This is a genomic window from Methylococcus capsulatus str. Texas = ATCC 19069 (assembly GCF_000424685.1).
GTDB lineage: Bacteria > Pseudomonadota > Gammaproteobacteria > Methylococcales > Methylococcaceae > Methylococcus > Methylococcus capsulatus.
This window is the reverse complement of record NZ_AUKJ01000016.1, coordinates 398063-455200: the sequence shown is the minus strand read 5'-3', so window position 1 is coordinate 455200 and position 57138 is coordinate 398063. Positions and strand designations below refer to the sequence as shown.

At 63.2% G+C, this 57138-nt stretch carries 56 protein-coding genes, 1 tRNA gene and 1 riboswitch (1 of these 58 running past the window's edge); of the genes, 11 read left to right on the top strand and 46 right to left on the bottom strand.

Going from position 1 to position 57138, the window contains the following annotated elements; translation table 11 throughout:
- Positions 1–1296, bottom strand: the 5' portion of a protein-coding gene (gene gndA, locus H156_RS0104255; RefSeq protein WP_017366277.1) for an NADP-dependent phosphogluconate dehydrogenase. 222 nt of this gene lie to the left of the window's left edge; the window shows 1296 of its 1518 coding nt (coding positions 1–1296); the start codon lies at positions 1294–1296; its stop codon lies off the left edge, out of view.
- A gap of 155 nt (positions 1297–1451) precedes the next feature.
- Here gndA and H156_RS0104250 point away from each other — a divergent pair, with 155 nt between their 5' ends.
- The 3 genes from H156_RS0104250 to odhB all read left to right on the top strand — a co-directional run bounded on the left by H156_RS0104250 (position 1452) and on the right by odhB (position 7454).
- Positions 1452–3410 (top strand): trypsin-like peptidase domain-containing protein, encoded by a 1959-nt coding sequence (locus H156_RS0104250; RefSeq protein ID WP_017366278.1) that lies wholly within the window; start codon positions 1452–1454, stop codon positions 3408–3410.
- 119 nt (positions 3411–3529) lie between these two features.
- Positions 3530–6343: a 2-oxoglutarate dehydrogenase E1 component gene (locus H156_RS0104245; protein ID WP_017366279.1), complete on the top strand. Its 2814-nt coding sequence runs from the start codon at positions 3530–3532 to the stop codon at positions 6341–6343.
- Positions 6309–7454 carry a 2-oxoglutarate dehydrogenase complex dihydrolipoyllysine-residue succinyltransferase gene (gene odhB, locus H156_RS0104240; protein WP_017366280.1) on the top strand — a complete coding sequence of 382 codons (1146 nt, stop codon included), beginning with the start codon at positions 6309–6311 and terminating at the stop codon, positions 7452–7454. Before H156_RS0104245 ends, odhB begins: the two co-directional genes overlap by 35 nt.
- Before the next feature lie 32 nt (positions 7455–7486).
- Here the strand turns inward: odhB and ppk1 are convergent, their stop codons facing one another.
- Together ppk1 and msrB are read right to left on the bottom strand one after the other, a co-directional pair.
- Entirely contained in the window at positions 7487–9799 is a 2313-nt protein-coding gene (gene ppk1, locus H156_RS0104235) for a polyphosphate kinase 1 (protein ID WP_162136878.1), read from the bottom strand.
- A gap of 44 nt (positions 9800–9843) precedes the next feature.
- Positions 9844–10299, bottom strand: a complete 456-nt coding sequence (msrB, locus tag H156_RS0104230; RefSeq protein ID WP_017366282.1) for a peptide-methionine (R)-S-oxide reductase MsrB — start codon at positions 10297–10299, stop codon at positions 9844–9846.
- Positions 10300–10369: 70 nt separating this feature from the next.
- Positions 10370–10606: riboswitch (cobalamin riboswitch) on the top strand.
- A 130-nt stretch (positions 10607–10736) separates the two neighbouring features.
- On the opposite strand from msrB, the gene H156_RS0104225 reads away from it, so the two are divergent.
- On the top strand, positions 10737–12623 hold the full coding sequence (locus H156_RS0104225; protein WP_238536909.1) for a TonB-dependent receptor plug domain-containing protein: 1887 nt from the start codon (positions 10737–10739) through the stop codon (positions 12621–12623).
- Between the two features lie 9 nt (positions 12624–12632).
- On the opposite strand, the gene H156_RS0104220 is transcribed toward H156_RS0104225, so the two are convergent.
- The 18 genes from H156_RS0104220 to rnr form a co-directional block, all read right to left on the bottom strand.
- The gene (locus H156_RS0104220) at positions 12633–13025 is read right to left on the bottom strand and encodes a ClpXP protease specificity-enhancing factor (RefSeq protein WP_010961204.1); all 393 of its coding nucleotides are present in this window, start codon (positions 13023–13025) and stop codon (positions 12633–12635) included.
- A complete protein-coding gene (locus H156_RS0104215; RefSeq protein WP_017366284.1) occupies positions 13022–13675 on the bottom strand; it encodes a glutathione S-transferase N-terminal domain-containing protein in 654 nt (217 codons plus the stop codon). The genes H156_RS0104220 and H156_RS0104215 overlap by 4 nt, the downstream gene beginning before the upstream one ends.
- 235 nt (positions 13676–13910) lie before the next feature.
- A complete protein-coding gene (locus tag H156_RS0104210) occupies positions 13911–14633 on the bottom strand; it encodes a cytochrome c1 (RefSeq protein ID WP_017366285.1) in 723 nt (240 codons plus the stop codon).
- Positions 14630–16009 (bottom strand): cytochrome b, encoded by a 1380-nt coding sequence (locus H156_RS0104205; RefSeq protein WP_010961207.1) that lies wholly within the window; start codon positions 16007–16009, stop codon positions 14630–14632. Before H156_RS0104205 ends, H156_RS0104210 begins: the two co-directional genes overlap by 4 nt.
- A complete protein-coding gene (gene petA / locus H156_RS0104200) occupies positions 16009–16605 on the bottom strand; it encodes a ubiquinol-cytochrome c reductase iron-sulfur subunit (protein WP_010961208.1) in 597 nt (198 codons plus the stop codon). Before petA ends, H156_RS0104205 begins: the two co-directional genes overlap by 1 nt.
- 236 nt (positions 16606–16841) lie before the next feature.
- Positions 16842–18152: a histidinol dehydrogenase gene (gene hisD / locus H156_RS0104195; protein ID WP_010961209.1), complete on the bottom strand. Its 1311-nt coding sequence runs from the start codon at positions 18150–18152 to the stop codon at positions 16842–16844.
- Between the two features lie 4 nt (positions 18153–18156).
- Positions 18157–18798 (bottom strand): ATP phosphoribosyltransferase, encoded by a 642-nt coding sequence (gene hisG / locus H156_RS0104190; RefSeq protein ID WP_017366286.1) that lies wholly within the window; start codon positions 18796–18798, stop codon positions 18157–18159.
- A gap of 4 nt (positions 18799–18802) precedes the next feature.
- Entirely contained in the window at positions 18803–20068 is a 1266-nt protein-coding gene (gene murA / locus H156_RS0104185; protein ID WP_010961211.1) for a UDP-N-acetylglucosamine 1-carboxyvinyltransferase, read from the bottom strand.
- The gene (locus H156_RS0104180; protein WP_017366287.1) at positions 20061–20423 is read right to left on the bottom strand and encodes an STAS domain-containing protein; all 363 of its coding nucleotides are present in this window, start codon (positions 20421–20423) and stop codon (positions 20061–20063) included. The genes murA and H156_RS0104180 overlap by 8 nt, the downstream gene beginning before the upstream one ends.
- A 2-nt stretch (positions 20424–20425) precedes the next feature.
- Positions 20426–20926: an outer membrane lipid asymmetry maintenance protein MlaD gene (mlaD, locus tag H156_RS0104175; protein WP_010961213.1), complete on the bottom strand. Its 501-nt coding sequence runs from the start codon at positions 20924–20926 to the stop codon at positions 20426–20428.
- 3 nt (positions 20927–20929) lie between these two features.
- A complete protein-coding gene (gene mlaE, locus H156_RS0104170; protein ID WP_010961214.1) occupies positions 20930–21721 on the bottom strand; it encodes a lipid asymmetry maintenance ABC transporter permease subunit MlaE in 792 nt (263 codons plus the stop codon).
- On the bottom strand, positions 21718–22545 hold the full coding sequence (locus H156_RS0104165; RefSeq protein ID WP_010961215.1) for an ABC transporter ATP-binding protein: 828 nt from the start codon (positions 22543–22545) through the stop codon (positions 21718–21720). Before H156_RS0104165 ends, mlaE begins: the two co-directional genes overlap by 4 nt.
- Before the next feature lie 135 nt (positions 22546–22680).
- Positions 22681–23088 (bottom strand): hypothetical protein, encoded by a 408-nt coding sequence (locus tag H156_RS0104160; protein WP_017366288.1) that lies wholly within the window; start codon positions 23086–23088, stop codon positions 22681–22683.
- Between the two features lie 287 nt (positions 23089–23375).
- Positions 23376–24659: a serine--tRNA ligase gene (gene serS, locus H156_RS0104155; RefSeq protein WP_017366289.1), complete on the bottom strand. Its 1284-nt coding sequence runs from the start codon at positions 24657–24659 to the stop codon at positions 23376–23378.
- 230 nt (positions 24660–24889) lie between these two features.
- Positions 24890–25576 (bottom strand): fluoride efflux transporter CrcB, encoded by a 687-nt coding sequence (gene crcB / locus H156_RS0104145; protein ID WP_017366291.1) that lies wholly within the window; start codon positions 25574–25576, stop codon positions 24890–24892.
- The gene (gene mtnA, locus H156_RS0104140) at positions 25573–26631 is read right to left on the bottom strand and encodes an S-methyl-5-thioribose-1-phosphate isomerase (protein WP_010961219.1); all 1059 of its coding nucleotides are present in this window, start codon (positions 26629–26631) and stop codon (positions 25573–25575) included. The genes crcB and mtnA overlap by 4 nt, the downstream gene beginning before the upstream one ends.
- A gap of 103 nt (positions 26632–26734) precedes the next feature.
- Positions 26735–27487, bottom strand: coding sequence for a 23S rRNA (guanosine(2251)-2'-O)-methyltransferase RlmB (rlmB, locus tag H156_RS0104135; protein ID WP_010961220.1), 753 nt, complete (start codon positions 27485–27487; stop codon positions 26735–26737).
- Positions 27484–29751 (bottom strand): ribonuclease R, encoded by a 2268-nt coding sequence (rnr, locus tag H156_RS0104130; protein ID WP_010961221.1) that lies wholly within the window; start codon positions 29749–29751, stop codon positions 27484–27486. The genes rlmB and rnr overlap by 4 nt, the downstream gene beginning before the upstream one ends.
- A gap of 116 nt (positions 29752–29867) precedes the next feature.
- Between rnr and H156_RS0104125 the strand changes: the two genes are divergently transcribed.
- Together H156_RS0104125 and H156_RS16950 are read left to right on the top strand one after the other, a co-directional pair.
- Positions 29868–29952, top strand: a tRNA-Leu gene (locus tag H156_RS0104125).
- 201 nt (positions 29953–30153) lie between these two features.
- Positions 30154–30441 carry a hypothetical protein gene (locus tag H156_RS16950; RefSeq protein ID WP_017366293.1) on the top strand — a complete coding sequence of 96 codons (288 nt, stop codon included), beginning with the start codon at positions 30154–30156 and terminating at the stop codon, positions 30439–30441.
- A gap of 96 nt (positions 30442–30537) precedes the next feature.
- Here the strand turns inward: H156_RS16950 and H156_RS0104120 are convergent, their stop codons facing one another.
- The 6 genes from H156_RS0104120 to hfq form a co-directional block, all read right to left on the bottom strand.
- Positions 30538–31836: an adenylosuccinate synthase gene (locus tag H156_RS0104120; protein WP_017366294.1), complete on the bottom strand. Its 1299-nt coding sequence runs from the start codon at positions 31834–31836 to the stop codon at positions 30538–30540.
- Between the two features lie 70 nt (positions 31837–31906).
- Positions 31907–33127 carry an ATP phosphoribosyltransferase regulatory subunit gene (locus H156_RS0104115; protein ID WP_010961224.1) on the bottom strand — a complete coding sequence of 407 codons (1221 nt, stop codon included), beginning with the start codon at positions 33125–33127 and terminating at the stop codon, positions 31907–31909.
- 128 nt (positions 33128–33255) lie between these two features.
- Positions 33256–34119: a protease modulator HflC gene (gene hflC / locus H156_RS0104110; RefSeq protein ID WP_017366295.1), complete on the bottom strand. Its 864-nt coding sequence runs from the start codon at positions 34117–34119 to the stop codon at positions 33256–33258.
- Entirely contained in the window at positions 34119–35330 is a 1212-nt protein-coding gene (gene hflK / locus H156_RS0104105; RefSeq protein ID WP_017366296.1) for an FtsH protease activity modulator HflK, read from the bottom strand. The genes hflC and hflK overlap by 1 nt, the downstream gene beginning before the upstream one ends.
- A gap of 101 nt (positions 35331–35431) precedes the next feature.
- Entirely contained in the window at positions 35432–36733 is a 1302-nt protein-coding gene (gene hflX / locus H156_RS0104100; RefSeq protein ID WP_017366297.1) for a ribosome rescue GTPase HflX, read from the bottom strand.
- 47 nt (positions 36734–36780) lie between these two features.
- Positions 36781–37029 (bottom strand): RNA chaperone Hfq, encoded by a 249-nt coding sequence (gene hfq, locus H156_RS0104095; RefSeq protein ID WP_010961228.1) that lies wholly within the window; start codon positions 37027–37029, stop codon positions 36781–36783.
- 282 nt (positions 37030–37311) lie between these two features.
- Between hfq and nagZ the strand changes: the two genes are divergently transcribed.
- Genes nagZ through H156_RS0104080 form a run of 3 tightly spaced genes read left to right on the top strand, consistent with a single transcriptional unit; the run spans position 37312 to position 39648 of the window.
- Positions 37312–38346 carry a beta-N-acetylhexosaminidase gene (gene nagZ, locus H156_RS0104090; protein ID WP_017366298.1) on the top strand — a complete coding sequence of 345 codons (1035 nt, stop codon included), beginning with the start codon at positions 37312–37314 and terminating at the stop codon, positions 38344–38346.
- Positions 38343–38906: a hypoxanthine-guanine phosphoribosyltransferase gene (locus tag H156_RS0104085; protein ID WP_017366299.1), complete on the top strand. Its 564-nt coding sequence runs from the start codon at positions 38343–38345 to the stop codon at positions 38904–38906. Before nagZ ends, H156_RS0104085 begins: the two co-directional genes overlap by 4 nt.
- A gap of 1 nt (position 38907) precedes the next feature.
- Positions 38908–39648: an S-methyl-5'-thioinosine phosphorylase gene (locus H156_RS0104080; RefSeq protein ID WP_017366300.1), complete on the top strand. Its 741-nt coding sequence runs from the start codon at positions 38908–38910 to the stop codon at positions 39646–39648.
- Between the two features lie 6 nt (positions 39649–39654).
- Here H156_RS0104080 and H156_RS0104075 read toward each other — a convergent pair whose 3' ends face one another.
- Complete coding sequence (locus H156_RS0104075; protein WP_017366301.1) at positions 39655–40101, bottom strand: thiosulfate oxidation carrier protein SoxY; 447 nt, start codon at positions 40099–40101, stop codon at positions 39655–39657.
- A gap of 428 nt (positions 40102–40529) precedes the next feature.
- On the opposite strand from H156_RS0104075, the gene soxZ reads away from it, so the two are divergent.
- Entirely contained in the window at positions 40530–40832 is a 303-nt protein-coding gene (gene soxZ / locus H156_RS0104070; protein ID WP_017366302.1) for a thiosulfate oxidation carrier complex protein SoxZ, read from the top strand.
- On the opposite strand, the gene H156_RS0104065 is transcribed toward soxZ, so the two are convergent.
- The 17 genes from H156_RS0104065 to H156_RS0103985 form a co-directional block, all read right to left on the bottom strand.
- Positions 40833–42413: a peptide chain release factor 3 gene (locus H156_RS0104065; protein ID WP_017366303.1), complete on the bottom strand. Its 1581-nt coding sequence runs from the start codon at positions 42411–42413 to the stop codon at positions 40833–40835. It abuts the gene before it with no gap.
- Between the two features lie 84 nt (positions 42414–42497).
- Positions 42498–44432 (bottom strand): DNA repair helicase YoaA, encoded by a 1935-nt coding sequence (gene yoaA / locus H156_RS0104060; protein ID WP_017366304.1) that lies wholly within the window; start codon positions 44430–44432, stop codon positions 42498–42500.
- Position 44433: 1 nt separating this feature from the next.
- Complete coding sequence (locus tag H156_RS16945) at positions 44434–44961, bottom strand: tetratricopeptide repeat protein (RefSeq protein WP_154656646.1); 528 nt, start codon at positions 44959–44961, stop codon at positions 44434–44436.
- Between the two features lie 57 nt (positions 44962–45018).
- Positions 45019–45867: a TatD family hydrolase gene (locus H156_RS0104050; RefSeq protein WP_017366306.1), complete on the bottom strand. Its 849-nt coding sequence runs from the start codon at positions 45865–45867 to the stop codon at positions 45019–45021.
- The gene (locus tag H156_RS0104045; RefSeq protein WP_010961239.1) at positions 45836–46192 is read right to left on the bottom strand and encodes a PilZ domain-containing protein; all 357 of its coding nucleotides are present in this window, start codon (positions 46190–46192) and stop codon (positions 45836–45838) included. The genes H156_RS0104050 and H156_RS0104045 overlap by 32 nt, the downstream gene beginning before the upstream one ends.
- Positions 46189–47193, bottom strand: coding sequence for a DNA polymerase III subunit delta' (gene holB, locus H156_RS0104040; protein ID WP_017366307.1), 1005 nt, complete (start codon positions 47191–47193; stop codon positions 46189–46191). The genes H156_RS0104045 and holB overlap by 4 nt, the downstream gene beginning before the upstream one ends.
- On the bottom strand, positions 47186–47812 hold the full coding sequence (gene tmk, locus H156_RS0104035) for a dTMP kinase (protein ID WP_010961241.1): 627 nt from the start codon (positions 47810–47812) through the stop codon (positions 47186–47188). The genes holB and tmk overlap by 8 nt, the downstream gene beginning before the upstream one ends.
- The gene (gene mltG, locus H156_RS0104030; protein ID WP_017366308.1) at positions 47809–48804 is read right to left on the bottom strand and encodes an endolytic transglycosylase MltG; all 996 of its coding nucleotides are present in this window, start codon (positions 48802–48804) and stop codon (positions 47809–47811) included. Before mltG ends, tmk begins: the two co-directional genes overlap by 4 nt.
- Positions 48801–49631, bottom strand: coding sequence for an aminodeoxychorismate lyase (gene pabC / locus H156_RS0104025; protein ID WP_017366309.1), 831 nt, complete (start codon positions 49629–49631; stop codon positions 48801–48803). Before pabC ends, mltG begins: the two co-directional genes overlap by 4 nt.
- A 57-nt stretch (positions 49632–49688) precedes the next feature.
- Positions 49689–50930, bottom strand: coding sequence for a beta-ketoacyl-ACP synthase II (gene fabF, locus H156_RS0104020; RefSeq protein ID WP_017366310.1), 1242 nt, complete (start codon positions 50928–50930; stop codon positions 49689–49691).
- Positions 50931–51008: 78 nt separating this feature from the next.
- Positions 51009–51239 (bottom strand): acyl carrier protein, encoded by a 231-nt coding sequence (gene acpP / locus H156_RS0104015; protein WP_010961245.1) that lies wholly within the window; start codon positions 51237–51239, stop codon positions 51009–51011.
- Positions 51240–51331: 92 nt separating this feature from the next.
- Positions 51332–52069 carry a 3-oxoacyl-ACP reductase FabG gene (gene fabG, locus H156_RS0104010; RefSeq protein ID WP_017366311.1) on the bottom strand — a complete coding sequence of 246 codons (738 nt, stop codon included), beginning with the start codon at positions 52067–52069 and terminating at the stop codon, positions 51332–51334.
- The gene (fabD, locus tag H156_RS0104005) at positions 52066–53022 is read right to left on the bottom strand and encodes an ACP S-malonyltransferase (protein ID WP_010961247.1); all 957 of its coding nucleotides are present in this window, start codon (positions 53020–53022) and stop codon (positions 52066–52068) included. The genes fabG and fabD overlap by 4 nt, the downstream gene beginning before the upstream one ends.
- A gap of 12 nt (positions 53023–53034) precedes the next feature.
- A complete protein-coding gene (locus H156_RS0104000) occupies positions 53035–54000 on the bottom strand; it encodes a beta-ketoacyl-ACP synthase III (RefSeq protein ID WP_010961248.1) in 966 nt (321 codons plus the stop codon).
- On the bottom strand, positions 53997–55016 hold the full coding sequence (gene plsX, locus H156_RS0103995) for a phosphate acyltransferase PlsX (protein WP_010961249.1): 1020 nt from the start codon (positions 55014–55016) through the stop codon (positions 53997–53999). Before plsX ends, H156_RS0104000 begins: the two co-directional genes overlap by 4 nt.
- Before the next feature lie 78 nt (positions 55017–55094).
- Positions 55095–55289 carry a 50S ribosomal protein L32 gene (rpmF, locus tag H156_RS0103990; RefSeq protein WP_010961250.1) on the bottom strand — a complete coding sequence of 65 codons (195 nt, stop codon included), beginning with the start codon at positions 55287–55289 and terminating at the stop codon, positions 55095–55097.
- Positions 55290–55298: 9 nt separating this feature from the next.
- Positions 55299–55802: a YceD family protein gene (locus tag H156_RS0103985; protein WP_248617036.1), complete on the bottom strand. Its 504-nt coding sequence runs from the start codon at positions 55800–55802 to the stop codon at positions 55299–55301.
- Between the two features lie 68 nt (positions 55803–55870).
- Here H156_RS0103985 and H156_RS0103980 point away from each other — a divergent pair, with 68 nt between their 5' ends.
- Entirely contained in the window at positions 55871–56470 is a 600-nt protein-coding gene (locus tag H156_RS0103980; protein ID WP_017366313.1) for a Maf family protein, read from the top strand.
- Between the two features lie 22 nt (positions 56471–56492).
- Here the strand turns inward: H156_RS0103980 and H156_RS0103975 are convergent, their stop codons facing one another.
- Positions 56493–57137, bottom strand: coding sequence for a lytic transglycosylase domain-containing protein (locus H156_RS0103975; protein ID WP_017366314.1), 645 nt, complete (start codon positions 57135–57137; stop codon positions 56493–56495).
- Position 57138 lies beyond the last annotated feature (1 nt).

Genomic DNA, 57138 nt, shown 5'->3' with positions numbered 1-57138 from the left:
GATTTCCCGCCAGTGGCCCTGGCCGCGATGGAGAGCATCGCGGAAATAGGGATCGAGCATCAGGTTCGACAACGCGGCATCCCGACCATAAGCGTCGGTGATCTTTTGCAGGAAACGGGCGCGGATGATACAGCCGCCCCGCCAGATGCGGGCGATGGTGGCAAAGTCCAGTTGCCAACCATAGGTTTTCTGGGCCTGGGCCATGAGTTGGAAACCTTGGGCATAGGCGCAGATCTTGGCGCAGTACAGGGCATCCCGGACCGCCTCGACCAGGTGAACGGTATCGGCCTCCAACCGGACCTCCGGGCCTTGCAGGACGACGCTCGCGGCCACCCGCTCCTCCTTGAGGGCCGACAGCGCCCGGGCGAAGACCGCCTCGGCGATGGCGTTGGCCGGTACGCCCTGCTCCAGCGCACTGGCCGCGGTCCATTGGCCGGTGCCTTTCTGCCCCGCCGCATCCAGGACCTTGTCGACCAGGAATCCGTCGCCGGACGGGTCCTGCTGCTGCAGGATGTCGCTGGTGATCTCGATCAGATAGCTCGAAAGCTCGCCTTCGTTCCAGTCCCGGAAAATGGATGCGATGGCACCGGACTCCAGACCGCCCAGGTGCTTCAGCAGCCAATAGCCTTCCGAGATCAGCTGCATGTCGATGTATTCGATGCCGTTGTGCACCATCTTCACATAGTGCCCGGCGCCGTTCGGTCCGATCAGGGCCGTGCAGGGCTCGCCGCCGGTCACGGGACGACCGGGCGCCGCCCCCTCCAGCGGCTTCCCGGTGGCCGGATCGACCTTGGCGGCGATCGCTTGCCAGACCGGCTCCAGCAAACGCCAGCTTTCCGCACTGCCGCCCGGCATCAAGGAGGGCCCGAAGCGGGCGCCGATTTCTCCGCCGGAGACGCCGGAACCGATGAAGCGGATCCCGGCGGCATCCAGTTCCCGCTCCCGCCGGATCGTGTCCAGCCAATGGGCATTGCCGCCATCGACGACGAGATCGCCCGGGTCCAGCAGCGGCAGCAGCTGGCCGATCACGGCATCGGTTCCCGCACCGGCTTTCACCAAGAGGATGATGCGCCGCGGCCTTGCGATGGCCTGCACGAATTCCGCCAATTCGGCGCAGGGACGAATGCGTACCCGTGACGGCTCCGCGCGTTCGCAATGGGCCATGAATTCCTGGGTACGCTGGTAGTTGCGGTTGTAAACCGCGATCGTATAGCCATGATCGGCGATGTTGAGGGCCAGATTCTGGCCCATCACGGCCAGGCCGATGAGTCCGACGTCAGCATTCCCGTTCTTCATCACGACAAGCTCCGAAAGGCAAGATTCGGAAGTCACCTTAGAACGCTTTGCGCGGCGAGTAAAGGCGGGAACCTCCCCGGTTTTTGCGCTGTCTGAAAAAAAGTCGGCACATGCACTACTATACGGCTGCGACTTTCTCAACAAGGACTCCGGTCATGAAGCTGCGTTCGCTCTCCCTGGCCATTGCCATCGCAAGCTCTTACCCCGCGTTCGCCGACCGGGCCGAACCGGCGCGGTATCGGCCGGTCGCGCCGCTGAACACGGCAGGCGTCCCGCAGAGCGGTTTTCTCGGCAGTGGCAGCCGGCCTTTCGAACTCGAGGTCCCCACCGTAGTGGCGGACCTCACTCCTGAAAACCCCGGCGAGTTCAAGACCGGCACGGTATATTCGCTGCCCATCCCCGTCACGCCGTCGTTGTCGTACTGGGAATCGGTCGCGGGCGGTCATGCCAGCCGTATCCGGATATCGACGGCAAATGCGGTGGGGCTCCGGCTGCACCTGGTTTTCGGCAGTGTTCCGCCCTCCCTCGAATTGCGCCTTCAGGGCAGCGAGGACGTGACCCTGCCGGCGCCGATCGCCAGCACGGAGATTCATGGAAATGAGCTTTGGTTGCCCGTCACCCGGGGAAGCGACGCCGATCTGGAAATTTTCGTCGGTGCCGACGTTTCCCCCGAGGCACTCGACCTGCGGCTGGACAAAATCAATCTCATCCTGGTGGACACCAGCGGGGCGAGCACTTCGGGCTTCAGCGCCCAAAGTGCAGGACTCGCCCAATACAAGGAATACGATCTCGCCTGCTGGTCGAACGATCCGGCGTATCCTGCGCTGCAGACCGCGGCGGCCGCCACCGCCAACATCCATTTTTTGAGAAAGGGCTCTTCTTATCTCTGCAGCGGCACCCTCCTCAGAGACAAGGGCGATACCCAGACCCCCTGGTTCGCCACAGCCAACCACTGCCTGCCGGATCAGACCGTCGCCGATACCGCATCCTTCGAATGGTTCTGGCAGGCGATAGACTGCAACGCCTACGCCACCGATCCGCGCTACGGCCAGACCTTCGGCGGCGCACAACTGCTTTGGACTGAGTTCAACCGGGAGCCTTCGTTTCTCAGGCTTCGGAATCCCCCCCCGGCAGACGTCTATCTCTCCGGCTGGGATACGGCCATCCATGTCGGGGATGCCGTATGGGGCGTGCATCACCCGCGTGGCGACCACACCATGGTCAGCAAAGGCAAGGTCACGGCGCTGCAGAAGACGTTCACCGACAGCGGCCAGGGGGGAACCCACCTGCTGGACGAAGTGCAATATACCTACGGCGGTACCGAAGGCGGCAGCAGCGGCTCCGGTCTGTTTGCCGTCTCCGGCGGTAATGCGTATTGGAAAGGCTCGCTGTTCGGCGGCTCGGAGAACGACTACCAGGACAGTGTGTACAGCCATTTCGCCGGGTATTACGAGCAGATCAAGCCCTGGCTCACGTCCTGCGCCCTGCCCTGGGGCGGCAGCATCCCGGGCGGCCAAAGCGTCACCGCCTATCAGAAACCCACTGCCACACAATGCGCTGCCGTGGCCGAAGTTCGGACCTGCACCGACGGCCAGCTCAGCGGAAGCCATACCTACGAAACCTGTACCTACGTGGCAGGAGCATCCTGTACCCTGCCTTGGGGCGGCAGCCTGGAAGACGGGCGGAGCGTCACCGCCTATCAGATCGACAAAGCCGTTAACTGCGCATCGGTCGCCGAGGTCCGGCGATGTTCGGACGGCAGCCTCAGCGGCAGCTATGAGCATCAGACCTGCACGAATTCCGCCGACTCCGCCTCCATGACCGTCGTTCATCCTGCCGGCGGCGAAACCTTCACGGCGGGAGAAGTCGTGCCGGTCCAGTGGCAACTGACCGGCTACGGCTCCAAAGCGAAAGTGAACATCGCGTTGTCCAAGAACGGCGGAGCGAAATGGAGTCTCTTGAAGTCCGGCGCCCGGAACAGCGGGAGCTGGAACTGGAAGGTCAGGAAAAGCCAGGCGACGTCTCAGGCGCTGATCCGGGTCTGCCTGCCCATGACCCGGAAAACCCCGGCCATTTGCGATGTCAGCGATGCCGTGTTTACGGTCCAAAAGTGAACCGGTCCGTCCCCCAAGGATTTCCCCAGTGTTTCAACCCTTGAAAGCTCGCCGCCTTGCCCCCCACAATTCCCGGGCATTCCTCCGAGCCCGCCTGTCTTTGGCAAGGAACGCGTGAGATGAGCACCCAATCCGGACTATTTCCGAACAGCACCGCATTTTCCGAGGACAACGCCGGCTTCGTCGAGGCGCTGTATGAACAATACCTGCGCGATCCGGAAACCGTGGCGCCGGACTGGCGCGAGAAGTTCCGCGCCTTCCGCGAAGGCAGGCCGGCCGAGCGGGCGATCCCCCCCCTCACCGTCGACGTCGACCGCGCCGTGCGCAAACAGGCGGCGGTGGACCGACTGATCGACCAGTACCGCACCCACGGCCATCTGTCGGCGGACAACAACCCCCTCAAGCCGGCTTCGCCTTCGCGCGACCTGGAGCCGGCCCGCTACGGCCTCGATGCCACCGACATGGACGCCGTTTTCTATCTGGACATTCTTCAGAGCGATGAGAAATTGCCGCTGAGAGACATCCTGGATACCCTGCAGGCGACCTACTGTCGGCACGTGGGCGTGGAATACATGCATATCATGGACTCCGAGATCCGGGAGTGGCTGCGGCGGAAATTGGAAGGATCGCGCGCCCAAGGCGATTTCGACACGGAACAGAAGCGGGAGCTGCTGCGCCTGCTCACCGCGGCCGAGGGCATCGAGAAACACCTGCACCGGAAATACGTGGGTCAGAAGCGGTTCTCGCTGGAAGGCGCCGAAAGCCTGATTCCGCTGCTCGATGAACTGATCCAGCGCTGCGGTGCCAAGGGCACGCGGGAAGTCGTGCTCGGCATGGCGCACCGGGGCCGCCTCAACGTCCTGATCAACATCCTCGGCAAGAAACCCGAACTGCTGTTCCGCGAATTCGAGGGCACCGAGAGTCACGAAGGCGGCTCAGGCGACGTCAAGTATCACCTGGGGTTCTCCTCCGATGTGGCAAGCCCCGGCGGTCCGGTCCATCTGACCCTGGCGTTCAATCCCTCGCATTTGGAAATCATCGATCCCGTGGTCGAGGGATCGGTGCGGGCGCGCCAGGACCGGCTCGCCGGGGATGCCGAGGCCGCGGTGGTGCCGGTACTCATTCACGGCGACGCCGCTTTCGCCGGCCAGGGCGTGGTCATGGAAACCCTCAACATGGCGGAAACCCGGGCCTATACCACCGGCGGCACGATCCACATCGTCATCAACAACCAGATCGGCTTCACCACCAGCAATCCTTTCGACGCCCGCTCCACCCTGTACTGCACCGATGTCGCCAACATGATCCAGGCACCGGTGTTCCACGTGAACGGCGACGATCCGGAAGCCGTTCTTTACGTCACCCGGCTGGCCGTCGACTACCGTATGAAATTCCGCCGTGACGTCGTGATCGACCTGCTCTGCTACCGCCGCCACGGGCACAACGAAGCGGACGAACCGGCGGTCACCCAGCCGTTGATGTATCGCTTCATCCGCCGGCATCCGCCGGTCCGGGCTCTGTACGCCGAACGGCTCATCGCGGAAGGCATCGTCACCCCGGACGAGCCGGCGCGGATGGAGCAGGACTACCAGGACGCTCTCGCCCGCGGCGAACCGGTGTCCAGACCGCTGCTCGGCGACTCCGCCGGCTATGTCAAGACCCGCTGGGACCGCTACCGGGACACCGATTGGACTGCAGCGGCAGAGACCGGCTTGCCGATGGCGGACCTCGCCGCCATTGCGGAACGGATGACGGCGCTGCCCGCCGGCTTCGAAGCACACGCCCGGGTCGAAGCGATCCATACCGCGCGCCGGCGGATGGCGGCGGGCGAACTTCCCGCCGACTGGGGCTTCGGCGAAACCCTCGCTTACGCCTCCCTGCTGTGGGAAGGCCGCAACGTCCGACTGACGGGCCAGGACGTCGGACGCGGCACTTTTTTCCACCGCCATGCCATCGTCCACGACCAGCGGACCGGAGAGGTTTGCGCCCCGCTCCAGCACCTCAGGGCGGGCCAGGGCAGGTTCGACATCTACGATTCGCTGTTGTCCGAGGAGGGCGTGCTAGGATTCGAATACGGTTACAGCAGCTCGGAACCCGACACGCTGGTGATCTGGGAGGCCCAGTTCGGCGACTTTGCCAACAACGCGCAGGTGGTGATCGACCAATTCATTTCCTCCGGCGAAACCAAGTGGGGACGCCTGAGCGGGCTGACGCTGCTGCTGCCGCACGGCTACGAAGGACAAGGCCCCGAACATTCTTCCGCCCGTCTGGAACGCTATCTCCAGCTCTGCGCCGGCGACAATATCCAGGTCTGCGTGCCGACCACCCCGGCTCAGATTTTCCACCTCCTGCGGCGCCAGCTGCTGCGTCCTTACCGCAGACCGCTGATCGTCCTGACACCCAAGAGCCTGCTACGCCACAAGCTGGCCACCTCCAGCCTCTCCGAGTTCGCCCAGGGTCGTTTCCGCTGCGTGATCGATGAAACCGACCGGCATGAGCCGGCCCGCATCACCCGCTTGGTGCTGTGCGCCGGCAAGGTCTATTACGACCTGCTGGAAACCCGGCGGCGGTACCAGACGAACCATGTCGCCCTGGTCCGTATCGAGCAGCTCTATCCCTTCCCGCGGAAGGACTTTCTGGCGATGCTGAAACGCTATCCCAATCTGCAGGAACTGATCTGGTGCCAGGAAGAGCCGGAAAACCAGGGGGCCTGGCATCAAATCAAACACCGTTTCCCTGGCATTCTGGACCGTCCCTTCGACATCGGCTATGCCGGTCCGCCGATGTCCGCCTCTCCGGCGGTCGGTCATTTCCGCCAGCATATCGAACAGCAGAAAATGCTGGTGGAACGCGCCCTCGTTCTTCCTGTCACTCCCACTGCCACGACGGAAATAGCCCATGCGCATCGAAATCAGTGTGCCTCCTCTGCCTGAGTCCGTCAGCGACGCCAAGTTGCTGGACTGGCACAAGAACGTCGGCGAGACCGTGGGCAAGGGCGAAAACCTGGTCGACCTCGAAACCGACAAGGTGGTGTTGGAAGTTCCGGCTCCGGAGGACGGCGTGGTGGTGGAGGTGCGGGGCGGCAAGGGCGATGTCGTGGTCAGCGGACAGCCGATCGCCGTGATCGACACGTCGGTTCGGCCCGCCGCACCCGCCGCCAGCGCGGCGACGGAGAAACCTGCGCCGGTGCTGAGCCCGGCGGTACGCCGCCTGGTCGCTGAACATGCCCTCGATCCGGCGGCGATTCCGGCCAGTGGACGCGAAGGACGGCTGACCAAACAGGACGTGCTGGACTTCCTGGAAACCAGACCCGCTGCGGAGAAGGCACGCCTGCCAGCCGGAGGGCGAAGCGAACGCCGGGTACCGATGAGCCGACTGCGCGCCAGGATCGCCGAACGCATGCTGGAAGCCCAGCATCGGACCGCCACCCTGACCACCTTCAACGAGGTCAATCTGCAGAAGGTGTTCGACATCCGCAACGCACACAAGGCCCGTTTCGAGCAGCAGCACGGCATCAAGCTCGGCTTCATGTCGTTCTTCGTCAAGGCCTCGGTGGAAGCGCTGCGCCGATTTCCCATCGTTAACGCTTCCCTCGAAGGCGAGGAAATCGTCTACCACGACTATTACGACATCGGCATCGCCGTTTCCACGGACCGCGGGCTGGTCGTACCGATCCTGCGCGATGCCGACCGGACCGATTTCGCCGGGATCGAGAAAGCGATCGCAGAATTCGGGCAGAAAGCGCGCAGTGGCAAGCTGAGCCTGGACGAACTCAGCGGCGGGACCTTCACCATCACCAACGGCGGCATATTCGGCTCCATGCTGTCGACTCCGATCCTCAATCCGCCGCAGAGCGCCATCCTCGGCATGCATGCCATCAAGGAACGGCCGGTGGTGGAAGACGGCCAGATCGTGATCCGGCCCATGATCTATCTGGCACTGTCCTACGACCACCGACTCATCGACGGCCGTGATGCCGTCTCGTTCCTCTTTACCATCAAGGAACTGCTCGAAGACCCCGTCCGCCTCATGCTCGCGGTGTGAGCTCCAGCAGGGATGCCGGCCCCGCAGGACGGTCAGACGGTTTTCTTGAGCGCCTCCAGCAGTTCCGCCTGAGCGTCGCAATGGTGGACGTCGGGCAGCCGCTCGTAGCTTCCATCCGAGCGCAGCTGCCAGGTCTGGCAATCGTCTCTCAAATAAAGCTCGAGATCATTGCGTACCCGCTCGGCCAGCTTCTTGTTTTCGATGGGAAAGCAGGTTTCCACCCGGCGAAACATGTTGCGCGCCATGAAATCCGCGCTCGCCGCATAGACCTCGGGTTCTCCCCCGTTTTCGAAGCAGTACACGCGGCTGTGTTCGAGGAACCTGCCGACGATGGAACGCACCTCGATGTTCTCCGAAACACCGGGAATACCAGGCCGCAAGCAGCAGATGCCACGGACGATCAGCCTGACCTGTACCCCAGCGCACGAGGCACGATAAAGCGCGCGAATCAGCTTGGGCTCGACCAGGGAATTGATCTTGATGACGATCCGCGCCGGCTTTCCCTCCTTCGCATGCTCGATTTCCCGCTCGATCTTGCGGATCAGGGTCTTGTGGAGAGTGAAAGGTGACTGCAAGAGCTTGTGCAGCTTGCCCATCTTGCCCAGACTGGTGAGCTGGACGAACACTCGCTGCACGTCCTCACCCAGCGCCTTGTCGGAAGTCATCAGGCCGTAGTCGGTGTACATCCGGGCGGTACGGGGGTGGTAATTGCCAGTGCCCAGATGGGTGTAGTACCGCAGCGAACGCCCTTCCCGGCGCAGAATCAGCAGGATCTTGGCGTGGGTCTTGTAGCCGACGATGCCATAGACCACCTGGACCCCGGCATCCTGCAGGCGGGTGGCGAGTGAAATATTGGCACGCTCGTCGAACCGCGCCAGGAGCTCGACCACGACGGTCACCTCCTTGCCAGCCCGCGCGGCCCGCGCCAGTGCATCAACGATGGGTGAATCCGGTCCGGTGCGATACAGCGTCTGCTTGATGGCTACCACCTGCGGATCGTCGGCGGCCTGGCGGATCAGGTCGATGACAGGGATGAAGGACTCGTAAGGATGGTGCAGCAGGATGTCCTGCCGGCGCAGGACCTCGAAGAAATCCTGGTGGCCCGTGAGCTGCGCCGGCCAGCCCGGCGTGAAGGGCGGATATTTGAGGTCCGGACGGTCGACCAGATCGTAGATCTCGCGGGCCCGGCTCAGATTGACCGGACCGTCCACCCGGTACAGGCGGTCCTCGCCGAGACCGAACTGGCTCAGCAGGAACTCGATGACTGCGTCCGGGCAATTGTCGGCCACCTCCAGCCGTACCTCGTCGCCGTAGTTGCGGCTCGCCAGTTCGCCTTCGACCGCCTGCAGCAGATCGTCGATTTCCTCCTCGTCCAGAAACAGATCGCTGTTGCGGGTCACCCGGAACTGGTAGCACCCTTTCACCTTCATGCCATGAAACAGGTCATCGACGAAGGCGTGGATGACGGAGGAAAGGAATACGAAATCGTGGAGCCGGCCGCTGGTCACACTCTTCGGCAACTGGATGATGCGCGGCAGCGCCCGCGGCGCCTGCAGGATGGCGAGATGGATGTTGCGGCCGAAGGCATCCTTACCGGCAAGGGAGATGATGAAATTGAGGGCTTTGTTGAGGGGACGCGGAAACGGATGGGTCGGATCCAGCCCGATCGGGCTGAGAATCGGCGCCAGCTCCTCCTCGAAGTAGCGCCGCAGCCATTTATGCTGGGCATCAGTCCAGTCGGAACGGCGGATGAAGCGGATGCCTTCGGCTTCCAGCGCGGGCAGCAGTTCCTGATTGAGCACGTGATACTGCTCGGCGACCAGCTCGTGGGCGCGTTCGCTGATGGCGGCGAGGACTTCCTGCGGCGTCATGCCATCCGGTTCGGTTTGCGCCGCCCCGAGTTCAGATTTTTGCAGCAGACCGGCGACCCTGATTTCGAAGAACTCATCCATATTGGAACAGGCGATACTCAGGAAATTGAGCCGTTCCAGCAGCGGCGTCCGTACATCCTTGGCCTGGTCCAGTACCCGGCGGTTGAACTCCAGCAGGCTGAGTTCACGGTTCAGGAAGCATCGCGAATCATCCAGACCGACGTCCGCCGAGGAAATCTCCGCCGTTTCGGCGGAGCCCGTGCCGGCAGAGACCTCATCGCGCCCTTTTTCCATGTCACCCACCATGAATTTGGCGGCCCTGACCATGCGCAGTGCCTTCTGCCGGCTCAGGCCCGGAATCTTGGTGAGCCGGCCGACGTCGGCGTCGGCGAGCTCCTCGACCGAAAAGATCCCGTGCTCCGCCAGCATGATCCGTGTCGACTTGCTGATGCCTTTGACTTTACTGATGACCAAACGTCCCCCCTCCTTCTCCGTTCTATTGCCTTCCACGGTCTCCATCAATCGAACAGTTTCAGATACTCCTCATAGCCGGCCTCCGCCAGTTCCTCCTTGGGGATGAAGCGCAAGGCGCCGGAATTGATGCAATAGCGTTTGCCGGTCGGCGCCGGCCCGTCGTCGAAGACATGTCCCAGATGGGAATCTCCATATCTGCTGCGTACTTCGGTCCGGACCATCAGGTGGGAGTGGTCGGTCAACGTGACGATGTGATCGGGCTCCAGCGGCCGGGTGAAACTCGGCCAGCCCGTTCCCGAATCGAATTTATCGGCCGAGCTGAACAACGGCTCACCCGACACGATATCCACGTAGATGCCTTCCCGATGGTTGTCCCAGTACGGATTGGCGAATGGTCGTTCGGTGCCGTTTCCCCGGCAGATCGCATATTGTTCCTCGCTCAGCCGTTCTTTGATCTCTTCCTCCGTCGGCCTCCTGAAGTTCTTTCGGTCCCAGCCCATAGCCGTATCTCCGTCGAAATCTCTAAGAAAATCAATTATTGAACATTGGCGTTCCGGCTTCCATCCGCTACAATCCGCGCCCTTCACAGGTGTCGACCGGCGGCCTGGCCGGTCGGTGAAACGGGAAGCCGGTGCGGATACCTTGTCCCAATCCGGCGCTGCCCCCGCAACGGTGATTGAGCCGAAACGTACCAAACGTTCCGAGGCGGATTCCTCAAGCCACTGCGCGCCTGCGCGGGAAGGCGGAACACCGCCCGGCGTCATGCCGCTCATCAGCCCGGAGACCGGCCTGCGATGACATGAAGACCCCGCGGAGGGCGAGGGTCGCATCCCGCATTTGCCGGTAGGTTCCCCACCGGCTCGGGCCGGCCTTTCGACCTCCGCGGAACCGTTGACGCCATGCGGGTGTGCATGGCCATCCCATGCAGAGGTCCATCGTGAAATCCCGGCTCTTCCGCCTTTCCCTGACGGCGCTCGGCGCCACCCTTTCCCTTGACACACCGGCCATCGACAGCGATCCCGCGGAACTCGACACCGTGGTGGTCACGGCCACCCGCACCGAAACGCCGAGCCGGCAGGTCGGCAGCTCCGTGACCGTCCTGACCGCCGAGGACATCAAGGAGCGGGGCGTCTATTCGGTCGACCAGATCCTGCGCATCGTTCCCGGTCTCGACATGGCCCAGAGCGGCGGTCCGGGACGGGAAACCTCGGTGTTCCTGCGCGGCGCCAACTCCGGCCAGACCATCGTCCTGATCGACTGGACCGAAATGAACGACCCCTCGTCGGCCAACGCCGGGTTCGACTTCGCCAACTTGACCGTCGACAACATCGAGCGCATCGAAATCCTGCGCGGCGCGGCGAGCTCGATCTATGGTTCCGAAGCCATCGGCGGAGTAATCAACATCATCACCAAGAAGGGCTCTGGCAAACCGAGGCTGAAAACCAGCGTCGACGGCGGTAGCTACGACACTTGGCGAGTCATGGGCGACCTCGCCGGCGGCGATCCCCGCTTCAACTACAGCCTCACCGCCAGTCACCGCGAGGTCCGCGGCTTTTCCGCCGCCGACCAGCACTTCGGCGCATCCGAGCGCGACGGGTACCGCAACACCACCGTCAGCACCCGCATCGGCGGCACACCCGCCGACGGCCTGGAGCTGGGCTGGAGCCTGCGCTACGACGACGGCTTCACCAAGCTGGACAATTACGACTTCCTGCTCCGGCGACCCGTGGATGACCCCAACTATACCGGCAACGCCAACGAGCTCTATACCCGCGGCTTCGGCACCCTCAAGCTCTTCGACAGCCTATGGGAGCAGACGGTCGGAATGGCCTACACCCGTGTGGACCGCCAGTACGACAATGCGGCCAACCCGGGCGATCCCTTCCCATTCCGCGCCGCCTACCTGGGCGAAAAGATCAAGGGCAACTGGCTCAATACGCTGCGTCCGCACGAAACCAACACCGTATCCTTCGGCATCGACGATGAAGAGGACACCATGACCATCATGGAACCCTCGCAGTTCGTCGAGGGCTACAACACCCTCGGGTATTTTCTCGAAGACCAGCTCAACCCCTTCGACGGGTGGTCCACCACGGCGAACGTACGGCATGACCACAACAATTCCGTCGGCGGCAAGACGACCTGGCGGGTCAGTCAAGTCTGGACCCTGCCGCTTCTGGAAACCCGCTTGAAGGCCAACTACGGAACCGGCTTCAAGGTGCCGGCGCTCGCCCAGCTCTACGACCCCTTGTACGACACAGGGAATCCGAACCTTCGTCCTGAAACCAGCACCAACTGGGACATCGGCGTCGAACAGCCGTTCGGGCAAGCCGTGAGAGGCAATGCTGGCATCGTGTATTTCAACAACCGATTCAAAGACCTGATCCAGTTCGATCCCGTCGCGTTCCGCATGGAAAACGTCAACAATGCCACGGCCGAAGGGATGGAAACCTATGTCGAACTGAATCTGCTGGCCGGCCTGGATCTGCGGGGCACCTATACCTACATGGACAGCCGGGACCAGGATACCGGAACCCCGCTCTATCAAAGAGCCCGGAACAAAGGAGCGTTCGACCTCAACTACCGTTTCGACAACGGCGCCAACGTCCACGCCAACATCGTGATGGTCGGCCCCCGGCTCAGCACGGGAAACCGGACCGCAGCCGGTTATGTCGTCCTCGATCTTGCCGCATCCTATGAAGTGAGCGACCGACTGTCGCTGTGGACCCGGGTGGACAACGCGCTCAACAAGTGGCATGAAGAGGTCTACGGCTACGGAACCACCGGGGCCGCGGCCTATGGCGGCCTAACTCTGACCTATTAGGGAAAAGCCCTATTTCACGACCCGCAGCGCCGGCCGCTTTTTCTGCGCCGGCTCCTGCGGCTCGGGCGAAGTGGGCGGTCCGCCGCCGGGCCCCTCTTCCTGGTCGAACACCATGCCCTGACCATTTTCCCGGGCATACAGCGCCATGACGGCCGATATCGGGATGTACACGCGGGTGGGCGTGCCGCCGAAACGGGCGCTGAACGTCACTTCGCGGTTGTTCATGTCCAGATGCTGCACTGCCTGGGGGCGGAGATTGAGCACGATGCGCCCTTCCTGCACATACTGACGCGGCACGTCCACCGAAGGCACTTCGGCGTCGACGAGCAGGTAGGGCGTGAAATCATTATCCACCAGCCAGTCGTACACCGCCCGTATGAGATAGGGCTTGAGCGGAATCATGCGTTTTCCGGGGTGAGGCGGGCCGCCGCGCCGAACTCCCGCTCCTCGTCGCTCAGGCTCGCCTGAAACGAATGACGTTCGAACAGCCGGGCCGCGTAAGCCTTGACCGGCTCGGCCTGGCGCGGCAGTTCGATACCCAGCATGGGCAGTCGCCACAGCAAGGGCGCCAGCGAACAATCGACCAGGCAGAATTCGTCACTCAGAAAATAGGGCTTGGCGGCGAACACGGGTGTGGCAGCGAGCAGACTTTCCCGCAACTGCTTCCTGGCCTTCTGGGCGCCCGCATCGGACGCGTTTTCGATCTCCTCGACAAGACCGTACCAGTCCTGCTCCACTCGATGGACCAGCAAACGCGCCCGGGCCCGCGACACGGGGTCCATCGGATGCAGCGGAGGATGGGGAAAACGCTCATCGAGGTATTCCATGATGATGCGGGAGTCATAGAGCACCAGATCCCGATCGACGAGCGTCGGCATGGTGCCGTAGGGATTCAGTTCGACCAAATCCTCGGGAGGGTCGCCCATGTCGACATATTCGACGTCCGCGGAAATTCCCTTTTCATGCAGCACGATCCGTGTACGATGACTGTACACGCAGGTCGGGGAACAGAACAGAGTCATCACGGATTTTCGGCTGGCCGCAGTTGCCACGTATCACACCTCTTTCATGTCGTGATCACGCCCGGAATCCCCTTCCTGATCATGGCCAACCGCGTATCGGCGGGCCCGTCCCCGTGGGAGCGGCAGAACACCCGAGCCCTTCGGGGAAGCCCCATCCCGGGGTTCCCGGACCGCTCGCCCGCTTGGAGCGAATCCCCGTGCGTTGGCCGGACGGATCGGGACGCCTGGAGCGTCCCCGACTGGTCCGGATTGTATCATGATCGCTTCAGGCGATGTCCTTCCAGTATTCCTGCTTGAGCCGGTAGAGAACGAACGCCAGAACGATCAGCACGACGATCACGTATTTGCCGATGCGCAGCCGATCCAATTGGGCGGGTTCGGCGGCATAAACCAGGAAATTGACCAGATCGGCCACCATCCCGTCGAACTCGTCGGGCGGCAACGCCCCCTGGTTGACGTGTTTCAGGCCGACGATGGCTTCCACGCCGCCGCCTTTCTTGATCACTGGCCGCTGAGCGCCCTGGAGCGACGCGAATACGTCCGGCATGGCGACCTGCCGGAAGAAAGCATTGTCCACGCCGTTCGGCCGCGACGGATCCAGATAAAAGCCACGGAGATAACTGTAGATCCAGTCGGGATGACGCGAACGCGCGATCAGCGAAAGATCGGGCGGAGCGACTCCGAACCAGCGCTCCGCATCGGCGGCATGCATGGCGCTGAGCATGCTGTCCTGAAGTTTGGCCTGACCCCGCAGGAAATCACGCTCCAGCACCCCCTCCTCCAGCTTCAGATCGTGCGCCATGCGCGAATAGCGCAGATGCTTGAGGGAATGACAACCCTGGCAGTAGTTTGCATAGGTCACGGCCCCGCGTCTGAGCGACTCCTTGTCGAAAACGTCGACGGCGACGTCGTCCAGCGGCATGACGCTCTCCACGGCTAGAGCACTGCCGGCTACCAAAGTCAAAAAAAATCCGGCGATTCGTCTCATTTTTCGATTCCGCTAAATTCCCTGGCTCTGTCCAAGCAAGCGGCGACCCTTGCGCCAGCCTTTCTATACCATTTGGAATTCTCCACCGCGGCGATGGCCCGCCTCACCCCTTCCCACACGACGCCCTGCCGCTTTTCCAGCGGAATCACGGCTTCGGTCAGACGCTCCGGCAGGGGCCTGGTCCTGTCCTTCAGGCTGTACCAAGGCATCAGCAGGAAAAAGGCGAAGTAATTGAGCGAGAAAAACCGGGCCAGGAACGTTGTGGCGGGTGTCACCGGCTTGGTGCCCAGGATGCCGAGCCCAACGAAGCTCAGAACGAAGAGGGTCAGGGCGGTCTTGTAATAGATGCCCCTGTAGCGAATCGAGCGTACCTGGCAGCGGTCCAGCCACGGCAGTCCGAACAGCAACACGATCGACGCCCCCATGGCGATGACGCCGCCGAGCTTGTCCGGCACTGACCTGAGGATCGAGTAGAACGGCGTGAAGTACCACACCGGCGCGATGTGTTCCGGCGTCTTCATGGGATCGGCCGGCTCGAAGTTGGGGTGCTCCAGGAAATAGCCCCCCATTTCCGGCGCGTAGAACACGACCAGGGCGAACAAAATCACGAATACCGCCATGGCATACAGATCTTTCACCGTGTAGTAAGGATGGAGCGGAATGCCGTCCAGCGGCACACCGTCGGCATCTTTCTTCTCCTTGATCTCGATGCCGTCCGGGTTGCCCGATCCTGAAGTGTGCAGCGCCGCCAGGTGCAGCACCACCAGCAGCACGATGGCCAGCGGAATCGCCACGACGTGCAGGGCGAAGAAGCGGGTCAGCGTGGCGTCGGCCACCACGTAGTCGCCCCGCACCCAGGTGGCGAGATCCTCGCCGATCACCGGTATGGCGCCGAACAGCGAGATGATCACCTGCGCCCCCCAGTAGGACATCTGTCCCCACGGAAGCAGATAACCCATGAACGCCTCGGCCATCAAGAGCAAAAAGATCACCATACCGAACAGCCACAGCAGTTCCCGGGGCTTCTTGAACGACCCGTAGAAGAGCGCCCTGAACATGTGCAGATAGATCACGATGAAAAACGCCGACGCACCCGTCGAATGCATATAGCGCAGCAGCCAGCCCCACTTGACGTCGCGCATGATGTATTCGATCGAATCGAAGGCGAGACCGGCATCCGGCTTGTAGTGCATCGCGAGGAAAATGCCAGTGACGATCTGGTTGACCAGGACGAACAGGGCGAGCGAGCCGAAGAAATACAGCAGATTGAAATTCTTCGGCGCGTAGTACTGGGTCAGGTGATCACGGACGAAGGCGCTCACCGGAAGACGCTGGTCCACCCAGTCCATGACGGCTCTCATTCTCTCGTTGGGCATCAGGCCTCCTCCTCGCCGGCCACTCCGATCAGGATCCGGGAGTCGCTCAGGTATTTGTAGGGTGGGATGTCCAGATTCTTGGGCGCCGGCACTCCCTTGAACACGCGGCCGGCCAGATCGAAGCGGGAGCCGTGGCAAGGGCAGAAAAAGCCTCCGGGCCAGTCGGAACCGAGATCCGCCGGCGCCACGTCCGGACGAAAGGTCGGGGCACAGCCCAGATGGGTGCAGACACCGATCGCCACGAAAACTTCGGGTTTGATCGCGCGAACGACATTGGTCGCCGCTTTCGGCTGATCGGACTCCTTCGACAAGGGATCGCGCAGAACGTCTTCGCCGAGCGTTGCCAGACGATCGAGTTCCTGCTGCGTCCGGCGCAGAATCCACACGGGCTTGCCGCGCCAGAGCACGCGGATGAGCTGGCCCGGTTCGAGTTTGGTGATATCGACATCGACCGGGGCGCCGGCAGCCTGAGCCTTGGCGCTGGGCTGCATGGAGCCGACGAACGGGACGGCGACCATGCCGGCGCTGACGGCACCGATCATGGTTGCGGCTTGAGTTAGGAACCGGCGCTTCTCCGAATCGACGCCTTCAGTCATGGTGAAAATTCTCCAGCGGTGATCGGGAGCGTTCTTACCCCCCTTTGGAAACAATCCATTTCGAAATCCTCCTTATTGTTTGGCCGCCGATTGTGTTGCATAGTGCGCAGTTTGGTCAAGCCAAACCGGGTTTATTGTAACACCCAGGGGGCCGGCGGCCTCCGGTCCGCCCGGGGACGGTTTCCACGGCGGGCCCGTTGCCGCTACCCCCGTGAACCCGAGCGGCACGGCACGCTTTAATGGTGCCTGATCCGATATTCGGCCGAACGGGCATGCGCCCCCAGCCCTTCGCCCCAGGCCAGCAGCGAAGCGGTACGGCCCAGTTGGTCTGCGCCGTCTGGCGAACAGTAGATCAGGCTGGACCGCTTCTGGAAATCATAGACGCCCAGCGGCGACGAGAAGCGCGCCGTGCCCGAAGTCGGCAGGACGTGGTTGGGACCGGCACAGTAATCGCCGAGCGCTTCCGCGGTATAGCGCCCCATGAAGATGGCCCCGGCATTGCGGATCGACTCCACCAGGACCTCCGGACTCTCCACCGAAAGCTCCAGATGTTCTGGCGCGATGCGATTGGCGACCGCCGCCGCCTGCTCCAGATCATCGACCAGGATCATGCCGCCGCGCCGCTCCAGCGAGGTGCGGATGACCTCGGCGCGCTCCATGCCGGGCAACAGCCGCTCGATGCTTGCCTGTACCGCCTCCAGATGGGCTGCATCCGGGCTGATCAGGATCGCCTGGGCATCCTCGTCATGCTCGGCTTGCGAAAACAGATCCATGGCAATCCAGTCCGGGTCGGTCCGCCCGTCCGAGATCACCAGGATCTCCGAGGGGCCTGCGACCATGTCGATCCCGACTTGGCCGAACACCAGCTTTTTGGCGGTCGCCACATAGATGTTACCGGGGCCGACGATCTTGTCGACCCGCGGCACCGTTTCCGTCCCATAAGCCAGGGCGGCGACGGCCTGTGCGCCACCGATGCGGAAAACCCGGTCCACTCCGGAAATATAGGCGGCAGCCAGCACCAGGGCGTTCAGCTCTCCCCGCGGAGCCGGCACCGCCATGATGAGTTCCGGCACGCCCGCCACCTTGGCAGGAACCGCATTCATCAGTACCGAGGAAGGATATGCGGCCTTGCCACCGGGTACATACAGGCCGACCCGGTCGAGCGGCGTGATCTTCTGTCCCAGCAAAGTGCCGTCGGCTTCACGGTAGTCCCAGGAATCGAGCTTTTGCCGCTCGGCGTAGGCCCGGATGCGCTCCGCCGCTTCCCGCAGGGCTTTGGCTTGTTCGGCGGGCAGCGCCTGCCAGGCCGCTTCCAGCACGTCACGCGGCAACTCGAGCGCCGCAGCGGTATCCACGACGAAATGGTCGAAACGGGCCGTGAGCTCCACCAGGGCCGCATCGCCATCGCGGCGGATGCAGCCGATGATCTCGGTCACGCGCTGGTGGATGTCGGTGTCCTCGCTTTCGCTCCAGGCAAGCAGCCTGTCCAGTTGCGATGCAAAGTCCGCATCGCCGGTGTAAAGCCGTTTGATTTTTACTTCGGTCATAAACTCACCTCTCCCGAGCGGCCCGCGCCGAAACGATCCGGGCCAAATGGCCTGCAAGTTCCGTGATAGGCCCGTGCTTCATCTTCATGGCCGCTTTGTTCACCACCAGCCGGCTACTGATGTCCATGATCAGCTCCTGCGGCGCCAGGCCGTTTGCGCGCAGGGTGTTGCCGGTATCGACCAGATCGACGATGCAGTCCGCCAGACCTACCAGCGGCGCCAGCTCCATCGAGCCGTACAGCTTGATGACTTCGGCCTGCACGCCGCGGCGGGCGAAAAAACGCTTGGCGGTGTTGACGTACTTGGTGGCGACCCGCAGACGGCGGCTGGCCACCGGCCTGCCCGGCGGACCCGCGGTCATCAGCCGGCAGCGCGCTATTCCCAAATCGAGCGGCTCGTAGAGTCCCTCGCCTTCATATTCCACCAGGACATCCTTGCCAGCAATGCCGAGATCGGCCGCGCCGTATTCGACATAGGTGGGGACGTCCGCCGCCCGGATGATGACCAGTTGCACGTCGTCCCGCTCGGTAGGAAGGATCAGCTTACGGCTTTTATCGGGGTCCACCGACGGCACGATGCCTGCCTCGGCCAGGAGCGGCAGGGCTTCTTGGTAAATGCGGCCCTTGGAAACGGCGATGGTCAGCATGCGGCTAATTCGGCACACGGCGGATTTCGGCACCGAGCTGAGCCAGCTTTTCCTCGATGCATTCGTAGCCGCGGTCGATGTGGTAGATACGGTCGACCTTGGTCTGCCCTTCGGCCACCAGTCCTGCCAGCACCAGGCTGGCGGATGCGCGCAGGTCGGTGGCCATGACCGGCGCCCCGGTCAGGCGGGACACGCCTTTGACGATGGCGGTATTGGACTCCAGTTTGATGTCGGCCCCCATGCGCTGCATTTCCTGAACGTGCATGAAACGGTTTTCGAACACCGTTTCGGTGATCACGCCGACGCCCTCGGCAATGGCGTTCATGGCGGTGAACTGGGCCTGCATGTCGGTGGGGAACGCCGGATAGGGCGCCGTATGGAGCGATACCGCCTGAGGCCGCCGGCCCTTCATGTCCAGCTCGATCCAGTCGTCTCCCAGAGTGATTTCCGCGCCGGCCTCCTCCAGCTTGGCCAGAACCGCGTCCAGCAGATCGGGGCGGGTCCCCTTGAGCTTGACGCGACCGCCGGTCATCGCCGTGGCAACCAGGTAGGTCCCCGTTTCGATGCGGTCCGGCAGGATCCGGTAGTTCAACCCTGCGCCGCTCAGTGAGTCGACGCCCTCGATCTGCAGGACGTCCGTCCCCGCCCCGCTCACCTTGCCGCCCATGGCATTGATGAAATTGGCGAGGTCGACCACCTCCGGCTCCCTTGCCGCGTTTTCGATGATGGTCACACCGTCGGCGAGTGCTGCGGCCATCATCAGGTTTTCGGTGCCGGTCACGGTCACTTGATCCAGCACCAGCCGGCAGCCCTTCAGCCTTTTCGCCTCGGCGTAAATGTATCCGTTGCGGACGTTGATTTCGGCCCCCATGGCGGCCAGTCCTTCCAGGTGGAGATTGACCGGTCGGGTACCGATGGCGCAACCGCCTGGCAGGGACACCTCCGCCCGCCCGAAACGGGCCAGCAATGGCCCCAGCACCAGAATGGAAGCCCGCATGGTGCGGACCAATTCATAGGGCGCGAAAAAATTCTGGATGGTGCTCGGATCGACCTCGATGTTCAGCTTCTCGTCGACCATGAGATTCAAACCCATGCGGCCGAGCAGCTCCATGGTGGTCGTGATGTCGTGAAGATGGGGGACGTTCCCCACGGTCACGGGGCCGTCCGACAGCAAGGTCGCGGCGAGCACCGGCAGCGCCGCGTTCTTGGCGCCCGATATCCGCAGTTCGCCGGAAAGCGGCCTGCCGCCCCCGATGAGAAGTTTATCCATGCAGTTCTGTATCCGTAGTTTGAGATGCCGCTCCGGAACAAGACGCCAGCAACACACCAGTTCCGGACACGCGAACCAGATTCTCGACCTGGGCCGGCATGTTTTCCAGGCGCAGGGACACCCCGCGCTTCCGTGCCAGCCTCACCCATTCGATCAGCAGGGCGATGCCGGCGCTGTCAGCGCGCTCCACCCCGCGCAAATCGATCGCCACCCCGTTTCGGGTACGAAACAGAGGGAGCGTTTCCTTGAGCGCCGCCGGTGCGGTCGTGAATGTGAGTTCGCCCCTCACCGCGTACCGCCCCGGGGCCTCCTCCCGTAAGACGAAGACGCGTTTTTGTCCCGCTGCCGGACGCATCGCTATTTCTTCTTCTTGCCCGATTCGTCCCGGGACTTATCCCCGCCTTCCGCCTTGTCGAACAGGAACCGGCTGACGACTTCCTCCAGGACCAGCGCCGATTGGGTCAGTTCGATCTGCCCCCCGTCCGCCAGATAGTCGTCGCTCCCGCCCGGCGTAAGACCAACGTACTGTTCCCCCAGGAGTCCGGCGGTCAGGATGCTGGCGCTGGTATCGTCGGGGAGGGTGTCGTACTGCCGGTCGATACGCATTTCCACGACCGCCTCGTAGGATTTCTTGTCGAAAGACACCGACGTGACCCGCCCGATCCGTACCCCGCCCATGGAGACGGCCGCCCGGGGTTTCAGGCTGCCGACGTTCTGGAACCGCGCGGTGATCCGGTAGCCCTCGGCACCGGTCTCGAATTCGCTGAGATTGCTCACTTTCATGGCAAGCAGGAACAGCGACGCCAACCCCAGGGCGACGAATATCCCCACCCAGATTTCAATCGTTTTCGAATGCACGCCTCAATCCTTTCCAAACATCAGGGCCGTGAGCACGAAGTCGCAGCCCAGCACTGCGAATGCCGAGTAGACCACCGACCGCGTCGTCGCCCGGCTGACGCCCTCCGAGGTCGGCGTGGCATCGTAACCTTCGAAAACGGCGATCCAAGTGACGACCGCGCCGAACACCAGGCTCTTGATAAAACCGTTGACGATATCCTCGTCGAAATCGATCTTGGCCTGCATCTGCGAGCGGAACGCGCCCTCGTCCACGCCGAGCAGACCGACGCCGACGAAATAGCCGCCCAGCACGCCGATGATGCTGAACAACGCCGCCAGCAGCGGCATCGACACCACACCGGCGAAATAGCGTGGCGCTATGATCCGTTTCACCGGATCGACCGCCATCATTTCCATGCCCGAGAGCTGCTCGGTCGCCTTCATGAGACCGATTTCCGCCGTCAGGGCGGAACCAGCCCGACCCGCAAACAGGAGCGCCGTCACCACGGGCCCCAGCTCCCGCACCAGCGATGCGGCCACCATCACGCCCAGACTCTCCTCCGCGCCGAAATCCGAGAGAACATAATAGCCCTGCAGCCCGAGCACCATCCCGACGAACAGCCCCGAGATCATGATCAGGAGGATGCTCAGCACACCGACCGAATACATCTGAACGATGAGGAGGTCCAGGCGAGCAACCAGCCCGGGCAACCCGGTCAGCACATGCAGGATGAACAAATGGGCCCGCCCCAGTTTGCGGATGCCGACCAAGGCCGACTGGCCAAGCAGCTGGAACGGCTTCAACACGATATTCATCGGCTTGCCACGAAACCCAAGAGGTCGCTCGCGTAATCCTTGGAAGGATAATGGAAATGGACCGGACCGTCCGGCAACCCGTCCATGAACTGCCGGATCCAGGGTGAATCCGACCGCGCCAGCTCCGCCGGCGTGCCGCGCCCGACCACTTTGCCGCCCGAGATCAAGTAGACATAGTCCGCGATGGACGCGGTCTCTTGCACGTCATGCGACACCACGATACTGGTCAGCCCCAGACCATGGTTGAGATCGTGGATCAGTTGCACCAGCACCCCCATCGAAATGGGATCCTGGCCGGTGAACGGCTCGTCGTACATGATCATCATGGGATCGAGCACGATGGCTCGCGCCAGCGCGACTCGCCGAGCCATGCCGCCCGAAAGTTGAGCCGGCATCAGATCGCGCGCGCCGCGCAAGCCCACCGCCTCGAGCTTCATCAGCACCAGGGTGCGGATCATGGACTCCGGCAGTCGGGTGTGCTCGCGCAAGGGGAAAGCGACGTTCTCGTAGACCGAAAGATCGGTTAGCAACGCTCCACTTTGGAACAGCATGCCCATGCGCTTGCGCAAGGCATAAAGTTCATCCAGCCCCAGCCGGTGAACGTTGATGCCGGCCACCCGGACGGTACCGCTGTCGGGACGGAGCTGGCCGCCGACGAGCCTGAGCAGCGTGGTTTTGCCGGTGCCGCTGGGCCCCATGATCGCGGTGATCTTGCCGCGGGGAATGTCGAGGTCGATGTTGTCGAAAATCTTGCGACCATTGCGGGAAAAACTCAGGCCGCGGATGGAAACGAGCGCCGGGGTGTCCGAAGGCTGGAAGGTCATTGGGCCGCTACGCGCGTCGTATCGTCAGTTCAAAACGCAAAAAAGGCGTATTGTCGGGACTGGGTTGGATTCAGTCAACTCGAACCGCTCCTGTGTCCACGAAAAACCTTTTCCAATCAATCCCGTCAGAACGGCTCAAAGCTCGACGGCCTCCAACGCGACGCCACATTCCTCGTTGACCCGCTTGATCGGAATACGGGCATAGCCATTGCACGGCTTGACCTGGATAGCGGCGAGCCGCTGGCCGATGGGTGAAAACCCGCGGTAACCAATGACACCCGGATTTTCCGCCCACGTGGCAGCGATTTCACAGACCCGGTCGAAATACCCCACCCAAGGTCTGCGAGAACCAGCGCTCCAGACGCCGGACTCCGATGCCAGCCGCCCGCTGCCGATGCAATGCTGAGTCAGGTCGTTGCGATGTACGTGGCTCCACGTTTCCGACCGCATCAGCGACCCGTCGAACAGGAAACGCCCGCCGGATTCGAAGGTGAAAACGAAGGCGCGGCATTCCGGGAAACCGGCCAGCTCCCCCCCCTCCATCCGGCTGAGGGCGAGCGGCGCGCATGGAACCCGGGGGCGGACGTTTCTTTCATGGACACGCGAGCCCAGAACGCCTGGGAATCCGCGTCCCCGACGTCCTGTGCCAAATGGAAAAACAAATCCAGCCCGTCCGGCCGCTGCGGCAGGTCGGTTCCAGCTTCGGCCAGCGCGCGCCGCGATCCGGGACTCGGGCGAATCTGCCGCTGCCGGGTCACCGGAGACACGGAAACTCCCTCTCCCAGGACCTCATGTGCCGCGGTCAGCGGTTTTTTCCGTCGCCGAGCCGGTCATGCGGCGGGGCCGATCAACTTCACGCCGCCCATGTACGGCACCAGGACTTCCGGCACCCGGATCCGCCCGGCTTCATCCTGGCAGTTCTCTAGGACCGCGACCAGGGTACGTCCGACGGCGAGTCCCGAACCGTTGAGCGTATGGACCAGCTCCGGTTTGCCGGTTTCCGGATTGCGCCAACGCGCTTGGAGCCGGCGCGCCTGAAAGTCGCGGAAATTGCTGCAAGACGAGATTTCCCGGTAGGACTGCTGGCCCGGTAGCCAGACTTCCAGGTCGTAGGTCTTGGCGGAGGAAAAGCCGGTGTCTCCTGCACACAGCAGCACACGCCGGTAGGGCAGACCGAGCCGCTCCAGGACGACTTCGGCGTGGCGGGTCAATGCCTCGTGGGCCTCGCGCGAGTCTTCGGGACGGACGATCTGGACCAGTTCCACCTTCTCGAACTGGTGCTGCCGGATCAGTCCGCGCACGTCACGGCCATAGGAGCCGGCTTCGCTGCGGAAACACGGCGTATGACAGACGTATTTCAGCGGCAGGCGTTCTTCCTCCACGATCTCGTCCCGCACCAGATTGGTGACCGGGACCTCGGCGGTCGGAATCAGATAGAACACCGGCTCGTGCTGCACCTTGAACAGGTCCTCCTCGAACTTCGGGAGCTGACCGGTGCCGCGCAGGCTGTCGGCGTTGACCAGGAACGGCACGTAGGTTTCGACGTAGCCATGCTCGCCGGTGTGGATATCGAGCATGAACTGCGTCAGGGCACGCTGCAGCCGTGCCAGTGGCCCGGTCAGGACCACAAAACGCGAACCGCTCAGTTTGGCGGCCGCTTCGAAATCCGCGCAGCCCAGACCGACGGCTAGATCGACGTGGTCCTTGGGTTCGAAGTCGAATTGCGGCGGCTCGCCCCAGCGCCGGATCTCGACGTTGTCAGCCTCGCTGCGCCCCTCGGGCACGTCGGTGTCCAGGAGATTGGGCACGCCGAGCAGCAGGGCTTCCATGCGTTCCTGGATCGACGCCAATTCAGCCTCGTTTTCCTTCAACCGCTCCCCCAGCCCCTGCACGGCTGCCAGCAAGGGCTCGATGTCTTCCCCCCGCGCCTTGGCCTGGCCGATGGACCTGGAACGGCTGTTACGCTCGTTCTGCAAGTTCTGGGTTTCCACCTGCAGGGCCTTGCGGCGCTCTTCGAGCGCACCGAAGGCAGCGGTGTCCAGAACGAAGCCGCGGCGACCGAGCTGCCGTGCGGTCTCTTCCAGTTGGGTGCGGAATAAACGTGGATCCAACATGTATCGCTCATTCTCCTCGATTGGGATTCGTGGCGCCGTAAGCCAGAGCCGGCCAGGTCACCGCATGATGAAAGTCGTATGTTTCGCTGAGGTTGGCCAGGGCCGATTCGAGTCGCACGGATGGGGCGAACGACCCGGCGACCTGGCGCGTTGCCGGCACCTGCTTCACCAGGTCGCTCAGGATGTCCTCGCCCTCGCGGGGATCGGTCCGGAGGGAGCCATCAACCGGCTCATCCCGCCCCCCTTGCCAGCACCAGTCCCAGGCTGAGAAATACCACGGCGGCGAACGCCGACAGCGTGAAAGCGCCCCAAAGCTGAAACGCACCCCGCAACTCGGTGCCCGTCACGACCAGGGCGACCAGCGTTCCCACAACGACGAGACCGGTCAGGGCCACCAGCACCAACGATTCGAGCTGCGGACCCAAGCCGGCCCGTGCGAAGGCGAGAGCCGCAGCGAAACCGGCCAGCAAGGACATCCCACAGGCGGCTCCGAAGATCCGCAGTCCTGGCCCGCCGACCAGCGCCGCAATCTCACCGACGGCCAGCCGGCGCGCCAGCACTGCCCCGACCCAAACCGCCGCAAGACACAGAACGACGCTCAGCAGGACGTTGAGCGCCGCCTTGAGCAGGCTCCCCTCCTCGAACAGCGCCAGCGTCTCCAGAGAAAACGTCGAAAACGTCGTGTAGGCACCGAGAAAGCCGACCAGCACGGCGACCCGGTATTCCGCTGCCAGAGCGAAACGCTGGATCAGCATTACCGACAAAAATCCCATGAGGAACGAGCCGCTGACGTTGATGAACAGGGTTCCGTGCGGGAAATCCCGTCCAAGCCAGCCGTACAGGCCGTTGGAAACCCAGAAGCGCGCCAACGCCCCGGCGGCTCCGCCCAGCGCGATTGCAAACAGCGACAGATTCATCGGGCTTTTCCGCGCAGAGTAGCCATGGTATCGGGCGAAGGATTCGTCACCACCCCGGCCTCCGTGACGATGGCGTCGATGAGCGCTGCCGGGGTCACGTCGAACACCGGATTCCAGGCGCCGATCACGCTGTCGCTGCCGAGGAAGAGGGGATGCAGCAATTCGCGCGGATCGCGCTCTTCCACCACGATGTCCTCCCCTGTTGCCGTCGCCCAGTCCACCGTCGAAATCGGCGCCACCACCATTAGCTTCACTCCGTGATGTCTGGCCAGCACCGCCAGTGAATACGTACCGATCTTGTTCGCGACATCGCCGTTGGCCGCGATCCGGTCGGCACCCACCACCACCCATTGCACGGCCCCCGATTTCATCAGCCAGGCGGCGGCGGAATCGGCCAGCAGCGTCGCCGGGATTCGGTCCTGACCGAGTTCCCAGACCGTCAGCCGCGCACCCTGGGACCAGGGCCGGGTCTCGGTGGCGTAGACCCTTTCCAGCGCGCCACGGCGCCAGGTGCTTCGGATGACGCCCAGCGCAGTGCCATAGCCACCGGTCGCCAGCGCGCCCGTGTTGCAATGCGTCAGGACCCCTTTGCATCCGCCCAAAATGGCGGCGCCGAGTTCGCCCATCGCCAGGTTGGCGGCGAGATCGTCTTCGTGAATCCTGCGGGCTGCGGCCAGGAGCGCCGGTACCGGGTCGCCTTCGATAGCGGCCATGGCCTCGCGCATGCGCTCCAGCGCCCAGAACAGATTGACGGCGGTGGGCCGGGAGCGTGCCAACACGGCGATGTCGTCCTCGACCGCCCGTTTCCAGTGGGCGGGATCGCGTGCGTAAGCGGCCCGCGCGCCGAGGACCACGCCATACGCCGCGGCGATACCGATGGCGGGCGCCCCACGGACCCGCATGCTGGCGATCGCCTCGGCCACGCCGGCCGCCGTGTCGAAAATCTGGTAAACCACGTCTCCCGGCAGCAGACGCTGGTCGAGCACCTCCAGGCCACCATCCGACCATTTCAGTGCCTGGACGGCGGAAACCGCGGAAAATGAATGATCTGACACGGCAAGGATACCCTGAAGCGTTGCTATGGCTGCCGGCGAGCGGCAGAAAGGACCGATTTTACGGACTGAAGGCACGATTGGCCATGGACACCCGGGAGACGGCTCACGGTGCCGGCCGGCTCCGTTGGCGCATCACTTCGTACAGGACTATGCCGGTTGCCACCGAAAGATTGAGGCTCTCCACCCCGCCCACCATCGGTATCCGTAACAGGAAGTCGCAGCGCTCGCGGGTCAGGCGCCGCAGCCCCACGCCTTCGGCACCCATCACGACCACCAGCGGGAGGCGGAGGTCCAGCTCGTACAGCGTCCGCTCCGCCTCACCCGCAGCCCCGACCACCCAATAGCCGCGCTGCTTGAATCGATCCAGGCAGCGGGCGAGGTTCGTCACCCGGTAGACCGGCACGGTCTCCGCGGCGCCCGAAGCAACCTTCGCCACCGTGGGTGTCAGCCCGACCGACTGGTCCTTGGTGACCACCAGCCCTTTCACCCCCGCAGCGTCGCAGGTGCGTAGGCAAGCCCCGAGATTGTGGGGATCCTGCACGTGGTCGAGCACGAGATAGAGAGGGTGGCCGTCGGCGGCATCCAGTGTATCGAGTAATTCGGCCTCTCCCTGCTCCCCCGGCAGATCGAGTTCTAGCAGGATGCCCTGGTGTTTGCGGGGATCGGCCAGGCGATCGAGTCGTTTCCGGTCCGCCCGGACGATCTCCACCCCCAGTTCGTCCAACCGCGTCGCCACGGCCTGGAGGCGGTTCTGCATGCGATGATCGTCCAGCCAGGCCTTGACTATCTTGTCGGGCGAGTAGTCCAGAGCCGCCTCGGCGGCGTGAATGCCCCAGACCCGGCGCACTCCGGTCATTTCTTGCCCCGCTTCCGGCTGCGCTTTCTGCGCTTGGAACGCGGCTCCGGGGCATCCGCGGTCTTCTTGACCAGATCGAGATCGATCTTGCGCTCGTCGAGGTCGACCCGGGCGACTTTGACCCGCACCGTGTCGCCCAGCCGGTATCGAACGCCGCTGCGCTCTCCGGTGAGGCGATGACCGATGGGATCGTAGTGGAAGAAATCCTTGTCGAGGTTGGAAATGTGCACCAGTCCCTCGACGAAGATGTCGCGCAGTTCCGCGAAAAAGCCGAACGAGGTGACGGCCGAGATGACGGCGTCGAATTCCTCACCCAGCTTGTCCAGCATGAACTCGCATTTGAGCCAGCTCACCACGTCGCGGGTGGCCTCGTCGGCGCGACGCTCGCAGGTCGAGCAATGCTCGCCGGCCAGCACCAGATCGTTGTGGGAATAAGCAAAGTCGCTGGCCTTGGCTTTGCTCAGAGCATGCTTGATGGCGCGATGGGTCAGCAGGTCGGGGTAGCGCCGGATGGGCGAAGTAAAATGGGTATAGGCGTCGGAAGCCAGACCGAAATGCCCTTTCTTGTCCGGACTGTAGACGGCCTGCGCCAGCGACCGCAGAAGCACGGTCTGCACCAGGTGCTCGTCCGGACGACCCCGGATGGCTTCGATCAGCTCGGCATAATGCCGGGGCTCTGGATTGTCTCCGCCGCCCAGGTTCAGGCCGACCTCCCCAAGGAAGGTACGCAGATCGGCCAGACGCTCCGCCGTCGGACCCTCATGGACACGCAGCAGATGCGGAACCTTCTTCTTCGCGAGGAAGCGGGCCGTCGCCATGTTGGCGGCGATCATGCACTCCTCGATGAGACGATGGGCGTCGTTGCGCACGACCGGTATGATGGTGTCGATCTTACGTCCGGCGCCGAACACGATCCGGGACTCCTGGGTCTCGAAATCGATGGCGCCGCGCTCCTCCCGCGCCCGCCGCAGATTCCGGTAGACCGAATAAAGGTTCTCCAGATGCGGTACCAGTGCCTTGTAACGGCGCCTGAGCTCCTTGTCGCCGTCGACCAGGATGCGCGCGACCTGGGTGTACGTCAGGCGCGCATGAGACCGCATCACGGCTTCGTAGAACTTCGCGCGGCCGATATTTCCGTCTTCATCCAGGACCATCTCGCAGACCATGCACAAGCGGTCTTCCTCCGGATTGAGGGAGCACAACCCGTTGGACAGCACCTCCGGCAGCATTGGAATCACCCGTTCGGGGAAATACACCGAAGTGCCACGGGTCTGTGCCTCCCGGTCCAGAGCCGTGCCCGGCCTGACGTAATACGAAACGTCGGCGATCGCGACATACAGCTTCCAGCCCTTGGGGGTGCGGCGGCAATACACGGCGTCGTCGAAATCGCGCGCGTCTTCGCCGTCGATGGTGACCAAGGGAAGCTCGCGCAGATCGATCCGACCGGCCTTGGCCTCCTCCGGCACCGCCGGAGCCAGACTGGCGATCACGGTCTCGACATCTTCCGGCCACTGGTTCGGCAGATTGTAATTGCGGATCGCGACCTCGATCTCCATGCCGGGCGCCATGTGGTCACCCAGGATCTCCACGATCCGGCCGATGGGTTCGCGCCGCGCGGTCGGCTGCTCGACGATCTCGACCACGACGATCTGGCCGTGGCTGGCACCGGCGAGGGCATTTTCCGGAACCAGGATATCGAGGGGGATGCGTTTGTTGTCCGGAACGACGTAAGCGATGTCGTTCTCTATGTAGAGCCGGCCGACGGTGCTGTGGGTGTTTCGTTCCAGAACCTGGACCACCGCCGCTTCCCGCCGCCCCCGACGGTCGATGCCGCGCACACTGACGACCACCCGGTCGTCGTGGATCAACGCGCGCATGTCCTTCGGCGAGATGAACAGGTCGGCGCTGCCGTCGTCGGGATGGAGAAAACCGAAGCCATCGGGATGGCCGATCACCCGACCGGCAATCAGATCCTTGGCATTGACCACGCAAAAACGGTCGCGGCGATTGCGCAACAATTGCCCGTCGCGTTCCATGGCATTGAGCCGACGCCGCAACGATTCACGGTCTTCGGCGTCGTCCACGCCGAGCGCATCGGCGACCTCCTCGAGGTTGGCCGGCACACCGATGTCCTGCAGCACCTTGAGAATCAATTCCCTGCTGGGGATGGGGCGTTCGTACTTCCTCGCCTCACGTTCGGCATACGGATCCTTGTGGCGGAATTCCCGCTCGCGGGAAGCCGCAGCGGCCGAAGACGTATTCAAATCGCTTTCCTGCTCCTTGATGCTCAATGTGTTCTCTCGAGTGCTTGGTTGTTGACAGTGAAGGTGGAGCTAGCTATGATATCAGCTCTAGCAAGGCTTTCGGGCCTCATCATCTTGCCGAGGTGGTGAAATTGGTAGACACGCATGTTTCAGGTACATGTGAGGCGACTCGTGGAGGTTCAAGTCCTCTCCTCGGCACCAAAGTACTACTGTATCACGCCGTTTCAGGGCGTGCCACGAACCCGCAAGCGCCAAGGCTTGGCGGGTTTTTCGTCTCATACCGTGTCACCGGCTAGCGTCCCATCCCGTGACGTTCGACGGTATTCCTGACGGCACCGCCGCCTTTGGCGGAACCGATCCCGTCAAGCCGAAGTCTCCCATGTTAACGGGCAGGGATGGCCCATGGACATGATCGAGCGGCAGCTTGGCCGCGCGGAAGGCAACGAGGTGAAAGCGGCCTGCAACCATGCCGAGCACCTGCCGGAGCGCCGAAAGATAGCGCCATCGCCAGACTTCGAGCCGCCATCCGAACGGACCAAGCGCCCGACGACGTGGACCGGGATGAATGGGAAAGAATCGGGAGGAAAAGGGGCGGAAGGAGCCGCGAAGAGGGTAAGCGGCGGCGTTGTGACGGCACCGCCGTTCTCAAGGCGCGTAACTCTCCTCATGCGCGATTCGAGCGTACTTTGAGGGTTTGAGCCTGTATCCGCGCCGGCGTGGCATGTCATGGTCGATTTCGTCGACCTGCGGGCCTCCCCTGTCGAGGAAACCCGCATCCCGGACATTTCAGCCCGCTGCGAAGGGATTCTGTATCACGATCGTGTCCTGTCGGTCGGGGCCGGTCGAGATGATATCGACATTGACGCCGGTGGTCTCTTCCAACCGCCTGATGTAGGCCCGGGCATTGGCCGGCAGATCGTCCAGAGCCCGGATACCCGCGGTTGACTCCTGCCAGCCTGGCATCTCTTCGATGATCGGTTCACAGCGGGCGTAATTGTCCGCACCGATAGGGACGGTATCGATTTCCTGTCCGTCGTATCGGTAGCCGGTGCAAATCCCGATCCGGGGCAAACCGTCGAGTACGTCCAGCTTGGTCAGGCAGATGCCGCTGAGACCGTTCAATTTGGCCGACCGGCGCATGAGTACGGCATCGAACCAGCCGCAGCGCCGGCGGCGCCCCGTCGTCGCGCCGAATTCGGCACCCTTCTGGGTCAATATCTCCCCCGTGGCATCGAGCAATTCCGTCGGAAACGGCCCGTTGCCCACGCGCGTGGCATAGGCCTTGGTGATTCCCAGCACGTAGTCGAAGTTCAGAAGACCGACGCCGGTACCACAGGAAGCGCCGCCGGCGGTGGTGTTCGACGAAGTGACGTAGGGATAGGTGCCGTGGTCGATGTCCAGCATCGCTCCCTGGGCGCCTTCGAACAGAACGTTCTCGCCCGCACTCTGGTAGCGATGCAGGATGCCCGCCACGTCCCCCAGCATGGGGCAGATTTTCCCACCGAGATCCAGCAGGCTGTCCAAGGTTTCCTGGAAATCCACGCCCTGCGCGCCGTAATAACGGGTCAACATGAAATTGTGATAGTCGAGCAGCTCGCGCAGGCGTTCGGGCAGTCCCGCCGTATCCCGGAGATCGCCCGCCCGCAGCCCCCGGCGCGCGACCTTGTCTTCATAGGCAGGTCCGATGCCGCGGCCGGTCGTACCGATGGCCTTGCCCCCCCGCGCCGCCTCCCGGGCATTGTCCAGAGCGATATGCACCGGCAGGATCAAGGCGCAGGCCTCGCTGACGATCAGCCGGTCACGAATCGACAGTCCCACGCTCTCCAGCACCCCGATCTCCTGCATCAGGGCTTCCGGTGACAACACGACGCCGTTTCCGATGAGACAGTTGACGCTGTCCCGAAGAATGCCCGAGGGAATGAGGTGGAGCACCGTCTTGCGGCCGTCGATGACCAGCGTGTGCCCCGCATTGTGTCCCCCCTGGAAACGAACGACGGCGTTGGCGTGTTCGGTCAGGAGATCGACCAGCTTTCCTTTACCCTCGTCCCCCCATTGGGTTCCGATGACGACTATGTTTTTTGCCATTGAAGATGATTCCGTAGCTGTATCGTTTGGCCTTCACCGCCGCGGGGACGGCAAAAGCCGGAAACCGGTGTCAGGTGTCTTTGGAGGCAACAGGACAGACACACCAGCGCTCACCATTGCGCCGCAACTCGCTGCGGAATCCGTGAGCTGCCGCATCGCCCTGCTGACCCGGAAGTGCCTCTATCACGATCCGCCCGGCGTCGCGCAGTTCACGGATGGCCGCGATCAGTGCGGGATCGGAGACGGCGGGAGCGAATATGGCCTCTCCACTGCCGACAAAAGATTCGCCGAGCCCGGACAGTCTGAGGACGACCTTGAGGTCGGCGCTGAATCCCGTTGCCGGGCGCGCCCGCCCGAACACCTTCCCGATGTCGTCATATCGCCCGCCGCGAGCAATCTCCCTCCCATAGCCCGGCACGAACGCAGCGAACACCACACCGGTCTGATAACGGTAGCCCCGCAACTCGGCCAGATCGAAATTGACGGGAACCTCGGGGCAGCAGTCGCCGAGCCGCTCTGCCAGCACCGCCAGCTCCTCCAGAGCCATGTGCACCGCGGCATTGGCCTCGGACAGGCATTCCCGGGCCCGCTCCATGACACCGTGACGACCGTTGAGGTCGACCAGCTCCGTAAACATGCGGGCCAGCGGTGGATCGATGTCCAGGCTTGCGACAGCCGCGGTGAGTTCCGGGCGCGCCTTCTGCTGCAAGAGGGAAAACAGCTCGCCTTCCTGCTCCCCGGTCAGGCCAGCCTGGCGTGCCAAGCCGCGGAAGATACCGACGTGACCCAAATCCAGATGGATTCGTTCCACGCCGGCCGTCGTCAGAACCTCCAGCATCAAGCGGATGATCTCGAGATCACTGGCCCGACCGCTGTGGCCGTAAAGCTCGGCGCCGAACTGGATGGGACTGCGCGATTTTTCCAGACGATCGGCCTGGGTATGCAGCACGGACCCCAGGTAGCAGAACCGTCCCGGCGTATCGCCGGCATGGGTGCGGGCATCGATGCGGGCGACCTGTGGTGTCATGTCGGCGCGGATGCCGAGAAGGCGCCCACTGGCCTGATCGATCAGCTTGAACGTCTGGATATCCAGGTCGTGGCCGGCGCCCGTCAACAGCGAGTCGATAAACTCGATCAGCGGCGGCATCACCAGGCGGTAGCCCCAGGCCGCAAAGCGGTCGAGCACCCTTCGCCGAAGCAGTTCCAGCCGCTCGGCTTCCTCGGGCAGGAGTTCTTCGATGCCTTCCGGCAACAGCCAGCGGTCATCGGCCGGATAAGAAAAAGGGAACATAAGGAATCGTGGGGTCGGACCGCAATCAACCGGCCCTTCCCGGAACACCGTTGGGCGAAAGACGTCGGTGACGGATTATAGCGGAGGAATCGGCCGGGTGCCCGTCGGCGACGGGCACCCCCCCTCCTTTACTTGCCGGTGGATTTCTTGAAATACCTGAAGAACTCGGAATCAGGCTCGAGCACCAGGGTGTCGTCTTCCTGGATCGCAGCGCGGTAAGCCGAAAGACTGCGATAGAGACTGAAGAATTCCTTGTTCTTCCCATAGGCCTGGGCGTAAATATCCGCCGCCGCGGCCTCCCCTTCGCCGCGCTTGAGCTCGGAATCCCGGTAGGCGTCGGCCAGGATCACTTCCCGCTGACGATCGGCATCCGCACGAATCCGTTCGGCCGCCTCGGCACCGCGAGAACGGAAATCGCGGGCCACCCGCGCCCGCTCGGCCTCCATCCGCCGATAGACCGAGGAACTGACCTCGCTCGGCAGATCGATACGCATGACGCGGACATCCACTATCTGGATCCCCAGCTGTTCCGCCACCGGACTCGCCGCATTGCTCAGCACGTCACGGATCTGCGAACGTTCGGACGATACCAGTTCCCGGATGGTGCGCTTGCTGAATTCGCTGCGCATCGCGTCCTTGACGATCTGATCCAGGCGAATGTTCGCCTGGATCACGTCGCCCGCGACGGTCGTGTAATACTTGGCAACGTCCTTCACCCGCCATTTCACGAAGGAATCGACGATGACGTTCTTTTTTTCGGATGTCAGGAAGCGCTCCGGCTTGGACTCCAGGGTCAGAATCCGTCCGTCGAACTTCTTGACGTTGTTGATGAACGGAACTTGCAAGTAAATCCCGGGCGTATAGTCCGACTGCACGATTTCGCCCAGCCTGAACCGGATCACCTTCTGGGTTTCGGAGACGGTGAATACCGACAACGACGCCAGCACCGCCGCCGCGCCTGCCACTGCGATGATTACCTTGGTCTGCACCATTATTGTCCCCTCCCGTCCCTGCCGCGGCTCGAGGCGCGCCCGCCGCCGCCCTTGGCCCCTCCGTCCTGCCCATCGATCTGCGTCGGCACGGAAAGGCTGCCGGTTTCCGTTTCCGAAACCGCCGTATCGGCGCCGCCCCGACCCGATCTGATCTTGTCCAGCGGTAGATAGACCACGTTGTTCCCGCCCTTCACGTCCAGCAACAGAGTGTTGGCACGCCCCATCACTTCCTGCATCGATTCGATGTAAAGACGCTCTCGCATCACCTCCGGCGCCTTCTCGTACTCGGCCAAAATGCGCTCGAACCGGCCTGCTTCGCCGCGCGCCCGGGCGATGACCTTTTCCTTGTAGCCTTCCGACTCTTGAATCAGTCGCGACGCCGCGCCCCGCGCCTTGGGAACCACTTCGTTCGCATAGGCCTCGGCCTCGTTTTTGAGCCTTTGCTCGTCCTCGCGCGCCTTGATGGCATCCTCGAACGCCGCCTGCACATCTTCCGGGGGCTGCGCATCGACCAGATTGACGGTGATGATCCGGATGCCTGCGTGGTACTGATCGAGAATCTCCTGGATTTCGGACTTGATGTCCGAGGCGATGCTACTGCGTCCTTCCGTGAGCACGAAATCCATGGTGCTGTTGCCGATCACCGATCGTTCGGCACTCTCGGTGACCTGTTTCAGCGTGCCCTCGGGATCCAGCACGTTGAACAGATACTCTTTGGCGTCCTTGATCTGGTACTGCACGGCCAGACGCACATCGACGATGTTTTCGTCCTGGGTCAGCATGAGCGCTTCGCGCGGCACCGAACCCAGTGAGCCAACCGCTTGCTGGCGCCCCCCCGAACGATAACCGACTTCGACGAAGCGCTGCTGTTCGACGTTCACCACCGTCACGGTCTCTACCGGGGATGGCCAGTGCCAGTGCGGACCGGGCTGGGTGGTTTCGACGTACTTGCCGAAACGCGAGACCACGCCGCGGCTGCCTTCGTCGACGATGTAAATGCCGGTCAGACCCCATACCGCCACGGCGGCCGCACCGATCATACCCGCCACCCGGGTTGCGTTCCCGCCGCCCCCGTCGGGCTTGCGTCCGAACAGCTTGTTGATGCGTTCCTGCAAATTGCGAAGAACTTCGTCCAGATCCGGCGGGGTATCCTGCTGGTCGCGCCCGCTCCACGGGTCCTTCTTTCCACCGCCCGGTTCATTCCAAGCCATGTGAACACTCCTGTGACGATCTATTAGCCATTGCTTTCGATTTGCAGCATTGCCCGGATTATCCCGGAAATTCCTCAAACATACAAAAATCCCCAGTGGAATCATCGGGGGCTCACGGTCAGCAAATCCTCGCAGTCGGCACGTTCGGGGGCGTCCCCGATGGCACGGCGCAAAGCGCGGGCACTGGCCGGAAACTCCACGGACAGCCGCCAGCCGCCTTCGCCATCGGGCTCGTCCCACAATATCCTCGCTTCGCGATAGAGGCGTGCCCGGAGTTGACCCTGACCGGCGGTCAGGGTCAGGATGCGACGCTCGACGCCGCCCCCCAAGACTTCCTCCAGAAGCCCCTTGAGCAAATCGAGGCCGGCGCCACTCCGCGCCGAAATCCAGACCCGGGCGGGCCGACCCGACGCATCGCGTTCGACGTGAGGAACCACACCGTCCAGGCCGTCGACCTTGTTATATACCTCGATGCACGGAATCCGGTCGGCACCGATCTCCGCCAGCACCTGCCGCACCTCGGCGATGGTTTCATCCATCCGTTCATCGGTGGCATCGACGACTTGCAGCAGAAGATCCGCTTCGGCCGATTCCTGGAGGGTGGAGCGGAACGCCGCAACGAGTTCGTGCGGGAGATGACGTATGAACCCCACGGTGTCTGCCAGCACCATGTCCAGACCGCCGGTGCTCAGACGGCGCAGGGTCGGATCGAGGGTCGCGAACAGCTGGTCCGCCGCATAGACGTCAGCCCGGGTCAAGGCGTTGAACAGAGTCGATTTGCCGGCGTTGGTGTAACCGACCAGGCCGACCACCGGCACTTGCGCCCGGCGACGGGCCTGCCGCCCTTGATCGCGCTGCACCTCCACCTGCTGCAACCGCTTCTGGATCTGGCGAATCCGGTTGGCCAGAAGACGCTTGTCGGTCTCGAGTTGGGTTTCGCCCGGGCCGCGCAGACCGATCCCACCTTTCTGGCGCTCGAGGTGAGTCCAGCCCCTTACCAGCCGGGTGGAAAGGTGTTTCAGCTGAGCCAGTTCGACCTGGAGCCGCCCCTCGAACGAGCGCGCGCGCTGGGCGAAGATGTCCAGAATGAGGCCGTTACGGTCGACCACCCGGATGTTTAGTGCCTTTTCGAGATTGCGCTCCTGACTCGGCGTGAGCGCGTGATTGAAGAGCACCAGATCGGCCTCATGCACCTTGACCGTCTCGGCCAGCTCTTCCAGCTTGCCCTGACCGATGTAGAAGCGCGGATCGACCGCACGCAACCGTCCCGCCAGAGTCGCCACCGCCTCGGCCCCCGCGGAGAGAGACAGGAGCCGAAACTCGTCCAGATCCTCCTGATCCGGCCCGGCCAGCGGCATGTGCACCAGTACCGCGCGTGATCCGATACCCGGCCTATCGAACAACCGACTCCCTCACGACGACGGTTCCATGAGGCACACCTCCCTCTGCCTCATTCGGCCTCCTCGTCGCCACTTTCACCCGCATGTGGGACGCGCACCGGGCGGCCGGGCACGATGGTCGAAATCGCATGTTTGTATACCATCTGGCTGACGGTGTTCTTCAGCATGATTACGTACTGGTCGAACGAATCCACCTTTCCTTGCAGCTTGATTCCGTTGACCAGATAGATCGAAACCGGAACATGCTCTTTCCGGAGTGTATTCAGGAATGGATCTTGCAGATTTTGGCCCTTCGACATCCTCTTTCTCCTTGTTGTTTTTTGGATTGGATTACCTTCCCATCCAAGACTCGGAACAAATTAACAGAATTACACCGGCATCGCTATCTGCACAATCTTGAGACAAACCGTTTGCAATTCAAGCCTTCCCATGAAAATTTTCCGCGGTGCCAGGATCCGACTCCTCTCCTTCCCGCCTCATCGCCGATCCCAGTCGTCCCTTTTACAATTCAATGGAAAACCGCCGCCGTCCAACCGACGCTCCATGGTTTACAATGCCGGCCCCGAAGCGAAGAGAGCTCCATGAACCCCATCTCCCCCCCGCGCTGTGTGATGTTCGACCTCGTCGGGCCCCGGCTGTCCGCAGACGAACGTGAATTCCTGTGTCACCCCGCCGCCGGCGGGCTGATCCTGTTCAGCCGGAACTACGCGTCACCGGACCAGATGCTGGCGCTGGTATCGGAGGTCCGCAGCTTGCGGCCCGACATGCTGATCGCCGTGGATCATGAGGGCGGTCGGGTCCAGCGTTTCCGCGAAGGCTTCACCCGGCTGCCGCCGGCCTCCGCGTACCTCGAAGTGGCTGGCGAAGCCGGACTGGCAGCGGCCGAAACGGCAGGCTGGCTGATGGCAGCGGAGCTGCGCGCCGTGGGCGTGGACTTCAGCTTCGCGCCGGTGCTCGACGTCGACAGCGGCATCAGCACCGTCATCGGCGACCGCGCCTTCGCCCGTACACCGGAGGAAGTCACCGCCGCGGCCCGCGCCTTCGCCACCGGCATGCGGCGTGCGGGCATGGCGGCGGTGGGCAAACACTTCCCCGGCCACGGTGGTGTGGCCGGCGACTCGCACCTCGTGCTGCCCGAAGACCGACGCGAACTCGAAGAATTGCTCGCGCGTGATCTGCTGCCCTTCTCGGCGTTGATCCGTGAGAACCTCGAAGGCATCATGCCGGCCCACGTCCTTTACTCCCGCATAGACGCCCGGCCGCCGTGCTTCTCCCCTTTCTGGCTGCAGACCATCCTGCGCGAACGGATGAATTTCGATGGCGCGATCTTCTCGGACGACCTGTCCATGGCCGGCGCAGCCGTGGCCGGCGACTATGCCGCGCGTGCGCTGGCGGCACTCGAGGCAGGCTGCGACATGCTGGTGGTCTGCAACACCCCCGAGGCGACGGCGAGCATTCTGGAAGCCCTGGAAAACCGTACCGCATCCCCCGGCAGTACCCGCCGTCTCGCCGCCATGTACGGCCGCTCGCGAATCGACCGCGACGCGCTGGTGGCAAGTAGCGAATGGCGCAATGCGGTCGACCGCATTCACTCTTTCAACGACTCTGCGCAATGAACAGACTCGAAGAAATACGGCAGGTCGAGACGGCCGCCGAACGGCTGTACTCCGAAGCCGAGGTCGAAAACGCCATCGTGCGCCTGGCCGCGGAAATCACCGAAGCCATCGCGGACCGCAATCCGATCGTCATGACCATTCTCACCGGGGGCATCGTGTTCGCCGGCAAGCTGCTCACCCATCTACGGTTTCCGCTGGAGCTCGACGCCATCGGCGCCACCCGCTACCGCGGCCGGACCGCAGGCGGCGTAACCCACTGGCGACTGGAACCTGGCCTTTCCCTGCAGGGCCGCACCGTGCTGCTGGTCGACGACATCCTCGACGAAGGCGTCACCCTCGCCGAGGTACGCGAACACTGCCTCGACCGAGGGGCGGAGCGCGTCCTGATCGCAGTGCTGGTCGACAAGGATCTGGGCCGGGAAAAGCCCTGCCGGGCCGATTTCGTCGGCCTGGTGACCGAAAACCGCTATCTCTTCGGATACGGTCTGGACTACAAAGGCTATCTGCGCAACGCCGCGGGCATTTATGCCTGCCCCAAGATCGAATCCCAAGGAACCTGACATGAGCCTCACCGCAATCATCGGCGGCACCGGCCTGACTCGGTTGACGCACCTCCAAGTCCACCGCCGTGAATCCCCGGCCACACCCTATGGCGCACCGTCCTCCGAGCTGACTTTCGGCCGGCTGGCCGGTCGCGATTTCGTATTCCTGGCACGCCATGGCGACCCGCACACCATCCCGCCCCACAAGATCAATTACCGCGCCAACCTCTGGGCCCTGAAACAGGCCGGCGCCGAGGCCATCATAGCCGCCGCCGCGGTTGGCGGCATCAGGCCCGATCTTGCCCCCGGCCGACTGGCCATCCCGCACCAGATCATCGATTACACCTGGGGGCGGGCCGGCACTTTCTTCGAGGAGGGGCTGGACCATGTCACCCACATTGACTTCACCACCCCTTACAGCGAAAACCTGCGCCAGAAGCTCATCGCCTCGGCCCGTGCCGCCGGCCTTTCCGTCGTCGACGGCGGCGTCTATGGCTGCACCCAGGGGCCACGGCTGGAAACGGCGGCTGAAATCGCACGAATGGAACACGACGGCTGTGACCTCGTCGGCATGACCGGGATGCCGGAAGCCGCGCTGGCGCGTGAACTCGAACTGCCCTACGCGGCCTGCGCGATCGTGGCCAACTGGGCTGCCGGCAAGAATGAAGGAGAGATAACCTTGGCCGAAATCGAGCGGCATCTGGCGCGGGGGATGGCCGATTTCGTCGCGCTGCTGACCCGCTTCGCCGAGTCCTCGTGATCCGGATCAGCCGCAGCCGCCGATGGTTACCTTGACCTGTTTGCGGCACCCGTAAATGCGGCCCCCGGCTTCAACCAATGCCACCACGGGGCTACTCTCGTTCATTTTGATTCGGAACGAAACCAAAGGTACGGCTCCGTTCCGGAACTCGAAGGATGCCGCCAGTGGCCTGGGATTGCGCACCACCAGAAGATGCAACGCCGTGGTGCCCTCGAGACGGCTCTCCAGGGTGACCGGCACGATCGCGCCGTTTTCCGCACTGTCGGGGACATCCAAGGCCAGCAAGGCGGTTTCTTCCAGCTTGCGATCGGCGGTGAGGGAGCGCAGGGCGGCCTCATAGGCCGCCGGATCCGCCTCCCTCCCGAAAGCCGAGGGGGCACCGGACAACCGCCATACGGCGATGCCCTTCAGGGCGGAGAGGACGAAACGGCGGCGGGAGAGATGGAAGCTCATCGAATATGCCCAACTTGCCGGTGCAACCAGCTTATCGTTACCCTGAGTCCCGGCCAAACCCCTTGTTCTCCACTATCCTGAATCCATGAGTCTTTTGATCCAAGCCGATGCCATACATGGGATGACGGCTGCGTTTCCGCTCCCCCCTCATGATCGATCGCGGCCTCCGGCGGAAAGAACCGAATCGCCACTCGACCTCGACCGCCGGGCCGATGCCGATCGGCCACGGTCCGTCATCCGGCTCGGGCGGCCTCGTTTCTTCGCAAGGCCCCACGGCGGATTCCCGATTTCGGCCGAACCCGCCCGCTCACCGCAGTGTTTCCTGCCGTTCATGAGGATCTCCCGACCGCGGGCCGCTCTCCCTGAAGAAGCCCCGCGCAGCAGAAACCGGCGTTCCGCACCGGCCATGAACACGGATATCCGGTAGTATGAAAATCCGCGCCCGAACCGCTGACGGCATCACGACCGTCCGTTTGCTGATCACCCATCCGATGGAAACCGGCCGCCGCCGGGACGAAACCAGCGGTGTGGTCGTCCCCGCACACTATATCGAGGAACTCACCCTCGAGCATGACGGCAAACCCGTGGTGCGCTGCCGCCTCACCACCGCCGTGTCCAAGGACCCCTATTTTTCCTTCCAATTCCGCGGCGGACGACCGGGCGAACGCATCCGGGTGAACTGGACCGACAATCTCGGCAACACAGAATCGCAGGAAGGCGTCATCGAGTGATTACAGTTCCCGGGTCGCGCTGAAACGGATCTCCGGCCAGCGCTCCTCGGTGAGCGACAAATTCACCCGGCTGGTGGCAAGATAAACCAAATAGCCGCTGCCGTCCTCGGCCAGGTTGTCGTGGACCTTGCGCTTGAACTCTTCCAGCTTCTTGGGATCGCTGCACGACACCCAACGTGCCGTCGTCACCGGCACCGCTTCGTAGACGCAATCCACATTGTACTCGGCCTTGAGCCGGAACGCCGTCACGTCGAACTGCAACACTCCCACCGCCCCCAGAATCAGATCGTTGTTGCGCAAAGGCTTGAACAGCTGAGTCGCTCCCTCTTCGCTCAACTGCTGGAGACCGCGCTGCAAGGCCTTGGAGCGCAGTGGATCCTTCAGCACGACGCGGCGGAACAGTTCCGGGGCAAAGGAGGGGATTCCCTCGAATTTCAGGTTCTCTCCCTGGGTGAAGGTGTCACCAACCTGAATGGTACCGTGGTTGTGCAGACCGATGATGTCGCCCGGATAGGCCTCTTCCACATTCTCGCGGCTGTCGGCCTGGAAGGTGATGGCGTTGGCCACTTGCATGGCCTTGCCCGAGCGCACATGGAACAGCCGCACACCCTTGGTGTAACGACCGGAACACACGCGCAGGAAAGCGATACGATCGCGGTGGGCCGGATCCATGTTAGCCTGGATCTTGAATACGAAGCCGGAAAACTTGTCCTCCCCCGGCGCCACGAGGCGCTCCCGCGCCTGGCGCGCCTGCGGCGGCGGTGCATACTCGGCGAAGGCATCGAGCAATTCGAGGATGCCGAAGTTGTTGATCGCCGACCCAAAGAACACCGGCGTCTGGCGCCCGGCGCGATAGGCCTCCGGATCGAACTCGTGGCTCGCACCCCGCACCAGTTCGATCTCCATGCGCAGTTCGTCCGCGATATCCCCCAGGAGTTCATCCAGCTTCGGGCTGTTCAAGCCCTCCACGACCTCGCCCTTGACGATGCGGTCGCCGTGCGATGCACTGAACAAATGGATCGCATCCTCGTACAAGTGGTAAACGCCCTTGAAGCGTTTGCCCATACCGATCGGCCAGGTGATGGGCGCGCACTGGATGTTCAGCACCCGCTCGACCTCGTCCAACAGCTCCACCGGCTCCCGCCCCTCACGGTCCAGCTTGTTGATGAAGGTAAGGATCGGCGTGTCGCGCAGCCGGCACACCTCCATCAGCTTGATGGTCCGCTCCTCCACACCCTTGGCGCTGTCGATCACCATGAGGGCAGAGTCCACCGCCGTAAGGGTCCGGTAGGTGTCCTCGGAGAAGTCCTCGTGGCCCGGCGTGTCGAGCAGGTTGAAGATGCGGTCACGGTGCTGGAACTGCATCACTGAGGTCGTGACCGAGATGCCGCGCTGCTTCTCCATCTCCATCCAGTCCGAGGTCGCATGCCGCGTCGCCTTCCGACCCTTGACCGAACCCGCAAGCTGGATCGCTCCGCCGAACAGCAGCAGCTTTTCGGTCAGCGTGGTCTTGCCGGCATCGGGATGGGAAATGATGGCGAAGGTTCGCCGCCGCTCGATTTCGAATTCAAGTTCGGACATGGAACAGGTTTGCGGAACGAAAAAACCACATATTCTATGCCAATCGCCGACCCGCCGGGCACGAGCCGAGGCCGTCCGAAAAACTCAGACGGAACCTTCCGCCGGCGGATCGGCAAAAAAGGCCCGCACCGCACCGGGATCGCGGGCGATACGCATCGGCGGCAGGCTGTCCAAGAACACTCGCCCATAACTCCTGGACACGAGCCGGGGATCGGCCAGTACCAGGACACCGCGATCGTCCACGTCCCGGATCAGCCTGCCGGCGCCCTGTTTGAGGGCGATGACGGCGGCCGGAAGCTGGAACACGCCGAATGGACTGTGACCGCGCTTGCGGATGGCCTCGAGCCGGGCACTGACGACCGGATCTCCGGGCGATGCGAACGGCAGCTTGTCGATCACCACACAGGACAACGCCTCTCCCCGTACGTCGACGCCTTCCCAGAAGCTGGCGGTCCCGAGCAACAGACCGTTGCCCGAGGCGCGGAAGTCGTCCAGCAGCCTGGTCTTGGGCCGGCTGCCCTGGACGAACAGCGGAAATTCGGTCTTGCCTTCCAGAATAGAGGCCGCCTCGGTCAGTGCCTGATGGCTGGTGAACAGCAGAAAGGCGCGCCCCCGGCTCGCTTTGAGCACCGGCCATGCCGCCCGCAGCACGGCCCGGGTGTAGTTGCCGGCGCCCGGATCGGGCAAACCGGGCGGCAGGTACAGGAGGCTCTGGCGGCGGTAGTCGAAGGGACTCTCCCAGCGCCGGCACTCGGCATCGACGATACCAAGCTGACGGGAGAAGTGCTCGAAACGCCCGGCCACGCTCAACGTCGCCGAGGTGAAGATCCAGGTCGCCTGCCGCGCCTTGCGGAAACGCGTGAACTCGCCGGCGATGTCCAGCGGCGTTCGGCTCAGGGAAAAGCCGCGGCGATGGATCTCGAACCAGCGTACCGATTCCTCGGTATCTTCGGCCAGGAACGCCTCCAGCCGCTGGATGAACTCGTCGCAGCGCTTCCAGCAAGATTCCAACCCTTTGCCGCGCACCGCCGCAATCTTGAGCTGCGCGGCCAACGCCAGCAAGGCTTCCTCCATGCGCCCGAGTCCGGCATTCACCTCCTCCTTTCCGGCCACGGCGTGCCAGGCGTCCCGCCGAGGTTCCTCGCCCAGCGCAGCGCGCATGGCCGTCAGCTCCACCTTGAGCAGAGTCGCGGCATCGGCCAGCCCACCCATGTCCGGTGCATCCTTGGCCCGCTCGATCAGAGTGTCGTCCGCCAGTTCGGCGAGCTGGCGGCTACTCAGGCTGACCCCCAGGAACTGTGTGGCGGTTTCGGCGAACTGGTGGGCCTCGTCCACGATGATGACGTCGGCCACCGGCAACAGTTCGCCGAAGCCGTCGGTCTTGACCGCCCAGTCGGCCCACAGCAAATGGTGGTTGATGACGGTGATCTGCGCCTCCTGGGCAGCCTTTCTGGCCTGGACCACAGGACAGCCTTCGTAGAGCGGACACTCCTGTCCCAAGCAGTTTTCGGCGGTGGAGGTGACCGAGCGCCACAGCGGTGAAGCCTCCGGTACGTCGTTCACCTCGGCGACATCGCCGCTGCGGGTCGTCTTCGCCCAACGCCGGATGCGTTCGAGCTGATCGGCTTCCTCGGCGCTGAAGCCGGCGCGAAAGCCGAAATCGACGACGTTTTCCAGCCGGTAGGGACAAAGGTAATTCGATCGGCCCTTGAGCAGAGCGGTGTGCACCGGCGTCCCCAGAGCCTGCCGCAACAAGGGCAGATCCTTCTGAAACAGTTGATCCTGCAGATTCCGCGTGCCGGTGGAGACCAGCACCCGCTTGCCGCTCAACAGGGCCGGCACCAGATAGGCGAATGTCTTGCCGGTGCCGGTGCCGGCCTCGGCGATCAGACAGCGGCCGCCGCGGATGGCCTGTTCCACCGCCCGCGCCATACCGATTTGGGCATCACGCGGGCGGAAGCCCGCCAGGAAACGCGCCAGCGGGCCGTCCTCCGCGAAGACGTCATCGACGCCGCTCACCCTATTTTTCCACGCCGCCCGCGAGCTGGCCGGCTTCCTCGATCAGCGCCTGACATTTCTGGACCAGATCCGGATTGCCCCGAGCCAAGACCTTGGATTTTCGTGCCAGATCGAGCGCGAGACGCGGCTGCTGCTGGGCCATCCGGACCGTCGCCAGACGGTACCACAACTCCGGATTACGCGGCTGCATGCGGATGGCGCGCTCCAGGGTGGTGGCGGCGTTGTCGAGCTGACCGGAACCCTGAGCCTTGTCCGCCTCGGACATCAGGGCTGCCACGGCGGGGGTCGGCGCCGGCTGCTTCTTCGCGCCTGCCCAGGCTCCCGGTGCCGGCCTCGCGGGCGGAGCCGCCGCTTTCGGCCTGGGACTGGGCGCCGGTGCTGCCGTGGGGGCCGGACGGACGCTCGGCACAGCAGGCTGCCTGACCACTTTCCGCTGCGCGCATCCTGCTGACAAGGCCAGGCACAGGGCCACCGCCAGCCATTGGGGGGGCAGCGCATCGAAACGCCGGGAGTTAGCGTACGAATCCATCAAGAAACCGGATGGTAGGAAAAACCCAATGGGGCTAGCAATATCTGTTCCGTAAACTTAGCCATTTCCGAACAGCGTGTAATAGTTCCGCGTCGTCCGATCCGCCACCTCGCCCAGTGACGCGCCCCGCAGCTCGGCGATCATACCGGCGACATGGCGGACATGCTGCGGATAGTTCGGTTTGCCCCGCAGCGGCACCGGGGCCAGATAGGGCGAGTCGGTCTCGATCAGATAGCGCTCGTCCGGCACTCGCCGCGCGACGTCCTGAATGGTTTCGGCGGTGCGGAACGTGACGATTCCCGAAAAGGATATCGAGAAATTCAAATCGAGCGCGCGGCGCGCCGTGTCCCAGTCTTCGGTGAAACAATGGAACACGCCACCCACCTCGCCCGCCTCCTCTTCCGCGAGGATGCGCAGGGTGTCGGAGCGGGAATCGCGGGTGTGGACGATCAGCGGCTTGCCGATGAGTTTGGCTGCGCGAATGTGGATGCGGAAGCGCTCCTGCTGCCAGGCGAGGTCACCCGCGCTGCGGAAATAGTCCAGGCCGGTTTCGCCAATGGCGACGACACGGTCGTCATCCGCCAGTGCGGCCAGCCGTTCGGCGCTTGGTTCCTCGGTATCGGTTTCATTGGGATGCACGCCAACCGAAACACACACGTTCGGATAGGGTTCGACCAGCCGGCGCATGGCGGGATAGTCGTCCAGATTGATCGCTACGCACAGCATGCGGTCGACGCCTTCGGCGCCGGCCGCCTCCATGAAGCGCGAAAAATCGCCGCCGAACGGTTTCAGGTCGAGGCGATCGAGGTGGGCGTGGGAGTCGATGAACATAGGATTTGGATGCAAGAGGGAGGCCGGGAGCTGCCGGCAAAGCTTACATGGTATGGGTCGGCTGATCCGATTCAAGGTGCCCGGACAGATAACTCTCGATCAACGCCTTGGTGACGCCGCCGTCCTCGTCGCTGAACTGCACGCCGATGCCGGCGGAACGGAAACCGGCGGCCCCTTTCGGGGTAATCCAGACGACCCGTCCCGAGATCGGGATCCGCTCCGGCTCGTCCATCAGCTGCAACAACATGAAGACCTCGTCGCCCAGACGGTAACTGCGTGTCGTCGGGATGAAGAGACCGCCGTTCTTGATGGTCGGCATGTAGGCGGCGTAAAGCGCATTCTTGTCTTTGATGGTCAGCGCCAGGATACCCTGGCGGGCACCCGTCTGCTCTTCGCTCAATGCCTCGCCCCCCGTGGTCTCGACCGGTTCCAGTCTATCAGGATCTCTTCCATGACCAGCTGCCGGTTGGCCTGGCCCTCCAGATTGCGGCGGGCCGCATCAACACCGTCGAGGCTGGCGAACAGGGCACGGAGATCCAGGCCCGCCGCCGCTTTCCGCAATCCCGGCTCCAGATCGGCATTGGCCAGGCGCAACGGCACCGATGCTTTAGTGCTACTGATACGGATGAGGTCCGCGATCCAGCCGCGCAACCAAATCAGGACGGTCTCGCCGTCCTCCTTGGCCCAACGCTCGGCCACCACGAGCGGATCGCTCTCGTCCCTGAGCACGGCCACCCAGTCATCGAAGAGCATTCTTCTGCGCTGCGCCAGATCGCCTCCATGCAGCTCGACCGCTCGCACCGGTGCACCACCCGCCATCGCCAGCAAGGCCTCTGCCTCTTCCCCGACCCCCTGTCCACGCAGCCAGCGCAATGCTTCTTCCCGCTCCGGCAGCCTCACATCCAGCCGCTGGCAGCGACTGAGCACCGTCGCCGGCAGTTGCGCGGGTCGCTCGCTGATGAGGAGGAAAAGCGTATGCGGGTCGGGTTCTTCCAGCGTTTTCAACAGACTGTTCGCGGCCGCCATGTTCATGGCATGCGCCGGACGGATGACCACGACCCGGGAAGCGCCATATTGCGGCTTGAGCGAAAGTCTGTCGATCAGCCGGCGAACCAACTCGACGGTGATACGTTTACCGGCTTCCTCCGGCTCGATGTGAAGATAGTCCGGATGATTGCCAGCCACCGCCAGACGACAGGCATGGCAGGTACCGCACGCCCCCTCGGCCGGCGGGCTGGCGCACAGGAGCCGGCGGGCGAAATCGTCGGCCAGCACTCCCTTCCCCACGCCGGCGGCGCCCGAAATCAGCAAGCCCTGCGGCAAACGTCCCGCTTCCAGATACGCCCTCAACCGGCGGCGTGCCGGCGCCAGCCACGGATAACGACCGATGGGGTCAGACATGACCGGCCAACAGGGAATCCACTTGGGTGGCGATGGCCGTCTGCACCAGGGCCAGAGGCCGGTCGGCATCGATCACCCGTATCCGGCCCGGCTCTGCCCGCGCCAGCGCCAGATAGCCTTCCCGCACCCGGGCGAAAAAGGCGCTGTCTTCTCTCTCCAACCGATCCGGACCGCTGCGTTGATGCGCCCGCTTCAAACCGGTGTCCACCGGTGCATCCAGCAGGAGGGTCAGATCGGGCCTCAGCCCGGCCTGAATCCAGTCCCGCAGGAAATCGATGACGCCAGGGGCGATACCACGCCCGGCGCCCTGATAGGCATAGCTGGCGTCGGTGAAACGGTCACAGACCACCCAGTCACCACGCCGCAAAGCCGGCTCGATCACTTCCCGAAGATGGTGCACGCGGGCCGCGAACAACAACAGCAATTCGGCTTCCGGCCGCACCGTGTCCTGACGCAGGAAAATTTCCCGTACCGCTTCCCCGAAAGCGGTACCGCCCGGCTCCCGGGTCGCGACGACCTTCAGGCCTCGGGCGCGCAGCCGGCTCACGACGAAATCGACGTTGGTGCTCTTGCCGACGCCTTCGCCTCCCTCCAGCGTGATGAATTTGCCCGGTGTCACGGCTGCCCGACCTTTTGATAAAGCTCTACCGCCTGTCGGTGTTCGTCCCAGGTCCGCGAGAAGCGGTGGCCGCCGTCTCCCCGTGCCACGTAATACAGACTGTCGCCCGGTGCCGGGTTCAGAGCGGCCCGCAGCGAAGCCAGCCCGGGCGCGGCGATCGGTGCCGGCGGCAGACCGCGATGGAGATAGGTGTTGTAGGGGGTGTCCGCCTTGAGGTGTTCGCGACGCAGATTGCCGTCAAAGCGGTCGCCCAGGCCGTAGATCACAGTCGGATCGACCTGCAAAGGCATCCCGGTGCGCAGCCGCCGGACCAGCACACCGGCCACTTCGGCCTTTTCAGCGGGCAGGGCGGTTTCTTTCTCGATGATGGAAGCCATGATGAGTGCATCGTCCGGCGTCCGGTAGGGAAGGTCCGGCGCCCGCCGCGCCCATTCCGCAGCCAGGACCGTCGCCATCCGCCGGTGAGCGCGCTTGAGGATCTCGACGTCCGACGTGCCCTTGGTGAAGAAATAAGTATCGGGGAAAAACCGCCCTTCCGGATCTCCTTCCGGGATTCCCAGCACCCGCATCAGCACGACACCGTCGCTCTCCGCCGTGACGAGGTGCTCGAGAGCCGGCTGGGCCCGCAGCGCCGCCAACATCTGCCGGAAAGTCCAGCCTTCGACCAGGGTCACGGCATGCTGCCGGACTTTCCCGGAAGCGAACAGAGCCAGCAACCCGCGTCGGTCCAGGCCCGGCGGAATCTCGTATTCCCCCGACTGGAGCCTGCGCGCCAGACCTTCCCTCCAGGCCTGCAGCATGAGCCACCAGGGCTCATCGATCACGCCCGCCTCCTTCAGCGCCAGAGCCACGTCCTTCAGGCCCTGTCCCCGTGCGATCTCGAACACGACTGGCTCGGTGTTGGCAAGCGGCCGCTCGGTAGACTCGATGAAATCCTTCACCGCGACGCCGGCCACCAGCGCCATTACCGCGAGCAGCAGGGTACGCCTCATCCAGCCACGGCCTCATACAGCTGATGGATTTCCAAGCCCCGGCTCAGCATCGTCGTCATCTCGCCCACCGGGTAATTCGTCTCCGCCACCCGTGCCACCGGCCAAATGCCGATGACGCAGTTGGTCAGAAAAATCTCATCGGCCGCTGCCAGTTCTTCCGGCCGGATACGCCTTTCGCTCACCTCGACACCTCGAGACCGGGCGATTTCCAGCACCAGACGCCGCATCACACCGGCCACACCGCAGCGGTCGATCGGCGGAGTCTCGAGCCTACCGGCCTTCACCATGAAGACGTTGCTCATGGTGCCCTCCACGAGAAAGCCTTCGGTATCGCACATCAAGCCTTCCTGGAACTCATCGGCCCACTCACCCCGCCCGAGCACCTGCTCCAGACGGTTCGTATGCTTGACCCCGGCCAGCGCGGTATTGATGCCGAGCGGCGTACGGCATAGCGTCACACTCACCCCAGACCGGTAATAGTCCTGCGGAAACTCGGGGGCGGGATGAAGCGACACCACGCGCGTCGGCTCCCCTTCCGCCACGGGCCGATAGCCGCGGCCGCCGACGCCTCGTGTGATCTGTATCTTGACGACACCCTCGCCCGCTTCCAATCCCAGCCGTCGCAGATCGGCGGACAGCGCCTCGTCCCCCGGATAACGGATGCCGAGACGGGAACAGGCATCTGCCAGACGACCGAAGTGGCGAGACAGCAGCATGGCTTTTCCCGCGCGCAAGCGCAGGGTAGTGAAGATGCCGTCGCCGTATTGAAATCCCCGGTCCCGCACATCGACACAACCGCTGGATCGACCATTGACCAGGACCCTCATCGGCGGAATCCGGCAGAGATGACAGCAGGTGCGGAAGCCTGGGGTGGCTTCCAGCGCCTATCTGAATTTCTTGAAAATCAAAGTGGCGTTGGTACCGCCAAAGCCGAACGAGTTGGACATGACCACTTCGAGATCTTTTTCCCGGGCGGTATGAGGCACATAATCCAGATCGCATTCCGGATCGGGCGTATCCAGATTGATGGTCGGCGGTACCACGCGGTCCCGAATCGCAAGGACAGAGAAGATCGCCTCGATTCCACCCGCCGCACCAAGCAGATGGCCGGTCATGGACTTGGTCGAGCTGATAGCCGTCGAGTACGCATGCGGCCCGAGCACCGTCTTCATGGCGCGGGTCTCCGCCAGATCGCCGGCCGGCGTCGAAGTGCCGTGGGCATTGACGTAATCGATGTCTTCCGGATTCACTCCAGCATCCCGCATCGCGTGCATCATACAACGCGCCGCACCATCGCCGTCCTCGGGCGGCTGGGTCATGTGATGGGCATCTCCTGACATGCCGAAGCCGATCAGCTCCGCGTAGATGCGGGCACCGCGCTTCTTGGCATGCTCCAGCTCCTCCAGCACCACCACGCCGGCACCATCACCCAGTACAAAGCCGTCGCGGTCCTTGTCCCACGGACGGCTCGCCCGCACCGGGTCGTCATTGCGGCGCGACAAGGCACGGGCCGAGATGAATCCACCCAAGGCCGTCGGTGAGCTTGCCATTTCGGCACCACCGGCCAACATGACGTCGGCATCGCCATACTGGATGATTCGGGCCGCGCTGCCGATGCTGTGAGTCGCCGTGGCACAGGCAGTGACGATCGCGTAATTCGGGCCTTTCAGGCCGTACTTGATGGAGAGGTTGCCGGAAATCATGTTGATGATGTTGGCCGGCACAAAGAAAGGAGAAATTTTGCGGGGTCCACTTTTGAGGAACACGCCGTAACCATGCTCGATACCGGTGATCCCGCCGATGCCGGAGCCGACGCAGACGCCAACGCGGTCCGCATTGGACTCGGTGACCTCCAGCCCCGAATCTTCGAACGCCTGACTGCCCGCTGCCATGCCGTAGTGGATGAAAGTATCCATCTTCTTGGCTTCTTTTTCGGGCAGATACCGGGTGACATCGAAGTTACGCACGCTGCCACCGAAGCGGGTAGCGAAGTCGGATACATCGAAATGCTCGATCGGGCCGATTCCGCTGCGGCCGTTCAGGATGCTGTCCCAGCTCTCGGGGACATTGAGGCCCACCGGACAGACCATCCCCAGTCCGGTGATGACGACGCGACGCTTGCTCACGCTGACACCTGGAGGTAAACGAAAGAAGACCCCACTGGATGACGCTGTCCCGTGGGGCTGATGGAACGGTAAGACGAATCAGGTATGGCTCTGGATGTAATCGATCGCCTGCTGAACCGTAGTGATCTTTTCGGCGTCCTCGTCGGGAATTTCGCACTCGAACTCTTCCTCGAGTGCCATCACCAGCTCGACCGTGTCCAGAGAATCGGCGCCCAGATCGTCCACGAAGGATGCCTCGTTCGAGATCTCGTCCTTCACGCCCAACTGTTCGGCGACGATCTTCTTTACACGTTCTGCTATATCACTCATTGTTTTTTGTCCTCAGTGTTATTCAAGTTTAGAGGTGCGGAGATTTTAGTGTGAATTCCCGCGAACACAAGCACTCTGGCGTAAAAAGCCGCTCAGGGCATGAACATACCGCCATTGACATGGAGGGTTTCTCCGGTGATGTAAGCGGCGTCGTCGGAGCACAGAAAAGCCACGGCCCCCGCAATCTCCTCGGCCTGTCCCAGCCGTCCCAGGGGAATCGACGCCAGCAGGGCCGTCTTGTGTGCCTCCGGAAGGGCGCGGGTCATATCGGTATCGATGAAGCCCGGCGCCACCGAATTCACCGTAATGCCGCGCGAGCCAATCTCTTTGGCCAGGGATTTGGTGAAACCGATGATACCGGCCTTGGCCGCCGCATAGTTGGTCTGCCCGGCATTGCCGGTCAACCCCACGACCGAAGTGATGTTGACAATGCGGCCGGTACGGGCCTTCATCATGCCTTTGAGGCAAGCCTTGCTCATGCGGTAGACGGAAGACAAATTGGTGTCGATGATCGCATCCCAGTCTTCATCTTTCATACGCATCAGCAGACCGTCACGGGTAATGCCGGCGTTGTTGACCAGGATCGTCGGCATGCCGAATTCCTCGTTGACGGCGGCCACGAAGGCCTCGACCGAAGCGGGATCGCTCACGTCCAGCACCCGCCCGCAGCCGTTCAGGCCGGCATCGGTGAGCGCGGATCCGATCGCTGCGGCTCCGTCTTCCGAGGTGGCGGTGCCTACGACCGTATGACCGGCCTGCGCCAAACGATGGGCGATCGCCCGCCCGATTCCTCGGCTGGCCCCCGTGACAATGGCTATCTGGTCCGTCATTGAATCGACTCCAAGGCTGTATTCAACGAATCCTGATCCACGATGGCGAGCGTCGCTTCGCTGCTGACGATCCGCTTGTTGAGGCCGGCCAGGACCTTGCCCGGCCCGCATTCCACGAAGCGCCTCACGCCCTGGTCGCTGAGGAAGCGGATGGTTTCCGACCAGCGCACCGGCTGGGAAATCTGCTGAGCCAGCACCGCCCGGATCACCTCGGGAGACGGATGCATGGCGACGTCGACGTTGTGGATCACGCCGATCCGGTCACGGGGCGATTCGAACGACGTCTCCGACAGCAGGGCCGCGAATTTTTCCGAGGCCGGCGCCATCAGCGCACAATGCGAGGGTACGCTGACCGGCAGCAGCACCGCCCGTTTCGCCCCCAGCGCCTTGGCCGCCACGATCGCACGCTCCACCGCCTGGCTCGCGCCGGCGATCACCACCTGGCCCGGGGCATTGAAATTGGCCGGCGTCACCACCGAATCTCGGGTGGATGCCTCTTTGCATGCCGCGACGACCTGGGGATCTTCCAGACCGAGGATGGCGGCCATGGATCCCGCGCCCGGCGGGACCGCTTCCTGCATCAGTCTGCCGCGCTGGGCCACCAGTTTCACCGCATCGGCGAAGCCGAGCGCGCCGGCGGCGACCAATGCCGAATACTCCCCCAGGCTGTGGCCGGCCATCCAGGCGGGGCGGCGATCGGTCAAACTGCACCAGATCCGCCAGGTCGCGACCCCGGCGGCCAGCATCGCCGGCTGGGTGTTGACGGTCTGGTTGAGCTCTTCCTCGGGGCCCTCCTGGACCAGACACCAGAGGTCGAAACCGAGCACTTCCGAGGCTTCAGCGAAGGTCTCGCCGACCACCGGATGGACTGCGGCGAGATCCGCCAGCATGCCGATGGACTGAGAGCCTTGCCCCGGAAAAAGGAAAGCGAGGCTGTTGTCGATGTTGGGCATTACGAATGGTCTTTAATAGCGCAGAAGAGCGGAGCCCCAGGCGAACCCGCCGCCGAAGGCTTCCATAAGCACGGTTTGTCCGCGCTTGATGCGGCCGTCGCGAACGGCCTCGTCGAAAGCCAGAGGAATCGATGCCGAAGAAGTGTTGCCCTGCTCGTCCACCGTCACGACCACCCGCTCCATGGGCAACTGGAGCTTCTTCGCGGTCGCCGCAATGATGCGGATGTTGGCCTGATGGGGCACCAGCCAGTCGACGTCAGATTTCTGAAGGCCGTTCTGTTCCAGGGTTTCATCGACGATGCGACCGAGTGTGTTGACCGCGACCTTGAAAACCTCGCTGCCCTGCATCCGGATGGTGCGGCTCTCGTCGCTGCCTTCGCCGTTGCTGGCGGGATTGGGCAGATAGAGCAGATCTTGGTAATGGCCGTCGGAATGGATATGGGTGCTCATGATGCCGGGCTCGGTGGCAGATTCGAGCACCACGGCCCCGGCACCGTCACCGAACAGAATGCAAGTCGAGCGGTCGTCCCAATCCACGGAACGCGAATTGACCTCCGTACCGACCACCAACACGCGGTTGGCATTGCCGGCGGAAATGTACTGGTCGGCGATGCTCAACGCGAAGATGAACCCCGAACACGCCGCCTGCACGTCGAAAGCCGCACAGCTGCGCACGCCCAAACGCTGCTGCAGGAGGCATGCCGTGCTGGGAAAAACCCGGTCCGGCGAACTGGTCGCGAGGATGATCAGATCGAGATCGTGGGGATCGATGGCGGCAGCCTCCAGTGCCTGCCGGGAGGCAATCTCGGCCATGCTGGAGGCCGTTTCGTCAGCAGCCGCGATGTGTCGGCGGCGGATGCCAGTGCGCTCGACGATCCATTCGTCCGACGTCTCGACCCGCATGGCGAGATCGTCGTTGGTCACCACCTGCCGGGGAAGGTAGCCGCCGGTGCCCGCGATGCGGGAGTAACGGCTCACGCCAGATTCCTCGCGGCGAACACATCCGTCATCCGCTCGCCGATACGGTGCGGAACGGCTTTCTCGACTTCTTTCACAGCGATCGTAACGGCATTGGCAAAAGAAAAGCGATCCGCGTTGCCGTGGCTCTTGATCACGATGCCGCGCAAGCCCAGGAGACTGGCACCGTTATACTGGCGCGGGTCGATCCGGTGCTTGAAGGCATTGAGCACGGGCAGCGCGATCAGGCCGGCCAGCCGGGTCAGCAAACTGCTGGAGAACTCCCGCTTGATGAAATGAGAGATCATTTTCGCCAGACCCTCGCTGCTTTTCAGCGCGACATTTCCGACGAAACCGTCGGTTACGACGATGTCGACGCTGCCCTTGAAAATGTCGTCGCCCTCGACGAAGCCGACGAAGTTGACGTGGGCTCCGCTGAGCAGCTCGGCGGCCCGCTTCACCTGCTCGTTCCCCTTGATCTCCTCTTCGCCGATGTTGAGAAGACCGACCGTGGGATGCTCCCGCTCCTCCACTGCCCTGACCAGCTCATAACCCATGACCGCAAACTGATAGAGGTGCTCGGCAGTGCAATCGACGTTGGCACCGAGATCGAGGACATGGGTATGCCCCGTCATGGAAGGAACGGCCGCGATGATCGCTGGCCGGTCGATGCCTGGCAGGGTCTTGAGAACGAACTTGGCGATTGCCATCAACGCGCCGGTATTCCCGGCGCTCACGCAGGCGTCGGCATCGCCTTGCTTGACCAGATCGATGGCCACCCGCATCGACGAGTCCTTCTTGTTGCGAAGCGCCTTGGAAGGCTGGTCGTGCATTTCCACGACCTCCGAGGCATGATGCACCCTCAACCGATCCCCGAACCGACGCCGGGTATCCTTGAGATACTCTCTCAGCACCGACTCGTCGCCGACCAGCACCAACCGCAGCGAAGGGTTTTGCTCCAAACTATCCAAGGCCGCCGGCACCACGACTTTGGGCCCGTGGTCACCACCCATCGCGTCCAATGCGATGGTCGTCATACCGTCACCGCGCCGCATGCATCGCCATCAAGAGTCGATATAGAAAGGCAACGAACCGTCAGACCGGAGGGTCTATGCTTATTCTTCAGTCTCGTCGCCGTGCTTCGGCGCGATGACGCGACGACCACGATAGTAACCGTCCGGGCTCACATGGTGGCGCAGATGGGTTTCGCCAGTGTTCGCCTCGACGGACAGGGCACTCGCGCTCAATGCGTCGTGCGACCGCCGCATGCCGCGCTTCGAACGGGTCTTGCGATTTTGTTGAACAGCCATGATGACTCCTTAAGAAGACTTGCTATCGTTGTTTTTCAATTGCTCTAGCACGGCAAACGGGTTTTCCCTCTTTCCCTTTTCCGCCCGCGGCCCAAGCGGCGCGGCATCCCCACAGGCTGCGTGCTGCGGTATCAACGGGATGGCCAGCACCAGCTCATCCTGAACCAGGTCGGACAGGCGGATCGGCGCTCTGCCATCGAACAGCAGCGGCTCGTAAGACGCCGGCAGGTGGTCAGCCTCCTCCAGCGAGGCCACGACACCCAGCGCGACCCGTAACCGCACCGGCCATGGCAGCCGATCCAGGCAGAGCTGACACCGCAGCACGAGATCCGTTTCAACCGTACCGGTTACCACCGACCATCGACCGTCCTTGCCGAAATCCAGTGCAACCCGGACGTTTCCGGCCCTTTCAAACAAGGACTCTTCGATTCGATCGAAAAGCGTCAGCGACAATTCGCCCGCTACCCGGCGACACTTGTCGGCGAACCTCAGCGGATCGACGAATTCAGGCAAGCGGGAAAGCATAATCGTGTAATAATACAGGCAAAATCCAACTTCTGTCAAAGCCCGGAAACACCGCGATGCCGACTCCCCCACCGCAGTCGAGGCCGCTCCTCCTGGCCTCAGGTTCGAATTACCGCCGCGAGCTACTCCGCAAACTGGGTCTGCACTTTACCGCTGTGGCGCCGGACATCGACGAAGCAGCGAGACCGGGAGAGGCTGCGGATGATCTCGCCTTGAGGCTGGCCTGTGAGAAAGCGCTGGCGCTGGCGCCCGCCTATCCCGACCATCTGATCATCGGTTCGGATCAGGTGGCCGTGCTGGGCGATTCGAGACTGGGCAAGCCTGGTACTCATGAGAAGGCGGTCGCACAGTTGCTGCGGGCCTCGGGGAACACCGTGACGTTCCTGACGGGATTGTGCGTGCACGACGCGGTCAGCGGGGTCAGCCATACCGGCCTGGACCGCTGCCACGTCCATTTCCGCCGCCTCGACCGAGACCAGATAGAACGCTACGTCACCGCCGACGAACCCTACGACTGCGCCGGCGCTTTCAAGTCGGAAGGACTGGGCATCGCCCTCATCGAACGCTTCGAGGGCGAAGATCCGAACGCCCTGGTCGGTCTCCCCCTGATCCTGCTGACGGAAATACTGAAACGCTTTGGCATCGCCGTCTTCTGAACAGAACCCACACGATGCGGCGTCAGTTCAGGCGATTGTAGTATTCGATCACTCGGTTCAGATAATCCTGGGTTTCGGGAAAAGGAGGCACCCGGTTGCCGTATTTGATGATGTTGTTCTCGCCGGCATTGTAGGCGGCGACCGCCAGGCTGACATCGTTAAACATGCCAATGAGGTCGCGCAGATAGCGGGCCCCGCCGTAGACGTTCTCCACCGGGTCGGTCCGGTCCCGCACGCCATAGCGTGCTGCAGTGTCCGGCATCAGTTGCATCAAGCCCACAGCCCCCTTACCCGAAACCGCCTCCGAGTTGTATGCCGATTCCGCCTGGATCATCGCGTGCAGCAGCAGGGGATCGAGGTCGTAGCGCTCGGCCGCTTCGGCGATCAGCGGCGCCAGCATTTCGCGGTTGCGCGCCAATGTCCCGGACCTGAAGGCGACCGGAGCCGAAGCCCGGCCCGATGACGCCTCCTGGTACGCGGGGGCCGGTGACCCCAGCCTGCCCGACACCCTGGTGGTGGCGATCAGCCGGTAGCCGCTATGCGGGGGACGATCGGTGTAATAGACATGACCCTTCTTGTCGACGAACTTGTAGACATCCGCCGAGACCTGCGCCGCCGGCAGCCCCCCCAGCAGCAAGGCGATCCAAAGACGTCGTTTCATCCGCATG

Bases quoted from the DNA above. Each gene is read 5' to 3' on its own strand.
- H156_RS0104250 (WP_017366278.1), top strand. From the start codon at position 1,452: ATGAAGCTGCGTTCGCTCTCCCTGGCCATTGCCATCGCAAGCTCTTAC.
- H156_RS0104245 (WP_017366279.1), top strand. From the start codon at position 3,530: ATGAGCACCCAATCCGGACTATTTCCGAACAGCACCGCATTTTCCGAG.
- odhB (WP_017366280.1), top strand. From the start codon at position 6,309: ATGCGCATCGAAATCAGTGTGCCTCCTCTGCCTGAGTCCGTCAGCGAC.
- msrB (WP_017366282.1), bottom strand. From the start codon at position 10,299: ATGGGCTGGGACCGAAAGAACTTCAGGAGGCCGACGGAGGAAGAGATC.
- H156_RS0104220 (WP_010961204.1), bottom strand. From the start codon at position 13,025: ATGATTCCGCTCAAGCCCTATCTCATACGGGCGGTGTACGACTGGCTG.
- H156_RS0104210 (WP_017366285.1), bottom strand. From the start codon at position 14,633: ATGAGACGAATCGCCGGATTTTTTTTGACTTTGGTAGCCGGCAGTGCT.
- H156_RS0104205 (WP_010961207.1), bottom strand. From the start codon at position 16,009: ATGCCCAACGAGAGAATGAGAGCCGTCATGGACTGGGTGGACCAGCGT.
- petA (WP_010961208.1), bottom strand. From the start codon at position 16,605: ATGACTGAAGGCGTCGATTCGGAGAAGCGCCGGTTCCTAACTCAAGCC.
- hisD (WP_010961209.1), bottom strand. From the start codon at position 18,152: ATGACCGAAGTAAAAATCAAACGGCTTTACACCGGCGATGCGGACTTT.
- hisG (WP_017366286.1), bottom strand. From the start codon at position 18,798: ATGCTGACCATCGCCGTTTCCAAGGGCCGCATTTACCAAGAAGCCCTG.
- murA (WP_010961211.1), bottom strand. From the start codon at position 20,068: ATGGATAAACTTCTCATCGGGGGCGGCAGGCCGCTTTCCGGCGAACTG.
- H156_RS0104180 (WP_017366287.1), bottom strand. From the start codon at position 20,423: ATGCGTCCGGCAGCGGGACAAAAACGCGTCTTCGTCTTACGGGAGGAG.
- mlaE (WP_010961214.1), bottom strand. From the start codon at position 21,721: ATGAATATCGTGTTGAAGCCGTTCCAGCTGCTTGGCCAGTCGGCCTTG.
- H156_RS0104165 (WP_010961215.1), bottom strand. From the start codon at position 22,545: ATGACCTTCCAGCCTTCGGACACCCCGGCGCTCGTTTCCATCCGCGGC.
- H156_RS0104160 (WP_017366288.1), bottom strand. From the start codon at position 23,088: ATGGAGGGGGGGGAGCTGGCCGGTTTCCCGGAATGCCGCGCCTTCGTT.
- serS (WP_017366289.1), bottom strand. From the start codon at position 24,659: ATGTTGGATCCACGTTTATTCCGCACCCAACTGGAAGAGACCGCACGG.
- crcB (WP_017366291.1), bottom strand. From the start codon at position 25,576: ATGAATCTGTCGCTGTTTGCAATCGCGCTGGGCGGAGCCGCCGGGGCG.
- rlmB (WP_010961220.1), bottom strand. From the start codon at position 27,487: ATGACCGGAGTGCGCCGGGTCTGGGGCATTCACGCCGCCGAGGCGGCT.
- H156_RS16950 (WP_017366293.1), top strand. From the start codon at position 30,154: ATGGACATGATCGAGCGGCAGCTTGGCCGCGCGGAAGGCAACGAGGTG.
- H156_RS0104120 (WP_017366294.1), bottom strand. From the start codon at position 31,836: ATGGCAAAAAACATAGTCGTCATCGGAACCCAATGGGGGGACGAGGGT.
- H156_RS0104115 (WP_010961224.1), bottom strand. From the start codon at position 33,127: ATGTTCCCTTTTTCTTATCCGGCCGATGACCGCTGGCTGTTGCCGGAA.
- hflC (WP_017366295.1), bottom strand. From the start codon at position 34,119: ATGGTGCAGACCAAGGTAATCATCGCAGTGGCAGGCGCGGCGGCGGTG.
- hflK (WP_017366296.1), bottom strand. From the start codon at position 35,330: ATGGCTTGGAATGAACCGGGCGGTGGAAAGAAGGACCCGTGGAGCGGG.
- hfq (WP_010961228.1), bottom strand. From the start codon at position 37,029: ATGTCGAAGGGCCAAAATCTGCAAGATCCATTCCTGAATACACTCCGG.
- nagZ (WP_017366298.1), top strand. From the start codon at position 37,312: ATGAACCCCATCTCCCCCCCGCGCTGTGTGATGTTCGACCTCGTCGGG.
- H156_RS0104085 (WP_017366299.1), top strand. From the start codon at position 38,343: ATGAACAGACTCGAAGAAATACGGCAGGTCGAGACGGCCGCCGAACGG.
- H156_RS0104080 (WP_017366300.1), top strand. From the start codon at position 38,908: ATGAGCCTCACCGCAATCATCGGCGGCACCGGCCTGACTCGGTTGACG.
- H156_RS0104075 (WP_017366301.1), bottom strand. From the start codon at position 40,101: ATGAGCTTCCATCTCTCCCGCCGCCGTTTCGTCCTCTCCGCCCTGAAG.
- soxZ (WP_017366302.1), top strand. From the start codon at position 40,530: ATGAAAATCCGCGCCCGAACCGCTGACGGCATCACGACCGTCCGTTTG.
- H156_RS0104065 (WP_017366303.1), bottom strand. From the start codon at position 42,413: ATGTCCGAACTTGAATTCGAAATCGAGCGGCGGCGAACCTTCGCCATC.
- H156_RS16945 (WP_154656646.1), bottom strand. From the start codon at position 44,961: ATGGATTCGTACGCTAACTCCCGGCGTTTCGATGCGCTGCCCCCCCAA.
- holB (WP_017366307.1), bottom strand. From the start codon at position 47,193: ATGTCTGACCCCATCGGTCGTTATCCGTGGCTGGCGCCGGCACGCCGC.
- mltG (WP_017366308.1), bottom strand. From the start codon at position 48,804: ATGAGGCGTACCCTGCTGCTCGCGGTAATGGCGCTGGTGGCCGGCGTC.
- pabC (WP_017366309.1), bottom strand. From the start codon at position 49,631: ATGAGGGTCCTGGTCAATGGTCGATCCAGCGGTTGTGTCGATGTGCGG.
- acpP (WP_010961245.1), bottom strand. From the start codon at position 51,239: ATGAGTGATATAGCAGAACGTGTAAAGAAGATCGTCGCCGAACAGTTG.
- fabG (WP_017366311.1), bottom strand. From the start codon at position 52,069: ATGACGGACCAGATAGCCATTGTCACGGGGGCCAGCCGAGGAATCGGG.
- fabD (WP_010961247.1), bottom strand. From the start codon at position 53,022: ATGCCCAACATCGACAACAGCCTCGCTTTCCTTTTTCCGGGGCAAGGC.
- plsX (WP_010961249.1), bottom strand. From the start codon at position 55,016: ATGACGACCATCGCATTGGACGCGATGGGTGGTGACCACGGGCCCAAA.
- rpmF (WP_010961250.1), bottom strand. From the start codon at position 55,289: ATGGCTGTTCAACAAAATCGCAAGACCCGTTCGAAGCGCGGCATGCGG.
- H156_RS0103980 (WP_017366313.1), top strand. From the start codon at position 55,871: ATGCCGACTCCCCCACCGCAGTCGAGGCCGCTCCTCCTGGCCTCAGGT.
- H156_RS0103975 (WP_017366314.1), bottom strand. From the start codon at position 57,137: ATGCGGATGAAACGACGTCTTTGGATCGCCTTGCTGCTGGGGGGGCTG.